This is a genomic window from Streptomyces sp. NPDC059895 (genome assembly GCF_042731035.1).
Lineage (GTDB): Bacteria > Actinomycetota > Actinomycetes > Streptomycetales > Streptomycetaceae > Streptomyces.
This window is the reverse complement of record NZ_JBHWKO010000013.1, coordinates 57,672-113,849: the sequence shown is the minus strand read 5'-3', so window position 1 is coordinate 113,849 and position 56,178 is coordinate 57,672. Positions and strand designations below refer to the sequence as shown.

At 71.5% G+C, this 56,178-nt stretch carries 50 protein-coding genes, 5 pseudogenes and 1 riboswitch (2 of these 56 running past the window's edge); of the genes and pseudogenes, 25 read left to right on the top strand and 30 right to left on the bottom strand.

The window, feature by feature from the left end:
• Positions 1-513 carry the 3' portion of a TetR/AcrR family transcriptional regulator gene (locus ACFV9M_RS17860; protein WP_385064004.1) on the top strand. 354 nt of this gene lie to the left of the window's left edge, so only the last 513 of its 867 coding nucleotides appear in the window; its start codon lies off the left edge, out of view; the stop codon is at positions 511-513.
• A 45-nt stretch (positions 514-558) separates the two neighbouring features.
• On the opposite strand, the gene ACFV9M_RS17855 is transcribed toward ACFV9M_RS17860, so the two are convergent.
• From ACFV9M_RS17855 to ACFV9M_RS17845, 3 genes and pseudogenes are all read right to left on the bottom strand, one after another.
• On the bottom strand, positions 559-972 hold the full coding sequence (locus ACFV9M_RS17855) for an ATP-binding protein (protein WP_385064002.1): 414 nt from the start codon (positions 970-972) through the stop codon (positions 559-561).
• Positions 973-1,093: 121 nt separating this feature from the next.
• Positions 1,094-2,632, bottom strand: coding sequence for an ABC transporter substrate-binding protein (locus ACFV9M_RS17850; RefSeq protein ID WP_385064000.1), 1,539 nt, complete (start codon positions 2,630-2,632; stop codon positions 1,094-1,096).
• Between the two features lie 225 nt (positions 2,633-2,857).
• A pseudogene (locus ACFV9M_RS17845) lies at positions 2,858-3,304 on the bottom strand (metallophosphoesterase); the annotation flags it as partial.
• Positions 3,305-4,120: 816 nt separating this feature from the next.
• Between ACFV9M_RS17845 and ACFV9M_RS17840 the strand changes: the two are divergent.
• Positions 4,121-4,381, top strand: a complete 261-nt coding sequence (locus ACFV9M_RS17840; protein ID WP_385063999.1) for a GntR family transcriptional regulator — start codon at positions 4,121-4,123, stop codon at positions 4,379-4,381.
• Between the two features lie 142 nt (positions 4,382-4,523).
• On the opposite strand, the gene ACFV9M_RS17835 is transcribed toward ACFV9M_RS17840, so the two are convergent.
• The 3 genes from ACFV9M_RS17835 to ACFV9M_RS17825 all read right to left on the bottom strand — a co-directional run bounded on the left by ACFV9M_RS17835 (position 4,524) and on the right by ACFV9M_RS17825 (position 7,181).
• Complete coding sequence (locus ACFV9M_RS17835) at positions 4,524-5,669, bottom strand: methyltransferase domain-containing protein (protein WP_385063998.1); 1,146 nt, start codon at positions 5,667-5,669, stop codon at positions 4,524-4,526.
• Between the two features lie 18 nt (positions 5,670-5,687).
• The gene (locus ACFV9M_RS17830) at positions 5,688-6,545 is read right to left on the bottom strand and encodes a radical SAM protein (protein ID WP_385063996.1); all 858 of its coding nucleotides are present in this window, start codon (positions 6,543-6,545) and stop codon (positions 5,688-5,690) included.
• A 135-nt stretch (positions 6,546-6,680) separates the two neighbouring features.
• The gene (locus tag ACFV9M_RS17825) at positions 6,681-7,181 is read right to left on the bottom strand and encodes a hypothetical protein (RefSeq protein ID WP_385063995.1); all 501 of its coding nucleotides are present in this window, start codon (positions 7,179-7,181) and stop codon (positions 6,681-6,683) included.
• 594 nt (positions 7,182-7,775) lie between these two features.
• On the opposite strand from ACFV9M_RS17825, the gene ACFV9M_RS17820 reads away from it, so the two are divergent.
• The 3 genes from ACFV9M_RS17820 (at position 7,776) to ACFV9M_RS17810 (ending at position 9,404) form a co-directional block, all read left to right on the top strand.
• Positions 7,776-8,603, top strand: a complete 828-nt coding sequence (locus tag ACFV9M_RS17820) for a helix-turn-helix domain-containing protein (protein ID WP_385063993.1) — start codon at positions 7,776-7,778, stop codon at positions 8,601-8,603.
• Entirely contained in the window at positions 8,600-8,809 is a 210-nt protein-coding gene (locus ACFV9M_RS17815; protein ID WP_385063992.1) for a DUF397 domain-containing protein, read from the top strand. The genes ACFV9M_RS17820 and ACFV9M_RS17815 overlap by 4 nt, the downstream gene beginning before the upstream one ends.
• A 214-nt stretch (positions 8,810-9,023) precedes the next feature.
• Complete coding sequence (locus ACFV9M_RS17810) at positions 9,024-9,404, top strand: SH3 domain-containing protein (RefSeq protein ID WP_385102490.1); 381 nt, start codon at positions 9,024-9,026, stop codon at positions 9,402-9,404.
• A gap of 1,237 nt (positions 9,405-10,641) precedes the next feature.
• Here the strand turns inward: ACFV9M_RS17810 and ACFV9M_RS17805 are convergent.
• Positions 10,642-11,445: a GntR family transcriptional regulator gene (locus tag ACFV9M_RS17805; RefSeq protein WP_385063988.1), complete on the bottom strand. Its 804-nt coding sequence runs from the start codon at positions 11,443-11,445 to the stop codon at positions 10,642-10,644.
• Between the two features lie 172 nt (positions 11,446-11,617).
• Here ACFV9M_RS17805 and ACFV9M_RS17800 point away from each other — a divergent pair, with 172 nt between their 5' ends.
• The 6 genes from ACFV9M_RS17800 to ACFV9M_RS17775 all read left to right on the top strand — a co-directional run bounded on the left by ACFV9M_RS17800 (position 11,618) and on the right by ACFV9M_RS17775 (position 15,892).
• Complete coding sequence (locus ACFV9M_RS17800) at positions 11,618-12,001, top strand: hypothetical protein (protein WP_385063986.1); 384 nt, start codon at positions 11,618-11,620, stop codon at positions 11,999-12,001.
• Positions 12,001-12,459: a hypothetical protein gene (locus ACFV9M_RS17795; protein WP_385063984.1), complete on the top strand. Its 459-nt coding sequence runs from the start codon at positions 12,001-12,003 to the stop codon at positions 12,457-12,459. Before ACFV9M_RS17800 ends, ACFV9M_RS17795 begins: the two co-directional genes overlap by 1 nt.
• Positions 12,459-13,796, top strand: a complete 1,338-nt coding sequence (locus ACFV9M_RS17790; RefSeq protein ID WP_385063982.1) for an FtsK/SpoIIIE domain-containing protein — start codon at positions 12,459-12,461, stop codon at positions 13,794-13,796. Before ACFV9M_RS17795 ends, ACFV9M_RS17790 begins: the two co-directional genes overlap by 1 nt.
• A complete protein-coding gene (locus tag ACFV9M_RS17785) occupies positions 13,793-13,981 on the top strand; it encodes a hypothetical protein (protein ID WP_385063981.1) in 189 nt (62 codons plus the stop codon). The genes ACFV9M_RS17790 and ACFV9M_RS17785 overlap by 4 nt, the downstream gene beginning before the upstream one ends.
• 63 nt (positions 13,982-14,044) lie before the next feature.
• Positions 14,045-14,383 carry an SH3 domain-containing protein gene (locus ACFV9M_RS17780; protein ID WP_385063980.1) on the top strand — a complete coding sequence of 113 codons (339 nt, stop codon included), beginning with the start codon at positions 14,045-14,047 and terminating at the stop codon, positions 14,381-14,383.
• A 60-nt stretch (positions 14,384-14,443) separates the two neighbouring features.
• Positions 14,444-15,892, top strand: a complete 1,449-nt coding sequence (locus ACFV9M_RS17775) for a replication initiator (RefSeq protein WP_385063978.1) — start codon at positions 14,444-14,446, stop codon at positions 15,890-15,892.
• 451 nt (positions 15,893-16,343) lie between these two features.
• Here the strand turns inward: ACFV9M_RS17775 and ACFV9M_RS17770 are convergent, their stop codons facing one another.
• The 3 genes and pseudogenes from ACFV9M_RS17770 to ACFV9M_RS17760 all read right to left on the bottom strand — a co-directional run bounded on the left by ACFV9M_RS17770 (position 16,344) and on the right by ACFV9M_RS17760 (position 19,156).
• Entirely contained in the window at positions 16,344-17,903 is a 1,560-nt protein-coding gene (locus tag ACFV9M_RS17770) for a recombinase family protein (RefSeq protein ID WP_385063976.1), read from the bottom strand.
• A 44-nt stretch (positions 17,904-17,947) separates the two neighbouring features.
• Positions 17,948-18,823 (bottom strand): annotated as a pseudogene (locus ACFV9M_RS17765) (metallophosphoesterase); the annotation flags it as partial.
• 93 nt (positions 18,824-18,916) lie between these two features.
• Entirely contained in the window at positions 18,917-19,156 is a 240-nt protein-coding gene (locus ACFV9M_RS17760) for an SCO4848 family membrane protein (RefSeq protein ID WP_385063974.1), read from the bottom strand.
• 91 nt (positions 19,157-19,247) lie between these two features.
• Here ACFV9M_RS17760 and ACFV9M_RS17755 point away from each other — a divergent pair, with 91 nt between their 5' ends.
• Positions 19,248-20,543 carry a D-alanyl-D-alanine carboxypeptidase family protein gene (locus ACFV9M_RS17755; RefSeq protein ID WP_385063973.1) on the top strand — a complete coding sequence of 432 codons (1,296 nt, stop codon included), beginning with the start codon at positions 19,248-19,250 and terminating at the stop codon, positions 20,541-20,543.
• On the opposite strand, the gene ACFV9M_RS17750 is transcribed toward ACFV9M_RS17755, so the two are convergent.
• The 4 genes and pseudogenes from ACFV9M_RS17750 to ACFV9M_RS17735 form a co-directional block, all read right to left on the bottom strand.
• Entirely contained in the window at positions 20,497-21,411 is a 915-nt protein-coding gene (locus ACFV9M_RS17750) for a YihY/virulence factor BrkB family protein (RefSeq protein ID WP_385063971.1), read from the bottom strand. The genes ACFV9M_RS17755 and ACFV9M_RS17750 overlap by 47 nt on opposite strands.
• Positions 21,399-21,891 (bottom strand): annotated as a pseudogene (locus ACFV9M_RS17745) (GtrA family protein). The gene ACFV9M_RS17750 and the pseudogene ACFV9M_RS17745 overlap by 13 nt, the downstream one beginning before the upstream one ends.
• Positions 21,852-22,889 carry a decaprenyl-phosphate phosphoribosyltransferase gene (locus tag ACFV9M_RS17740; protein ID WP_385063970.1) on the bottom strand — a complete coding sequence of 346 codons (1,038 nt, stop codon included), beginning with the start codon at positions 22,887-22,889 and terminating at the stop codon, positions 21,852-21,854. Before ACFV9M_RS17740 ends, ACFV9M_RS17745 begins: the two are co-directional and overlap by 40 nt.
• Entirely contained in the window at positions 22,886-23,428 is a 543-nt protein-coding gene (locus ACFV9M_RS17735) for a phosphatase PAP2 family protein (RefSeq protein WP_385063968.1), read from the bottom strand. The genes ACFV9M_RS17740 and ACFV9M_RS17735 overlap by 4 nt, the downstream gene beginning before the upstream one ends.
• Before the next feature lie 133 nt (positions 23,429-23,561).
• Between ACFV9M_RS17735 and ACFV9M_RS17730 the strand changes: the two genes are divergently transcribed.
• Positions 23,562-24,947 (top strand): FAD-binding protein, encoded by a 1,386-nt coding sequence (locus tag ACFV9M_RS17730; RefSeq protein ID WP_385063966.1) that lies wholly within the window; start codon positions 23,562-23,564, stop codon positions 24,945-24,947.
• Between the two features lie 16 nt (positions 24,948-24,963).
• Positions 24,964-25,719, top strand: coding sequence for a decaprenylphospho-beta-D-erythro-pentofuranosid-2-ulose 2-reductase (locus ACFV9M_RS17725; protein WP_385063964.1), 756 nt, complete (start codon positions 24,964-24,966; stop codon positions 25,717-25,719).
• Positions 25,720-25,771: 52 nt separating this feature from the next.
• On the opposite strand, the gene ACFV9M_RS17720 is transcribed toward ACFV9M_RS17725, so the two are convergent.
• From ACFV9M_RS17720 to ACFV9M_RS17695, 6 genes are all read right to left on the bottom strand, one after another.
• Positions 25,772-26,350, bottom strand: a complete 579-nt coding sequence (locus tag ACFV9M_RS17720) for a 2'-5' RNA ligase family protein (protein WP_385063962.1) — start codon at positions 26,348-26,350, stop codon at positions 25,772-25,774.
• Positions 26,351-26,521: 171 nt separating this feature from the next.
• Positions 26,522-27,535, bottom strand: a complete 1,014-nt coding sequence (gene trpS / locus ACFV9M_RS17715; protein ID WP_385063960.1) for a tryptophan--tRNA ligase — start codon at positions 27,533-27,535, stop codon at positions 26,522-26,524.
• A 100-nt stretch (positions 27,536-27,635) separates the two neighbouring features.
• Positions 27,636-29,087 carry a glycine hydroxymethyltransferase gene (locus ACFV9M_RS17710; RefSeq protein WP_385064166.1) on the bottom strand — a complete coding sequence of 484 codons (1,452 nt, stop codon included), beginning with the start codon at positions 29,085-29,087 and terminating at the stop codon, positions 27,636-27,638.
• Between the two features lie 44 nt (positions 29,088-29,131).
• A riboswitch (ZMP/ZTP riboswitch) is annotated at positions 29,132-29,218 on the bottom strand.
• A gap of 56 nt (positions 29,219-29,274) precedes the next feature.
• Positions 29,275-30,459: a glutathionylspermidine synthase family protein gene (locus tag ACFV9M_RS17705; RefSeq protein WP_385063958.1), complete on the bottom strand. Its 1,185-nt coding sequence runs from the start codon at positions 30,457-30,459 to the stop codon at positions 29,275-29,277.
• A gap of 33 nt (positions 30,460-30,492) precedes the next feature.
• Complete coding sequence (locus tag ACFV9M_RS17700; RefSeq protein WP_385063957.1) at positions 30,493-30,858, bottom strand: hypothetical protein; 366 nt, start codon at positions 30,856-30,858, stop codon at positions 30,493-30,495.
• Between the two features lie 214 nt (positions 30,859-31,072).
• Positions 31,073-32,494, bottom strand: coding sequence for a PLP-dependent aminotransferase family protein (locus ACFV9M_RS17695; protein ID WP_385063956.1), 1,422 nt, complete (start codon positions 32,492-32,494; stop codon positions 31,073-31,075).
• 47 nt (positions 32,495-32,541) lie between these two features.
• Between ACFV9M_RS17695 and ACFV9M_RS17690 the strand changes: the two genes are divergently transcribed.
• The 7 genes from ACFV9M_RS17690 to ACFV9M_RS17660 all read left to right on the top strand — a co-directional run bounded on the left by ACFV9M_RS17690 (position 32,542) and on the right by ACFV9M_RS17660 (position 41,390).
• On the top strand, positions 32,542-33,051 hold the full coding sequence (locus tag ACFV9M_RS17690) for a carboxymuconolactone decarboxylase family protein (RefSeq protein WP_385063954.1): 510 nt from the start codon (positions 32,542-32,544) through the stop codon (positions 33,049-33,051).
• A 109-nt stretch (positions 33,052-33,160) separates the two neighbouring features.
• On the top strand, positions 33,161-33,610 hold the full coding sequence (locus tag ACFV9M_RS17685) for a carboxymuconolactone decarboxylase family protein (RefSeq protein ID WP_385063952.1): 450 nt from the start codon (positions 33,161-33,163) through the stop codon (positions 33,608-33,610).
• A complete protein-coding gene (locus ACFV9M_RS17680; protein ID WP_385063950.1) occupies positions 33,607-34,323 on the top strand; it encodes an isocitrate lyase/phosphoenolpyruvate mutase family protein in 717 nt (238 codons plus the stop codon). The genes ACFV9M_RS17685 and ACFV9M_RS17680 overlap by 4 nt, the downstream gene beginning before the upstream one ends.
• Positions 34,324-34,445: 122 nt before the next feature.
• Complete coding sequence (locus tag ACFV9M_RS17675; protein ID WP_385063948.1) at positions 34,446-34,823, top strand: CU044_2847 family protein; 378 nt, start codon at positions 34,446-34,448, stop codon at positions 34,821-34,823.
• Between the two features lie 3 nt (positions 34,824-34,826).
• Positions 34,827-37,040: a trypsin-like peptidase domain-containing protein gene (locus ACFV9M_RS17670; RefSeq protein WP_385063946.1), complete on the top strand. Its 2,214-nt coding sequence runs from the start codon at positions 34,827-34,829 to the stop codon at positions 37,038-37,040.
• Positions 37,037-37,987 (top strand): AAA family ATPase, encoded by a 951-nt coding sequence (locus ACFV9M_RS17665; protein ID WP_385063944.1) that lies wholly within the window; start codon positions 37,037-37,039, stop codon positions 37,985-37,987. Before ACFV9M_RS17670 ends, ACFV9M_RS17665 begins: the two co-directional genes overlap by 4 nt.
• Before the next feature lie 55 nt (positions 37,988-38,042).
• Positions 38,043-41,390, top strand: coding sequence for an SAV_2336 N-terminal domain-related protein (locus ACFV9M_RS17660; protein ID WP_385063942.1), 3,348 nt, complete (start codon positions 38,043-38,045; stop codon positions 41,388-41,390).
• Between the two features lie 203 nt (positions 41,391-41,593).
• On the opposite strand, the gene ACFV9M_RS17655 is transcribed toward ACFV9M_RS17660, so the two are convergent.
• The 5 genes and pseudogenes from ACFV9M_RS17655 to ACFV9M_RS17635 all read right to left on the bottom strand — a co-directional run bounded on the left by ACFV9M_RS17655 (position 41,594) and on the right by ACFV9M_RS17635 (position 45,981).
• A complete protein-coding gene (locus ACFV9M_RS17655) occupies positions 41,594-42,583 on the bottom strand; it encodes a malate dehydrogenase (protein ID WP_385063940.1) in 990 nt (329 codons plus the stop codon).
• A 633-nt stretch (positions 42,584-43,216) separates the two neighbouring features.
• Entirely contained in the window at positions 43,217-43,657 is a 441-nt protein-coding gene (locus tag ACFV9M_RS17650) for a DUF2690 domain-containing protein (protein ID WP_385063938.1), read from the bottom strand.
• 262 nt (positions 43,658-43,919) lie between these two features.
• Positions 43,920-44,087 (bottom strand): annotated as a pseudogene (locus ACFV9M_RS17645) (helix-turn-helix domain-containing protein); the annotation flags it as partial.
• Between the two features lie 303 nt (positions 44,088-44,390).
• Positions 44,391-44,867, bottom strand: coding sequence for a DUF3017 domain-containing protein (locus tag ACFV9M_RS17640; RefSeq protein ID WP_385064164.1), 477 nt, complete (start codon positions 44,865-44,867; stop codon positions 44,391-44,393).
• Positions 44,868-45,126: 259 nt separating this feature from the next.
• Complete coding sequence (locus ACFV9M_RS17635; protein WP_385063937.1) at positions 45,127-45,981, bottom strand: bifunctional methylenetetrahydrofolate dehydrogenase/methenyltetrahydrofolate cyclohydrolase; 855 nt, start codon at positions 45,979-45,981, stop codon at positions 45,127-45,129.
• Between the two features lie 299 nt (positions 45,982-46,280).
• Between ACFV9M_RS17635 and ACFV9M_RS17630 the strand changes: the two genes are divergently transcribed.
• On the top strand, positions 46,281-46,937 hold the full coding sequence (locus tag ACFV9M_RS17630) for an RDD family protein (protein WP_385063936.1): 657 nt from the start codon (positions 46,281-46,283) through the stop codon (positions 46,935-46,937).
• Positions 46,938-47,145: 208 nt separating this feature from the next.
• On the opposite strand, the gene purH is transcribed toward ACFV9M_RS17630, so the two are convergent.
• Positions 47,146-48,729 (bottom strand): bifunctional phosphoribosylaminoimidazolecarboxamide formyltransferase/IMP cyclohydrolase, encoded by a 1,584-nt coding sequence (gene purH / locus ACFV9M_RS17625; protein WP_385063934.1) that lies wholly within the window; start codon positions 48,727-48,729, stop codon positions 47,146-47,148.
• The gene (purN, locus tag ACFV9M_RS17620) at positions 48,726-49,364 is read right to left on the bottom strand and encodes a phosphoribosylglycinamide formyltransferase (protein WP_385063932.1); all 639 of its coding nucleotides are present in this window, start codon (positions 49,362-49,364) and stop codon (positions 48,726-48,728) included. The genes purH and purN overlap by 4 nt, the downstream gene beginning before the upstream one ends.
• 267 nt (positions 49,365-49,631) lie before the next feature.
• On the opposite strand from purN, the gene ACFV9M_RS17615 reads away from it, so the two are divergent.
• Entirely contained in the window at positions 49,632-50,435 is an 804-nt protein-coding gene (locus tag ACFV9M_RS17615) for a hypothetical protein (RefSeq protein ID WP_385063931.1), read from the top strand.
• 96 nt (positions 50,436-50,531) lie between these two features.
• Here ACFV9M_RS17615 and ACFV9M_RS17610 read toward each other — a convergent pair whose 3' ends face one another.
• Complete coding sequence (locus tag ACFV9M_RS17610; protein WP_385064162.1) at positions 50,532-52,454, bottom strand: DUF6350 family protein; 1,923 nt, start codon at positions 52,452-52,454, stop codon at positions 50,532-50,534.
• A gap of 113 nt (positions 52,455-52,567) precedes the next feature.
• On the opposite strand from ACFV9M_RS17610, the pseudogene ACFV9M_RS17605 reads away from it, so the two are divergent.
• Both ACFV9M_RS17605 and ACFV9M_RS17600 read left to right on the top strand, forming a co-directional pair.
• Positions 52,568-52,741: pseudogene (locus ACFV9M_RS17605) on the top strand (helix-turn-helix domain-containing protein); the annotation flags it as partial.
• A 219-nt stretch (positions 52,742-52,960) separates the two neighbouring features.
• Positions 52,961-54,139 (top strand): RNA polymerase sigma factor, encoded by a 1,179-nt coding sequence (locus ACFV9M_RS17600; protein WP_385064160.1) that lies wholly within the window; start codon positions 52,961-52,963, stop codon positions 54,137-54,139.
• A gap of 81 nt (positions 54,140-54,220) precedes the next feature.
• Here ACFV9M_RS17600 and sucD read toward each other — a convergent pair whose 3' ends face one another.
• Both sucD and sucC read right to left on the bottom strand, forming a co-directional pair.
• Positions 54,221-55,105, bottom strand: a complete 885-nt coding sequence (gene sucD, locus ACFV9M_RS17595) for a succinate--CoA ligase subunit alpha (protein ID WP_385072433.1) — start codon at positions 55,103-55,105, stop codon at positions 54,221-54,223.
• 28 nt (positions 55,106-55,133) lie between these two features.
• On the bottom strand, positions 55,134-56,178 hold the 3' portion of the coding sequence (gene sucC, locus ACFV9M_RS17590; RefSeq protein ID WP_385072430.1) for an ADP-forming succinate--CoA ligase subunit beta. 137 nt of this gene lie beyond the right edge of the window; the window shows 1,045 of its 1,182 coding nt (coding positions 138-1,182); its start codon lies beyond the right edge, outside the window; the stop codon is at positions 55,134-55,136.

The window sequence follows — 56,178 nt, the reverse complement described above, 5'->3', positions numbered from 1 at the left end:
TACCACGAGTTCGCCGTGCAGTTCTTCAAGAACGCCGCCGACCCGGACAGCCCGCTCAGCCCCTTCTCCCCGGAGTCGGAGCACGCGCGCGTGGAGGCGATCGGCGTCCACAAGGAAGTGCTGGCGGGGGCGGTGCGGACCAAGGTGCCGGAGGAGCTGCGGGAGGTGCTGCCCGAGCTGATGTGGCTCTCCCAGATGGGGCTCGTCCTGTACTGGATCTTCGACCGTACGGAGGGCCGTGAACGCAGCTACCGGCTCGCGGAGCGCGGCGCCCGTCTGACCGCGCGGGGCGTGGCACTGTCCCGCTTCCGGGTGCTGCGGCCCCTCGTCCACGAGGTGCACGAGCTGTTCACGGACTTCCTGCCCGGCATGACGAAGGCCCTGCCGGACCCGGCGCGAAAGAGCGCACCGGGTCCGGCGCAGGGCACGGACGGAGCCGACGGAACGGACCGACCGGGCGGGGCGGGCGGGGCGGACGGACCAGGCGGGCCGGACGGGCCGGACGGGGCCTAGTTCACCGCGTCCGCCTCGTCCCCCGACGGCTCCGGGTCTGCGCGTTCAGGGGGCAGACGGGTCGGGCGGGGTCACCAGTGCCCACACCGTCTTGCCGTGCCGCCCCCTGTTCCAGACGCCCCATGTGGCGGCGAGGGCCTCGACGAGGTGGAGGCCGCGGCCGTGTTCCTCCCACTCCGCGACGGCACGCGGGCGGGGGTCGAGCCGGCCCTCGTCGGAGACCTCGACGAGGCAGGAGCCGTCGGCCAGGGCGGTGGCGGCCACCTCGAACTCGCGCTCGTACGGGGACCCGTGCCGTACGACGTTGGTGGCCAGCTCGGACACGATCAGGACCACGTCCCGCAGGGCCGGGTCGTCCGGGCCGTGGCCCCAGTCGGCCAGGTGGTCACGGACCCGGCGCCGGGCGAGGCCCACGGACGCCGGATGCCGGGGCAGCCGGAAGGAGTTGCGTCTCGACACGTCAGCTCCTCACCCCGCGCACGCCTCCGCCCCATGGTGCCCCGTCGGGTGACTGCCCGGTGTCACGTGGGCGCATGCCCGGGCAGCCCGCGGAGCCGGCCCGGGTCCGTCCGGATCCGGCTCAGATCCGGTTCAGCCGCCACAGCCGGAACACGCCGTTGCCGTCCGCCAGGTACTGGCCTCCGCCGACGTCGGCGCTGGTGAGGACGTACTCCTTGCGCTGCCACAGCGGGACGACCGGCACGTCCTCGGCGATGACCGCCTGGAGTTCGCGGAAGTCGTCGGCGGCGCGGCCGCGGTCGGCGTACTGCCGGCTCTCCTGGATGTACGCGTCGACGGCCTTGCTGCTGTAGCCGGTGTTCATGGTGGAGTCGGTGCCGACGAGCGAGGCGCCGAAGGTGTCCGGGTCGGGGTAGTCGGCGACCCAGCCGACGGCGTACGCGTCGAGCCCGCCGGACGTCCACTGCTTCTGGAAGTCGGTCCACTCGTAGCCCTTGACCGACACCTCGAACAGGCCGTCGGCCTCCAGTTGCCGCTCGAGCTCCTGGGCCTCCTGGGCGGCGGCGCCGCTGCCCAGGCCGTAGCCGTAGGTGAAGCTGACCGGGACGTCGACGCCGGCCTTCTCCAGGAGCAGGCGCGCCTTGTCGGGATCCTGGTCCGGGTAGTCGTCGAAGAACGAGGTGGTGTGGCCGGTGATGCCGGTCGGGATGAGCGAGTACAGGGGCTCGACGGTGCCTTCGTACACGGAGTCGGCCAGTTGCTCGCGGTCGATCAGCCAGGCCATCGCCCTGCGCACGTCGGCGTCGTGCAGCGGGGAGCCGGAGCGGGTGTTGAAGTACAGGTTGCGGGTCTCGGAGCTCTCGGCCTCGACGATGCGCTGGTCGGTGTCGCCGGGGTCGAGCGCGGCGAGCACGCTCGGCGGGAGCTGGCGCGTGGCGACGTCGACGTTCTCGGCCTTCCAGGCCTTGTCGAGCGCCTCCGGGTCGGCGTAGTAGCGCAGTTCGACGGACCCGCCGGTCTCCACCGCGCCCTTGTAGCGCGCGCTGGGGGTGAGGTCGACCCGCTTGCCCTCGCTGAACCGGGCGAGTTCGTACGGTCCGGTGCCGTCGACCTGGTCGTCGGTGCGCAGGGCGTCGGCGGGGTAGCGCTCGCGGTCCACGATCGAGCCGGCCCCGGTGGCCACCTTGAACGGGAAGGTGGCGTCCGGCGAGGTCAGATGGAAGGTGACGGTACGGCCCTCGGCCTCCACCGACTTCAGGGTGGAGAACAGGGACGCCGGACCGACATCGGAGTTGATCTTCTTGACCCGGTCGAAGGAGAACTTCACGTCCTGGGCGTCCGCCGCGCGGCCGCTGGGGAACGTGAGGTCGTCGCGCAGCTCGCAGGTGTACGTGGTCAGCCCGCTGCCGTCGAAGGAGCAGCTCTCGGCCGCGTCCGGCACGGGCTCGGCGCCGCCCGACTCGTAGGTGAGCAGTGACTGGTAGACGTTGCTGAACAACGCCCAGGAGCCCGCGTCGTAGGCGCCGGCCGGGTCGAGCGAGGTGACGGTGTCCGTCGTGCCGACCTTGATGGCCTCGTCCGAGGTGTCCTGCGACGGCAGCAGTTGCCAGCCGCCCACTCCGACGGCCGCGAGAACCAGCAGCGTCGCGAGGATGCGCATGCGAACCGATCGCACGGTGGTGCCCTGCCCTCCCCGGGCCCACCGGCCCGGTCCTCCACGTGCCACTCCCCTGTGGCGGCGGGCTCACCTAACCACACGTGTTTCCCCTGGGGGAAGAGGAATCTGGTGAGATGGGCAAGAACTTGCCGACCGGTTGTTTCGGCCGAGTTTCACAGCTCCTCCTCACGCCCTTCTCGCCCCGGACAAAGGCGTGGTGACGGCACGTCAGGCCTGGGTCGAGGCGAGTTCGACGACGGTGATGTCCGACGGCGCGCCCACCCGCGTGGGCGGGCCCCAGGCGCCGGCGCCGCGGGAGACGTACAGCTGGGTGTCGCCGTAGCGTTCCAGGCCCGCCACCGTCGGGTTCGCGGCGGCGGCGAGGAGGTTGCCGGGCCAGAGCTGGCCGCCGTGGGTGTGGCCGGAGAGCTGGAGGTCGACGCCGTGGTCGACGGCGTCGTGGATCTGGACGGGCTGGTGGGCGAGGAGCACGCACGCGCGCGTGGTGTCGCGGTCGCCGAGCGCCGCGGCGTGGTCGGGGCCCTGGCCCTCGCTCTCGCCCGCGACGTCGTTGACGCCCGCCAGGTCGAACCAGGGCAGCTCGGTGCGGGCGTTCTCCAGGGGGCGCAGACCGAGCCGGCGCACCTCCTCGACCCACTGCTCGGCGCCGGAGAAGCCCCACCTCCAACTAGGGGGTGAGGCTGAAGAGTTGTCTGGTCAGTGCGGGTACGGGGTCCTTACAGGCAGGCCATGAGGGGTGCGCCGTTCATGGCCCCTAGGGACTCAGCCCAGTTCACCGGAGGGATGGGCCGGCGGGAACTCGACGGCGTGGTCTGGGCAGGCATAGAGGGTCACCCCCGGGCCAGTCGGACGCTGGATGTACCGAACGGGAAGCGGGGCCCACGTCCACCTCTTGCACCGGCAGCACCTCGCGCCGGAGGGGTCCGGGATGGGCCGGGTGTCGCGGAGTGCTGCGATGTACCGGGCGGCGGTCATGCGGCCTTCTCCCGGGTTATGACACTGCCGAGACCCATGGTCGGGAAGTCGTAGTCAATCCCGAGGTTGGCGAACGCGGCAGCATAAGAGCGTTCGCGCTGGAGAGGTGGCAACGCTTCCAACCGATCGTCCGTGAAGATCTCCCGAACGATGCGGGAGGACGGACCACGCCATGGCGTGGTCCAGATTCGAAGGGGCACGGGCTCCGGAGCAGTGGTCTGCGCGTTGAGGTACTCCGCGCTGTGGCGTCCGGGGCGACGGGGGGCTAAGACTGCGAGCACCCAGGAAAGGGCGCTGGCGATAACATCGCGCATACGTCGGTCAGCTCCTACTAGCTGTCTCGGCTAGCCCCGAGTGGACCGGGCCTAATCGGTCTCTCGGGGCGTTTCTGTGTTCAGGGGTCACGCTAAGCCAACACGTCTAACTCGTCTACCTGCCTAACTTGTCTACCTGTCTAAGTCGCCTAGAAATGGCTCGTTGTCTACGCTCTGCCGCATGCCCGAGCGCCCTGAGAGTCCACAAAGCCCCCGCGCGCCCTACATGGATGTGCTGGACGCTCTTTTGAAAGAGATCGAAGGGAAGGCGCCGGGTGAGCCGATTCCGTCCGAGGCGGAGTTGTGCCGGCGCCATGGTGTGGCTCGGGAAACGGCACGTCGGGCGGTCCGCATCTTGCGGGAGCGGGGGCTGATCGAGACACGGTGGGGCAAGGGGTCGGTCGTTGCCGAACGCCCGGCTTCTGGGCAGACCGATGCTTAGTTTGTGCGGCTTGGGGCCGTAGAGACCGCTCCGCCCGTGCATAAGGGTGGATGCACGGGCGGAGCGGTGGCGACGCTTTCACAGCATCGCCGGTAGGCGCGCCGAGCGGACGGACGGGGAGGGGCCGCTCAGCACACTGGGTCTACTGCTCGCCCATGGACGCGCGCCACTGACCCCGTGACAGGTGGCACACTCCGTCGGGCGTGATCCGCACGCGGGCGCCGAGCAACGGCAACGCTCCTTCCGCATTGAGTCGGTTGCGGATGCGTTCCAGCACTTCCCAGAGCTTTTGTGGGCCACTCTGATGGACTTCAGGCGGGTTGATCCACTCGGCCGTCGCCCGTGCCCACGAACCATCCGGGTGAACCAGGATCGCCGTTCGCGTGCGTCCGCTGGTCGTGTAGCCGACTTCTACCCCTGGTGCTGTCACCTCCAGCATGGAACGGAGTTCCCACGCGTTGGCCACGTCCACTACGGGGTAGCGTCCAATGCTCTTCAGCGCTCCCTCCTCCTCGCTGGCGAGAGCGAACAACTCGGCAAGAGGGGGCGGGTAGTCGTCGCCGGAGCGGGTGAGCATGAAACCTGCCATGTCCCGTTCGACCACACCCACGACGTTCCCGCTGGTGTGCTTCCAGCCGGTGACGATCAGGGATGTGCGGGCGAGCGTTGTTGCGATCCGTCCGCCGGGGGCAAGGGCGTCGACCACCGGGCGGAGTCCTGGTCCGGGGGCGAGTGCGACGGTGGACACGATGCGTTCGTAGGTGCCCGGTACGTGCTCGGTCGCGTCCGCGGCCATCATCTTCGGGTGATAGCCCAGGGATGCGAGCCGCTCCCCTGCCACGCTCACGAGATACGGGTCAACATCCAGGCTCGTCACGTGCTCGTTGCCGAGTCCGTGACAGGCGTACGCGGTGAGTCCGCCGGCACCCGTGCCCAGGTCCAGAAAGGGCAGGCCGGGCGCTAGGCGGCCGTGTCGCAGCATGCGCACGATCAGACTCGGCAGTGTCGCCGACGACGTGGGCCGCCCATCGGGTTGATCTCCGGGGTCGGCCTGGTCGGCGTGGAGCGTGCCGACTCTGGTGATCAGTGATCGGTCTGCGTACGCGGCCTCTGCCCACGCTTCTGGATCACTCGGCCCGTTGCGGCGAATCCACTGGCCGACCTCATTCAGGTCCCACCAGTACGGCACCAGTTCGTGACGGGGCACGCGTGCCACTGGGGCAAGCCAACGCGAGTCGGGGTCAGTGACCCGGTTCGCGAGAGCTGTTGCCTTGCTCTCCCAATCCATATCGGCGACTCTTCCAGGTCAGTACGCGGGATCGCACGCTTCGGTACCCGCCGGGTCACAGTCCGACGAGTCGTCCGGGGTGCAGGCGGCGCGCGGTGCGGGGATGCGCGCTGCCAACTCCGTCCATGCCTCTCCCCCGAGCAACTCGGCGAGCGGGGTGGTCCGTACGTTCCCCGCCGGGAAGTCACGCGAGAGCACGCAGCCGGCCAAGTCTCCGTTGGGGAGGACGGCGGCACGGCCTCGCGTGCACCTACCGCACATCTCGCTCAGGGCCGGTTTCGTGCCGGGGAGCATGGCACGCCCCACTGCCCGCACGCGGTCTGTGTTGATGTTGGTCACTCCCATCGCTTCCAACTCGGCGCGGGCTTCGGCGATGCGCTGTTGCGGATGGACCTGCACGATTCCGGCGCGGATCGGGATTCCGCGCGTCACGGCCTTGCGGATGTTCGATCGGGTGCGGGCGTAGCTTCCCGCACGGCCGGTGATCTTGTCGTGTTCCTCGGGGTCGTCGCTGTAGTAGCTCGTTCCCAGCGTCACTCCGTCGCGGGAGAACACCCCCCACCACTCATCACGCACATGAAACAGGTTGGAGTAGACCTCCACGTGCAGCCCCAGCGAGAGCCCCAGTTCCGTGAACTTCTGCCAGTGGGGATGGACGGTCGGCTCTCCGCCAATGAGCTGAATCGTCCGGATGTTGAGTGCGGCGGCGTCCGTGATGACCGCGCACCAGTCCTCAGGCGTCATCCTGCCGTTCGTGGCCTGCGGGCTGGACTCCGACAGACAGTGCGTGCACGTCAGTTGGCACTTTCCGGTGATCTCCAACTCAAGGGACCGGATCCGGGCGACAGATACGGGCGGCTCGACGAGTGCAGTCATGGCCAGTTCCTTCCTTCCTCGGCTTGCTGTCATGGCGTGGTGCGACCCGGCCGGCTGCCCGCCGTCATCAGAGCAGCCGACCGGGAGTAGTGCCCGCTCCGCCCCAGCGAAAGGGGGACTGGGGCGGAGCGGGCTTCAGCGGGGAACCACCCTCGCTGATGGGATGCTCACCGTGACCGCTGGTGAGGTGGGCGTAAAGGCTTGGTAGACGTGGCCCGGAACTGGGACCTGGATGGGCCACACAGACAGCGTGTAGCGGCAATCCGCGTCGTCGACTACGAGGAACAGCGGGTCTCCGCCCTTGATGCGCTTGCGGGCGGCCTGTTGCTCCCACCGGTCCATGCACCAGAGGCGAAGTTGCGTGGGTCCGTCCGGGGAGGACACGTTCGGCTGCTCCATGAACGGCTGCACCCATCGTGAGCGCTGCGGGTCGGGGTCGAGCCGATCGGCGATGTGTCGGGCATTGCCGGTGATCCATCTCAGGGCGAGCACCGGAGAGATCGTTTCGTGAGTGCCCAAGACGAAGGTCGACTCGGTTCCCCAGCCGTACACAAGTCCAGCGGCGCGTGCCTCGCACCAGTAGCCATCAGGTGTCGCGCGGTCCATCATGCCGGGCCCCTCTGCCACATCACCCACGGACGCTCGATCACCTCGGCGAAACTCATGTGCCCCGGGTGCTGGCGCAGGTGATCGAATGCCCACTTCTGCGGCTGGGCCGGGTCGGTGGTCGTCTCCGACGTTGCGCCGCACTCGGTGTCGTCGTCTTTGAGGGTGAGACAGCGGAGACCGTACGTGATCGGCGGGGCATCCTCGTCTCGGTCGGGGCGTAGCGTGAAGTCAACAAGCCGTAAGACACGACCGGCAGCAGTCACAGCCGCTCACCCCGGCTTCGGGCGTTCGCCCGTTCTGTCGCGTACCTCAAGCGTTGTTCAGGGCTGGCCGGCTGCACGTCTTCGGGGTCCACTTCCCACTCGACTCCGCCACCCTCGGGGCGCAGGGCCCAACGTGCACCCACCACACCGCGAAACTCGCCGACCCGACCTTGAGCATCAACCAAGAGCGTGCCGATAGCCGGGAGGCGTGGGGGCTCCTGCTGCTGCGAAGTTCCGTTCTCCCCAGACAAGGGCCGCTCCTCTCCGTAGTGCTTCCACTACCAGGGCGATTCAGCGTCCCCTAGACTCGGAGAGTCTTCAACTTGCAGCGTTTGCACGGAGAGTTGGACGGTGACCGTTGAACCGAAAAGAGCTAGACCCAGAAACATCCCCAGGTGCGGCATACGGGCAGCGTTTACGCGGGTTACGGGACGAGCGCGGTTGGACTCAAGACGACTTGGCGGAGCGCATCGGGTACTCCGGGACGCACATCTCAGCCGTAGAAACTGGTCGTCGGTCCCCAACTCCTCGCTTTTCGCACAGCGTTGACAGGGCGTTCGGCACGGGAGACCTGTTCGAGCGACAAGGGCGAGCCGTACGGCACACAGCGCTGCTGGAAGGGTTTCCGGACTATGTCGCTCAGGAGGAACACGCGACAGAGATCCGACTCTTTGAGCTGGGAATCATTCCGGGGCTGCTCCAAACCCCGGAGTACGCCGCGGCGATCACATGGGGGGCCGTGCGGCGCGGGGCAATCACGGAGTACCAGGCAGAGGAGCGGCTGTCTCTACTCGCTCGGCGGCAAGCATCCTTGGAGCGCACCCCCGCACCCATGGTCTACGTGGTTGTAGATGAGAGCTGCCTTCTGCGAGCGGTCGGGGGGACGGAGGTCATGGCGGCACAGTTGGATCGGCTGACTGCGTTCGCCGAACTTCCCTCGACCGTTCTCCAGGTGGCTCCGTACGATCTTGGCGAACGGCGGGCGTTCGATCTGCCCGCAACGCTCTTGACCCTGACCGATCGATCCTGTGTCGCATACGCAGAGTCGGCCCTGCAAGGGCGCTTGGAGCGCGAAACGAGGTTCGTTCAGCCTATGTTGACGGCCTACCATCAACTACAGGCCGAAGCGTTGTCACAGGCGGCGTCAGTGGCCATGATCAGCGAGCTTCGAAAGGGCACCCCGTGACGACCGAACACCCGCGTTGGTTCACGTCCTCGTACAGCAGCAACGGCGGCCAGTGCGTAGAGGTCGCTGCAAACCTCGTCGCCTCGCGTGGCGTGGTTCCTGTCCGTGATTCCAAGAACCCTGCTAGCCCGGTGCTTGAGTTCCCTGCTGGGGCCTTCTCGGCGTTCACAGCGTGCGTCAAGGCCGGCGGCCTCGGCGTCGTCTGAACCAGAGGCAACTCTTCACCACTCGTGCGCTCGGCTGGGACTTCCCGGCCGAGCGATTTTGTTTGAGCGACGACCGCCGACAGCAAGCCCCGTGACCTGCACGCATCAAGCTCATTCGGATAAGTAGTTGAACTAACCGCAGCGAAGCTCGATCCTGGCCACTCATTCGGATGAGCGTCTGAGTGAAACCAACCAACTGTGCGGTATAGCAAAAGTGGAGTTGATCATGAAGGGTAAGGCCCTGCGATCGCTGGCCATGGTGGGCGTTCTGGCGGTGGGCTTCGGCCTGGTGGGCTCGTCGGCGGCCTCGGCGGTGATCCCGCCGGACCCCGGTGGTTCGTCACCCCTGGTCCGTACGTACGTGTCCACGACGACGACGAAGGTGCCGACCGTGAACGGCCTCCGGGTCCGTAAGGGTCCCGGCGCCAACAGGACCATTCTGGGCCTGATTTACAAGGGTGACCGCGTCAAGGTCATCGGCACCGCGCGCGACGGCAAGGGGCAGCGGTGGGATCACGTGAAGCTCACGCGGCGCTCGGCGGGGGGCCTGCCGGCGGGTTACGTCGGCTGGGTTACGGAGATGTACCTCTACTGACTTGATGTTCAGTAGCTGACTTGGGTGACCTTCTTCGCTCCCAGCGAGGGAGGTCACCCTTCCGCTTCTTTTGTCACATGCCTGTGACGCGTTCACATGCACACTCTGTAGCACCTTGTAAACACAGGGGGCACAAGTAAACTGCGTGGTCTGTTACATGTATTGCAACATGCGTTCGAACTGGGCGGGGGAGCCGGTCGCGCCAACCAAACGAGTGCGAGGGTGAATGTGCGATGACGGAGGGTACGTCCTCGGGTGTCGGGGGTGACGGCAGTGCCGACGAAGCCGTGTTCACTCGGGGAGTTGACTATGTGTCAGCCTGGCGGGAAGCGAACGTTGCGGTTCAAGAGCTGCTGATCGCGGTTGAGGCTGTGGGCCTTGACGTTCGGGTTGTGCGGGCGGTGCCGCATGCGGGTGCGAACGGGGCGCCCGTGGTGTGGTTCAGCCCTGAGGGGGTTCGGCTGATCGCGGCCTTTATGCGGTCGGTGCACTGGGGCCACGCTGGAGCGCAGAACACGGAGACAGGAGGAAGAACCTTGGCGGGTAAGGGATTGCAGACCCGGTCCGGTTCGAAAGTGTGGATCGTGCGTCAGCATGACGGTGAGTTCATCCACTGTGATGGCTGCCCTCGGCCGATCAGGATCACTGGCGTCGGGTCCTCTGCTGCTGCGGCTCGTCGGCACGCAAACTCCTGCCGTAAGTAGGCGGGTCAGGGCAGGCTCGGGCAGATGCCGGCCGACCGCTGCTCGGGCTTGTGGGAACCCGGAACCCCTACGGCGGGAAAGTTGCTGGTCGCGTGCGTGATGACCTCACGCGCGCACGGATCTTAGCCACGGCGAGACCCGCATTCGCGCGTGAGGTTGTCACGCCTGGGCGGGGTCCAGGGGCGCGCTATAGCGCCCCTGGTACCACCGGCCTCGGCTTCAACCGTCACGGCCTGGCGCTCCTCGGCGCTGAACGCTGGCGGCTGGAGCAACCCGCTCCCCTCGACCCCGACATGGGCCTCGGGTACGGGACGGCGGGCGGCCTGCAACGGCGGCTGCACTCTCGGTGTCGGACTGCAATGACAGATCCCCCTCGATGAAATCTGCGGGGGCTTCTCTGCTGCTCGGGGGTCGGCTCCTGGGTGTCGGGCGGTCGCCGACCGGACGGGACCGGCCGTAGGCCGCATGCCCGGCCGGGGCGGCATAAGCCGCCCGGCGCGCCGGAGGCGCGCCCTTGAGCAAGTAAAGAGAAGTTACGCCGATCCGGATCGTCGGCGCGGGGTGCGCTTGGCGGGGGCCTTGGTCGGCGCGAGTGAGAACGTGAGCTGACACGTAGCGGCGGGCGCCTTCAGCTCCTCGCACAGCAGGGGGCGGCCCTGGTCGGCGTCGGACGTGATGCGGTAGGTGATCAGGAGCGGCGCGGCGTCGTCGAGACCGAGTGAGGCGCGTTCGTCGGGGAACGGGGCGCGGGCGGTGACGTGTTCGGTGAACACCAGGGAGAACCCGGCTTGGCTGAGCTGGTTGTAGACCTCGTTCGGCGGCATGTCGGGGGTCTCGGCCAGTGCGGGCGCCTCGGCGGCGGTGGCAAGTGGGATGAGAGTCCGGTGTGCCATGCGGGTTCCGGTGCTCGGGTCGTACACCATGCGGTCGACGCTGAAAGCGTCCTGGTCCTGCTGGCCAAGGTGGACGGCGGGCGGTCCGTCGAGACTCGTACGGCTGATGGCCGGTGCTTCGGCCTCGCTCATCTCGGGAAGCGCCCAACTCCCCCTGGCGCTCTGTTGGATGGTGCGTGGGACGGCGACGGGCGGAACGACGCCTCCTGCGCTGATCACAATGGACCCCTTGCCCTGGCGGGTCTCGATCAGCCCCATGCGCTTCAGCTCCGCCATGGCTGAGCGGACAGTGGCCTTGCCCACACCGTACATGCGCTCCATCTGGACTTCGGACGGCAGGGTCTCACCGGTCTTGTACCGGCCTGCCTTGATGTCGCCGGCCACCTTTTCCGCTAGCTGCATGGACATGGTTGGGCGGCGCTGGATGTGTTCTCGGGCTGCCATGGCTAGGTGTCCTTCTCGTAGGCGGCGACGGCTGCTGTCAGTGGTCCGTGGTAGGCGCGGCTCAGTCACTCAAGAGAATAAGTGGTTGACCGGCCCGCGCATAGCCGGACAGGATGAGCCAACTCATTCGAATGAGTGGTTGAGTTGCGATTGGGAAATGAGGTGAAGTCCTGTGCAGAACAAGCCGGTAGATGTGGCGCGGCTGGGTGCCATCCGCTGTGTGGTGGCGCCTGAGCCCCGTACGACTCCTGACGGTGAGGTGCGCCGGGACCGTGATGGCAACCCTCAGTGGGTCACGGGTCTGTCTGTGCGGCAGGCGGAGGGGCGCCGGGCCGACGTGATCGAGGTGGTGACCTCTGGTCAGCCGCAGGGCATCACGGAGGGCGCGGAAGTCGCGGTCAGGAACCTGTGGGCTAATGACTGGTCGGTGGAGGGACGCGCGGGCACGTCGTACCGCGCAGACGGCATTACGCCTGTGGCCTCGGCTTCCTCCGCCGCTTCGACCGCTGGCGGCTCGACCGCCGGCCCACGGGGCAAGTCGGGTGGTGACGCCTGATGGAGCGCTATTTCTGGCACCTGAACGGACCGCAGGCGGACGGCTTGGCGTGCGTCCTTTGCAGCGCCGACTACCTGAAGATGCGGATTCCGTCTGTCGAGATCGGCAAGGTTCCCGAGACGGAAGCGCCCGTGTACGCGTGCGCCGATCCGTGCGCGGAACGCATCGCTGAGGCGGCCGAAGCGATGGCTCGGGAGATGCGGGAGGCTGCCGCGGAAGTCGGCGCACGCTGGGAGGCTGGTGCGTCGTCCGACGATGACGACCACCTTGGCAGCGACGGCCATTTCGGTTCCCTGCTGAGGGACTTGAGGGCGCTCGTCGGCACGGAAGCCCTGTTGGCGGTCTCGGACGACTTGCCGACGATTCGCTTCCTCCTGGGTCTGGCGGCCCATCATGCTGAGGCGGCCCGCACTCACGCGAAGCTCATCCTGGAGCGCACTCGGGACGGTGACGAGTAGTGTCCGCGCCCCTCGTCGTCTGGATCCTCACGGCGTTGATCATCGTGGCGGTGCTGACTCAGAGCTGGTGGGAACCGCGCTTGGCCGCTCGTGGCACTCGGTATCAAGCTCGGCCCTGGCGCTGGTGGCTGGCCGGTTACCCGCAGACATCGGCGCGCATCTGGTGGACCTGGAGGCGTCTCGCCTACCTGAACGGGTTGTCGGTGAGCCTGGCTCCTGACCGACGGGTGATGGGCCGGAACTTCGTGGTGCAGGGGACGGCGCTCAAGCCCAAGCCGCCCCGGCTGACCGTGCCTGTGCCGACCCTCACGGGTCTTCGGATGCGGGTGATCCTGCACCCGGGCCAGACCCCGGTTCCCTTCTTCTCGGCGGCTCCGGCCATGGAACACGCCTGGCGCGTGCATGGCGTGCGGGTGCAGTCGACTCGTCGGGGAGAGGTCCTCATCACGGTCATGGCGACCGACCCTCTCTCTGGTGATGCGCCCTTCCGGGTGTCCCGCCACTGGGAGCTGCTGACAGCTGACGTCGGCCGGACCGAGGAAGGTCAACCCTGGCTGATCAACCTGCGGAAGGTTCCGCACTGGCTGATCACGGGGGCCACACAGTCCGGCAAGTCGTCGCTCCTGGCTGCGCTCGTCAAGGAACTGTCCCGTCAGCCTGTCGCCCTGGTCGGTGTCGACTGCAAGGGCGGCATGGAACTCGGCCTGTTCGGCGGGCGCCTTACGGCCCTGGCCACCGACCGCAGACAGGCGGTCGGGCTGTTGTCCGGCGTGGTCGACGAAATCCAGCACCGCATGGGCGTGTGCCGTGCGGCGGGTATGCGGTCCATCTGGGACCTGCCCGAGGACGCGCGGCCCGTTCCCGTCGTCGTGATCGTCGACGAAATAGCAGAGCTGTACTTGACGGACGGTTCGCGGGAGTCGAGAGATGAGGCAGACCTCTGCGGAACCCTGCTGCTGCGAGCGGCTCAGCTCGGCGCGGCACTCGGCGTCCACCTGGTCGTAGCCGGACAGCGGGTCGGCTCCGACATCGGCCCCCGCGTGACCGCACTGCGGGCGCAGCTCGGCGGGCGTATCTCGCATCGCGCGCATGACGAAGCATCAGCCGAAATGACGCTGGGCGACATCAACGCCGACGCGGTGGTCACGGCCCAGACGATCACGGAAGACGAACAGGGCGTGGCCGTGGTCGCCATGAACGGCCAATGGGCTCGTGCCCGGTCCCGTCTCGTCACAGCGGTGGAGGCCGGCGAAATCGCCAGCATCAATCCTCCGACTGATCCATTCCTGATTCAGCCGGATCCCGTCGAGTTCACGAAGGGAGGTGCGGCACATTGAGTAACGCGCTGTATGTGATCGACGGAGTTCTGTTCCTCTACGCCTTCATGCTTGCCCGTTCCCGTGAGGTCGCCATTCATCAGGTGATCCTCATATGCCTGGCGGGATTCCTGTTGGCCATGACCCCGCTCGCTGATCCGCTGTGGGCACTTTTCATGGTCATCACTGGCGGCACGGTCGGATAGTCGAAACATCCGGCGGAATCTGCTCGCCGGCCATGCAAGAAACACACAGAAGGAGAATTCGAAATGAAGGCCCTGTTCCTCACGCGCTCCGCTGCGGCCGTTGCCCTGGGTCTCACCGTGGCGGCCGGTGCCACCATCAAGGCCCCCGACGCGCACGCGGCCACCCTGCCCAAATCCTGCACCTGGACCTGGTCCTGGCCACAGACAACAGAGGCGTCCACGGCCGCGAGACTGCGCACCGGTCCGGGAACGACGTACACGGTTCTGGGGATTCTCTACAAAGGGAACGACTTCACGGAGTACTGCAACAAAAACTTCAAGTGGAGCTACGGCAAGGTCACCAGCGGCCCGAACAAGGGGAAGTGGGGATGGGTGAGCTACGCCTATCTCAAGCTGGTTTAAAAGTCATCAGGAGCTGACGTCATGAACTCCGTACTCGTTCCTCGCGAAAGGGGGCCTCCCATGTTTCCGACCACCGAAAAGGCGCGGCGCTCAGTGCTCGATGAGGCTGAGCGTCTGCGCCTCCTTTCTCCCACGGAACGGGACATGATCCGGCTGGCCAATGAGCCGGAATTCCCGCGCTGGCTCGATCAGATCAAATCCATCGGCGGCTGCGCGCACCCGATCTACCTTGCCGGGCACACCACCACTCGTGACGTGGTCACGGGTGAGGTGCTGCGGCATTACGACACGTCCGCGGAACCTGGCGGCCGTATGCCGGTGCGCTGCCGCAACCGCCGGGAAACCCGCTGCGCGCCATGCTCCCGCCTCCACGCTGGCGACACCTTCCACCTCGTCCGCTCCGGCCTCCTCGGCGGCAAGGGCGTCACAGACCGCGTGCAGCTCCACCCCCGGCTGTTCGTCACGCTGACGGCCCCCTCGTTCGGCGCTGTCCATCGCGTGAGCAGTCCTGAGAGGTCCGTATGCCGTCCTCGTCGGGATGGCGGGGCCTGCGAGCATGGGCGGCCCCTGGGCTGCGGCCAGAGGCACGCTGAGACGGACTTAACGGTCGGCCAACCACTGTGCCGAGACTGCTACGACTATGCAGGCCACGCCCTCTGGCACGCGTTGGCCGGCTCACTCTGGAACCGGTATTGCCACACCCTGAGACGGCACCTGGCCACAGCGGCTGGGATCGCGCAAACCCGCCTCGGCGAACACCTCACGGTGTCCTTCGCGAAGGTCGCTGAATACCAACGGCGCGGCGCTGTTCACTTTCATGCGGTCGTGCGCCTCGACGGACCGGACGGGCCTTCTTCTCCTCCGCCTGTGTGGGCCACTTCTGACCTGCTGGCGGAAGCGATCCGCTCGGCTGCTGACGTTGTCGAGGTTCACGCGCCATACTCGCTGGCTACGGGTGAGCGGGTGATTCGCTGGGGCGCCCAGCTTGACGTTCACGCGATCCGATCGGATGCCTTCACCAGCTCAGCGGCGGTCACTGACAGTGCCGTTGCGGCCTATGTCGCTAAGTACGTGTCCAAGAGCGTCGGAGACTCCGGCGGCGTCGACTACCGGATTACTGACTTTGACGGCATCCGGCTTGCTCCGGTGAATGCCCACATACGCGCGCTCATGGCCGTGTGCTGGCGCCTGGGCGGCCTGGCCGAACTGGAAGGGCTAAACCTCCGAGCTTGGGTCCACACCTTGGGATTTCGCGGGCACGTGCTCACCAAATCCCGCAACTACTCGACCACTTACGGCGCCTTGCGAGCAGTGCGGGCAGAACATCAGGGAGAAATCGAACCAATAAGCCATGACGGTGCGGCAGTTACGGAATCGGCGTGGCGCTATGTCGGCTCCGGCCACTCACTGGCGGAATCCGATATTGCAGCGGGCATCGCCGAAGACCTCGCGTTCCTTCGGGAGATAAGGAAGGAGATAAGAGCGGAAGGGAGTGAGGAATATTATTGACATAGTCGGCCGCTTCTCTCCTGGCTTTGAATGCGACACCCCTTCCGCTGATTCCCCAAGCTGGCACGTCACTTCTAATGACTGGCTTACGGCAAGGAGAATTTCAACGCTGCTTGGCGGAACTGCACTCCTAGAGGAGTCCCCCGACGGCGACAAGTGGACCGTAGGAGCGCGTTCACCTAACTTCACCATCATCACCGAGAGGACAGGCCATTCAGACATTGTCTTCCGCTTGGCGAGTGACAGAGAACTCGGGCTCTTCGAGTTCTCTTCCAAATCAAAGATCCTCACAGACACTCTGATAAGAGAATTCGGAACCATCTCCACCAATCACCTCTGCGAGCTGGCGATAACACCAATCGATTTCAGAACCAGAAACGGGGCATCCATTCGCTATTTGCGGCCAACATTTCTGGCACTCTCCTAGCATGAGCAAGCGCCCCGATGGAAATCATTCACCATCGGGGCGCTTGCTTGGCCTAGCTCTACCGCCGCACTGCTCATAGACGTTGGTTCCAGTGATCTTCACTCGCTCGCCGGCCTGCAACGAGAATAGTTCGACGCGCACGCCGAACTCATTCAGCAACTCGCGCCGTACTGCGTCATCGAATGCGTCCCGCCATTCGTCCGCCACGCTCCGACCCGTAGGGATCATCTTCATGCCGGCGGGGCGTTCGGGAAGCTTCTTGAGCTCCTCGATCTCCTTTCCCATGCGTGCGTACTCGGTGCGGAACCACTCGGCATCGTCCTCGGCGTCGTACAAGCCTGCTCGGCGGTCTTCTCGGAGCCTCTTGCGGTCTGCCTCAAGGTCGGCGATTTGGGCGGCGTAGCTCGTGCCCGGGTCGAAATCCTTCTTCATCACCTGCCCACTTCCGTACTCCGCCAGAAACCACTTCTCCACTTCTGCGTCAAGGCGCTGGATTTTCATGGTCGGCGCGGGCTTGCAGTGCTTGGAGGTCACGATTCCCCGCACTCGCGCCGTACACCCGTACCCCTTTTGGCCGTTCACGATAAGGCGTTCCCCGCAGGAACCGCAGAACGCTATATCTGCAAGGAGCTTCGTTCCCTGCGCCGCTCGCCCGTACGGCGATCCTTCCTTTTTCTTCTGCCTCGGCTTGGTCTTCTCGATCAGTGCGTCTCGCGTAGCTCGGTCCCAGAGTGCAGGGGCAATCTTCTTGGGGCGCCCGTCCTCCCCAAGAACGGGACGCCCTTTGTGCATGAGATATCCCAGGGATGCCTCATTCCACAGAATCCCCCGAAGACTTTGATAAGTCCACGCCTTCCCCTCGGGCTTACGCCCGTACATCACGGCCAAGTGGTCGTGAGGGCTTGGGACTCCTTCACGCGTGAGCCTTGCACACTCGGTTGAGATCGTGATTTTCCCGGTCGTGTCAGCCAGTATCCGTTGGGCTACATTGCGAATTTCCTTCGACGCTTTCGGGTGAAGGACGACTTCATCGACCTTTCCCGTTGGGACCCGGCGAACGTACATGTAGCCATATGAAGGCTTCTTCTTCGGCTGTCCGGCCTTTCGTGCGCGTACGTGCTCGTCCTGAATGCGCGTCTTGATGGCGCGGTGTTCGAGCTGGGCGCCAAGTGCCTTGACGAGTAGCTCTGACTCCTGGTTCGGGTCTTCGAGGTCCCAGACACCCGGATGGTCGGCCGTCACCAAGAGCTGTCCGGCCTCGTGGATCGTGTAGGCGGTGTTCAGGACGTCCCGCGCGTTGCGGCCGATCCGGTCGACTGCGGAACCCACGATGCCGTCGTACGGCCCTCGCTCGCCTTGAAGCCACGGGCCGAACTCGGGCCTCGTGCGAGGGTCTGTGGCGCCCGAGACTTCCCAGTCATCGGCCCAACCGATGATGTGGCCGCCCACGTCTACGGTGGCCTTAAGGATCAGGTCTAGTTGCTTCTCCGGGCTGTTGGTCGACTCGGACTTACGCGACAACCGCCGTACAGCTACAAGGCACTTGCCGCACCCGTCATAGTCAGTGGTCTCCGGCTTGTCCATGAGCGCCATGATCCAGGAACCCCCATAAGGTATGTCTTAGGTTGGTTCCCGGTGACGAAGAAGCTGCCGTGGCGCGCCTTCAGCCCCGCGAGCGGGGCCGCCGCCGGGCCCAGGTCCTTCACGCTGCCGTCGACCAGGTCGCCCACGACGGCGATCAGGTCGGGCTGGGTGCCGTTGATCGTGTCGACGACCCGCTGGGCGAAGCCCCGGCCGAGGACCGGGCCCAGGTGGATGTCGCTGACGACGGCGATCCGGTAGCCGTGCGCCGCGCGCGGCAGCTTGGCCAGCGGGACCGTGACCCGCTTCACCGTCGGCCCGTCGAGGACGCCGTACGTGCCGTACCCGACCGTCCCGACGGCGGCCGCGGCCGCGGCGCCGCCGAGCACGCGCGAGACGAACAGACGGCGGGAGGGCGCGGAGACGAGCAGGGGGGACGGGGTGGCGGGGGAACCGTCAGGGGTGGCGGGGGAACCGTCAGGGGTGCCGGCGGAGGACTCGGCCGGGGCGTCGGCGGAGCGGCCGGCCCGCGCCGGCGCGGGCCGCTTCTCGCTCGGCGCGCCGCCCCCCGGGACCGGCCTCGGGTGGGACACGGCCGCCGCGGCGGGCCCGCGCCGCTCCAGGTACCGCCGCAGCAGCGGGCGGACGGCCTCTCCCACGACCACCGCCAGCAGCAGGTAGATCGACAGCGCCAGCCACAGGAAGCCGGGCCAGGCCAGGACGCGCTGGAGCCAGAAGGGGGCGCCGGTGCGCTCGGCGACCAGGGCGCCGACGGCCAGCGCCCACCCGCCCGCGATCAGCACCGCGCCGCCGCGCCGCACCCACCCGGGAGCGCGGGTGGTGTCGCGGAACAGGCGGCGCCACAGGTACCAGTTGGCCGTCACCAGGACGGCCAGGGCGAGCAGCACGAAAAGGATGGCCACGGTGTCGTAATCCCCGCTGTCGGCTCGGGCGTCCGCGAACGGCGTCCGGCGGTCGGGCCGGTGCGCCGGGCGCCGGAGCGCCGGGACGGTCGGTTATCGCGTTCGGCGCAGGGCGCGCAGTCCGCGCAACCCGATGACCCCGATGACCGTCCCCAGTACGAAGGAGACGACGGCGAGTGTCAGGTGGACCCAGAAGTACGCCGTGGGGTCGCCGTCGTCGAAGGCGAGCCCGCTGCTGTCCTTGATCAGGTTTTTGACGAAAGTGACCCAGATGACCCAGCTCCACACCCCGAAGGCGAGCAGGAACCAGGACACCGGGCGGCTGAGCTTCATGCGTCCAGTATCGCCGCCCGGTGTCCGGTTCCGCGCCGGGGGTGGGGAGGGGGATGGGACTTCCCGGCGCCCGCCAGGTACGTTCTCCGTCGTGCCCGCTCCTTTGAAGCAGACCGTCAGGCGTGCCCTGCTGGTCACCTCCGCGACCCTCGCGTCCCTCGCGCTGACCGCGCCCGTGTCCCTGGCGGCCCCGAGCCCCTCACCGTCGGCGTCCGCCTCGGCGTCGGCCACTCCCCCGGCGGACATGTCCACCGTCGGCGGTGAACGCCTCGGGCGGGCCGGGACGCAGGTGGACCTCGCGGGCGGCGCTCCGGTGCTGCCCAAGGACCTGACGGCCCGGTCGTGGATCGTCGCGGACGCCGAGTCCGGCGAGGTGCTCGCCGCCCACAACGCGCACTGGCGGCTGCCCCCGGCGAGCACCCTGAAGATGCTCTTCGCCGACACCGTGCTGCCGAACTTCCCGAGCACCACGCAGTACAAGGTGCAGGCGAAGGACCTGGAGGGCATCGGCTCCGGCTCCAGCCTGGTCGGCATAAAGGAGAACGAGACGTACACCGTGCGCGACCTGTGGCTCGGGGTCTTCCTGCGCTCCGGCAACGACGCCGTGCACGTGCTGTCGTCGATGAACGGCGGCGTCGACAAGACGGTCGCGGAGATGAACGCGCACGCCGAGGAGCTCCAGGCCCTCGACACCCACGCGGTCTCCCCCGACGGCTACGACGCCTCCGGCCAGGTCTCCTCGGCGTACGACCTGACGCTGATCGCCCGCTCCGGGCTCCAGAAGAAGGACTTCCGGGAGTACTGCTCGACGGTGACGGCGAAGTTCCCGGGTGCGACGACGAAGAACAAGAAGGGCAAGACGGTCCGCGAGACCTTCGAGATCCAGAACACCAACCGGCTCCTGAGCGGCGACTACGACATAAGCCAGTACGAGGGCATCGCCGGTGTGAAGAACGGCAACACCACCAACGCGGGCGCCACCTTCACCGGCGTCGCCGAGCGCGACGGCCGGGTGCTGCTGGTCACGGTGATGAACCCGGAGAAGACGGACCACAACGAGGTCTACAAGGAGACGGCCGCCCTGTTCGACTGGGGCTTCCAGGCCGCCGGCAAGGTGGAGCCGGTGGGCGAGCTGGTGGCGCCGAAGGGCACCGCCCAGGCCGGCGCGGAGCCCGGCGCGAGCGCCTCGGGCACGGCGGGCGGCGCGTCCGGCGGCACCGGGAACGTGTCGGGCAAGCCCGTGGCGAGCGCGGTGCCCGCGGGCGGCTCCGGCGGCATGGGCGTCGCGCTGGCCGTCACCGGCGGTCTGCTGGTGCTGCTGGCGGGCGCCGCGTTCCTGGTCAACCGCCGCTGGCCGCTGCCGGATCTGGTGCGCCGTCGCCGCTGACGCCGGTGTCCCGCGTCTCCGCCGCGCTGCCCGTCGCCGTCCAGGCGGCGCAGAACAGGACCAGCTTCGCGGTGAAGTTGATCCACAGCAGCAGGGCGATGGGCACCCCGAACGCTCCGTACATGCTCTTCGCGGCGACGCCCTGGAGGTAACCGCTGAGCAGCAGTTTCAGCAGTTCGAAGCCGACCGCGCCGGTCAGCGCCGCCACCACCAGGCGGCGCCGCCGGGGCTCGACGCCGGGCAGCAGGGTCAGGACGTAGAGGAGCAGCAGGAAGTCGGCGAGGACGGCGACGGCGAAGGCGGCGGCCCGCAGCAGCACCCCGCCCCAGCCGCCCTCGTCGATGCCGAGCTGCCGGGTGATCCAGCCGACCATCGCGGAGGCGACGGTGGAGGTGGCGAGGGTGACGAGGACGGCGCCGCCGAGTCCGATCAGGACGCCGAGGTCCTTGGCCTTGCGCAGGACCGGGTTGTCCTCGTCGTCGGGCAGCTCCCACACCGCGCGCAGGCACTCGCGCGTCGCGCCCGCCCAGCCGACGCCGGTGAACAGCAGGGCGGCGCCGGCGATCAGGCCGACGGTGCCGGCGTTCTGCACCAGGGCGTCGATGTCGAGCTGGTCGGAGATGCCGGGCACCTGCTCGGCGAGCCGGTCCTCCAGGGTGTGCTGCTGGTCGCGGCCGAACGCGGCGGCGGCGATCGCGGCGGCCACGGTCAGCAGCGGGAAGAGCGCGATGAAACTGGTGAACGTCATCGCCGCGGCCAGCCGCGTCCACTTCACGCGGTCCAGCCGCTCGAACGACCGCCACGCGTGCGTGGCCGTCAGGCGGGTGACGAGCGGCCCGATCCCGGGGAGCCTTTTCAGCCAGTCCATGATCCGACCCCGCCCTCGTCAGTTCCGCCCCGTGCTCCGGCCCGCGCCGAACACCCATGTCCGTGTACCCCAGAACCGCAGGACGGTCGCCAGCGCCATGCCGACGCCGGCCCCGGAGACGGTGTCCGCGCGGCGCGAGGTGAGGCCGAGACCATAGTGGCTGACGGCGAGGCAGAGGAGCTGGACGAGGGCGCCGGCGAGGTTCACCGCGAGGAACACGGCGTAGGGGCGCGGGCCCGTCACGCGCGCGTGCCGGTACGGGCCGAGGGCGTTGCCCGCGTAGGCGACCGTGCAGCCGGCCAGGAAGGAGAGGGCCTTGGCGGTGAGCGGGTCGAGGCCGGCCGGGCCGCGCAGGTGGGTGAAGAGGGCGAGGTCGGCGGCGTAGGCGAGGAGGCCGACGGCGGCGAAGCCGAGCAGCTCGCCGCGTCGCGGTACCGTGTTCACCAATTGGCCACCGCCAGCCCGTACATGGCGGCCCAGGCCGCTCCGATCAGGGTGAGGGCGCGGTCGCCGAGGACGACCTCCTCGGGTTCGCCGGCGGTGCCGCGGTCGGCGAAGACGGCGTAGCGCAGGACGGCGAGGATGAAGGCGACCACCGACAGCTGGCGCCAGGGCAGCACGCCCGTGTGCGGGACGCCGCCCTCCTCCAGGGCCCACAGGCAGTAGCCGAGGACGGCGACCCCGGCGGCCAGTTGCCAGACGAAGCGCAGGTAGCCGGTGGTGTACTCGGTGAGCAGCGCGCGCGTGGCGCCCTCCTTCCCGGCCATCTGCACGGCCTCGGAGTAGCGCTTGGCCGACACCATGAACAGCGCCCCGAACCCGGTGGTGATCAGGAACCAGCGCGAGAGCGGGATGCCGAGCGCGAGCCCGCCGACCATGGCCCGCATCAGGAAGCCGGTCGTGACGACGACGAGGTCGACGACCAGGACGTGCTTGAGGCTGACGCAGTACGCCAGTTGCATGGCGAGGTACGCCGCCAGGAGGGCCGCGACCGGGGGCGAGGCCAGCCAGGCCGCGGTGGCCGGCGCGAGGACCGCGAGGGCGCCTCCCACGGCGTGGGCGAGGGGCACCGGTACCTGGCCCGCGGCGACCGGGCGGTGCCGTTTGACGGGGTGGGCGCGGTCGGCGTCGGCGTCCCGGGCGTCGTTGATCAGGTAGACGGCGGCGGCGCAGGCGGTGAACAGGGCGAAGACGAGGGCCAGTTCGGTGAGGGCGGGCCAGGAGAAGAGCCGGCCGGCGGCCGCGGGGGCGGCCACGACGAGGGTGTTCTTGACCCACTGCTTGGGGCGGGCGGTGCGCAGGAGGCCGGAGAGGAGGGAGCCGGCGCGGGCGGGGAAGGGGGTGCGGGCGGGGAAGGGAGTGCCGGCGGGACAGGGGTCGGTGAGGGGGGTGTCGGCGAGGGAGGGGTCGGCGAGGGGGGTCTTGGCGAGGGAGGAGTCGGCGAGGGGGGTCTTGGTGAAGGGCGCGGCCTCTGTCATGCCCCGCCTCCTCGCACACCGTGTGCGCCCGCGTGCATCCAGCGGGCTCCCGCGCGCGCCGCGAGGGCCCCGAGGGCCGCGCCCGCCGCCACGTCGGAGGGGTAGTGGACGCCGACGACCAGGCGGGACAGGCACACCGCGGCGGCGAGCGGAGCGACGGCGTACGCGCCGAGCGCGCCGTACGCGACGGCGGCGGCCGCCGCCGAGGTGGCGTGCGAGCTGGGGAAGGAGTGCCGGCCGGCGGTGCGCACCAGGGGCTCGACATGCGCCGGACGCGGACGGCGGACGATCCGCTTCACGACCGTACTGGCGAGGTGCGCGCCCGCGGTGAGGGCGGTGGCGCGCAGCCAGGCGCCGCGCCGGGAGCCGTCCACGGCGGCGCCCACCAGTCCCCCCGCGAGCCACAGGGCGCCGTGCTCGCCCGCCCAGGACAGGGCGCGCGCGGCCCCCGCCACGCGCGGATCCGCACCACGCGCGCGGAGCGCCGCGAGGATGCGGTGGTCGAAGTCCTCCGGGATGTCATCCGTGTGGTGGTCCATGGGGACTCACTGTTCATGCCGACCCCGCCGGAACTCCGGCAATATTGGGCGACATACCATTAATCACCCATTTTGGGGAGGGAGCGAATGTTTCATAACTGACTGCTCTCAAAGGGGCGATACGGTCGCCGACATGCCTGTCGAGACCGTTTCCGACGCCCCTTCCCGGACCGTCCCCGTCACGGGATGGGGCCGCACCGCCCCCACCGCCGCCCGTCTGGTCCGCCCCCGGACGTACGAGGAGGCCGTGGCCGCCGTCCGGGACTGCGGGGCGCGCGGCGGCATCGCCCGGGGCCTGGGGCGGGCGTACGGGGACGCGGCGCAGAACGCGGGCGGGGCCGTGCTCGACATGACGGGCCTGGACCGGATCCACGCCGTCGACGTCGCCGGCGGGACCGTCCGGTGCGACGCGGGCGTCTCCCTGCACCGCCTCATGGAGGTGCTGCTGCCGCTCGGCTGGTTCGTGCCGGTGACCCCCGGCACCCGCTACGTGACCGTGGGCGGCGCGATCGGCGCCGACATCCACGGCAAGAACCACCACGTGTCCGGCTCCTTCTGCCGCCACGTCCTGTCTCTGGAGCTGCTCACCGCCGACGGCTCGGTCCGCACGGTCGCCCACGGCACGCCCCTGTTCGACGCGACCGCCGGCGGCATGGGCCTGACCGGGGTCGTCCTCACGGCCACCATCCGCCTCCAGCCGGTCGAGACGACGTTCATGAGCGTCGACACCGAGCGGGCGAGCGACCTCGACGACCTGATGGCCCGGCTGACGGCCACCGACCACGGCTACCGCTACTCGGTCGCCTGGATCGACCTCCTCGCGCGCGGAGCGGCCACCGGACGCGCCGTCCTGACCCGCGGCGACCACGCCCCCCTCTCCGCACTGCCCGCCCGCGCCCGCCGGGCCCCGCTCTCCTTCCGCCCCTCCCGGTTCCCGCCCGCCCCCGCATTCGTCCCGGAGGGGCTGCCGGAGGGGCTGCTCACCCGCCGCACCGTGGGACTGTTCAACGAGTTCTGGTACCGCAAGGCCCCCCGCGCGCGGACCGGCGAACTCCAGCGGCTCTCCGCCTTCTTCCACCCCCTCGACGGCGTCCCCCACTGGAACCGCGTCTACGGCCGCGGCGGCTTCGTGCAGTACCAGTTCGTCGTCGGGCACGGCGAGGAGGACACCGTGCGCAAGATCGTGCGCCGCCTCTCGCGCCGCGGCTGCCCGTCCTTCCTGGCCGTCCTCAAACGCTTCGGCGAGGCCGACCCCGGCTGGCTCTCCTTCCCCCGGCCCGGCTGGACCCTCGCCCTGGACGTCCCGGCCGGGCTGCCCCGCCTCGCCGCCCTCCTCGACCAGTTGGACGAGCAGGTCGCCTCGGCCGGCGGACGGGTCTACCTCGCCAAGGACTCCCGGCTGCGGCCGGACGTGCTCGACGCCATGTACCCGAGGCTGGGCGACTTCCGCGCCCTGCGCGCGGAGCTGGACCCGCGCGGGGTGTTCGTCTCCGACCTCGCCCGCCGTCTCTCCCTCTGAATCCCCAGGAGCTGTCGTGAAGGACGCCTTCGGCCTCCCCCAGTCCCTCCTCGTCCTCGGCGGCACGTCCGAGATCGCGATGGCCACCGCGCGCCGCCTGATCGCCCGCCGCACCACCACGGTCTGGCTGGCCGGACGCCCGTCGACCGCCCTGGAGCAGTCGGCGGCCGAACTGCGCGACCTCTGCGCCGAGGTGCGCACCGTCGCCTTCGACGCGCTCGATCCCGAGTCCCACGAGGCCGTGCTCGGCAAGGTCTTCGCCGAGGGCGACGTCGACATGGTCCTGCTCGCCTTCGGCGTCCTCGGCGAGCAGGCCCGCGACGAGCGCGATCCGGTGGCCGCCGCGCGCGTCGCGCAGACCAACTACACGGGCGCCGTCTCGTCCTGCCTGGTTGCCGCCCGCGCCCTCCAGGCCCAGGGCCACGGCTCGCTGGTCGTGCTCTCCTCCGTCGCCGGCGAACGCGCCCGCCGCACCAACTTCATCTACGGCTCCAGCAAGGCCGGCCTGGACGCCTTCGCGCAGGGCCTCGGCGACGCGCTGCACGGCACGGGCGTCCACGTCATGGTCGTCCGCCCCGGGTTCGTCCGCTCCCGGATGACCGCCGGGCTGGACGAGACCCCGCTGGCGACCACCCCCGAGGCGGTCGCCACGGCCGTCGAGCTGGGGCTGCGGCGGCGCTCGGAGACGGTGTGGGTGCCGGGGGTGCTCCGGGCGGTGATGTCGGTGCTGCGGCACGTCCCGCGCGGGGTGTTCCGCCGGCTGCCCCTGTAGGCCCTGTCAGGCCCTGTCAGGGCCTGTCAGGGACTGTCAGGGCCTGTCGGGGTTACCGGGCGGGCAGGGAGTCGCGGTCCGTGCAGGCCGCCTGCGCGGGCACCACCGGCCCGCCGAAGGCGTACTCGCGCAGCTTGCGCCACACCCCGTCGGCGCCCTGCTCGTACAGGGCGAAGCCGGTGCAGGACCACTCGGCCTCGTAGGCGGCGAGCTCCTCGAACGCGCGGTCCATCGCCGCCTCGTCGATGCCGTGCGCCACGGTGACGTGCGGGTGGTAGGGGAACTGGAGCTCGCGGGCGACGGGCCCCGCCGGGTCCCGGACCTGCTGCTGGAGCCAGGCGCAGGCCTCGGCGCCCTCGACGACCCGGACGTACACCACCGGCGACAGGGGCCGGAAGGTGCCCGTGCCGGACAGGCGCATCGGGAACGGCCGGCCCGCCCCGGCGACGGAGGTGAGGTGCGCCTCCACGGCCGGCAGCACGGTGTCCTCGACCTCCGTCGGCGGCAGCAGCGTGACGTGCGTGGGGATGCCGTGAGCCGCGGCGTCGCCGAAGCCCGCGCGCCGCTCCTGGAGCAGGCGGCCGTGGGGCTCCGGGACCGAGATCGACACTCCGATCGTTACGGTCCCCACGTCGTCTCCTGTCGTCGTGCCGGATGTGCTGCCGGGTTCATGGCCCGTCGTCGAGGGCCGTGGTCGGCCGCACGGCTATCGACTGTACGGCCACGGCTGTGCTGTGGGCAGGCGCAGCGGAAGTGATGTGCAGCGCTCTGCCCGGCGCGCCCTGTGTGCGGTGGTGCGCCCTCAGTGCTTGGCGGGCAGGAAGCCGACCCGCTCGTATACCTGGGAGAGGGTCTCCGCGGCCACGGCGCGCGCCTTCTCGGCCCCTTTGGCCAGGATCGAGTCCAGCGTCTCGGGGTCGTCGAGGTACTGCTGGGTGCGGTCCCGGAACGGGGTCACGAAGTCGACGACGACCTCGGCGAGGTCCGTCTTGAGCGCGCCGTAGAGCTTGCCCTCGTACCGCTGCTCCAGCTCGGGGATGCTCGCGCCGGTCAGCGTGGAGTAGATGGTGAGCAGGTTGCTCACGCCCGGCTTGTTCTCGGTGTCGTAGCGGACGACCGTGTCGGTGTCGGTGACCGCGCTCTTGACCTTCTTCGCGGTGGCCTTCGGCTCGTCGAGGAGGTTGATGAGGCCCTTCGGCGTGGACGCCGACTTGCTCATCTTGATCGACGGCTCCTGGAGGTCGTAGATCTTCGCCGTCTCCTTGAGGATGTACGGCTTCGGGATCGTGAAGGTCTCGCCGAAGCGGCCGTTGAAGCGCTCGGCGAGGTCGCGGGTGAGCTCGATGTGCTGGCGCTGGTCCTCGCCGACCGGGACCTCGTTCGCCTGGTAGAGCAGGATGTCCGCGACCTGGAGGATCGGGTAGGTGAACAGGCCGACGCTCGCGCGGTCGGCGCCCTGCTTGGCGGACTTGTCCTTGAACTGGGTCATGCGGGACGCCTCGCCGAAGCCGGTCAGGCAGTTCATGACCCAGGCGAGCTGCGCGTGCTCGGGGACGTGGCTCTGGACGAAGAGCGTGCAGCGCTCCGGGTCGAGGCCGGCCGCGAGGAGCTGCGCGGCGGCCAGCCGGGTGTTCGCCGTGAGCTCCTTCGGATCCTGCGGGACCGTGATCGCGTGCAGGTCGACGACCATGTAGAAGGCGTCGTGGGACTCCTGGAGGGCCACCCACTGGCGGACGGCGCCGAGGTAGTTGCCGAGGTGGAACGAGCCTGCGGTGGGCTGGATTCCGGAGAGCACACGAGGTCGGTCATTCGCCATGCTCACCATTCTCTCAGAGAGACGGGGGGCTTCCGTGCGGGGGGAACCGCGGATCGCGGTGAGCCGATCGCGCAGTTCCCCGCGCCCCCTGCGGGGCGCTTCAGCCCAGGTCGATCTCCGGGTACAGCGGGAAGCCCGCGACCAGGTCCGTCGCCCGCTGGGAGATCTCCTCCGCCACCTTCGCGTCCAGGACGTGGGCGGCCTTGCTCGGGGCGCCCGACTTGGTGGTGCCCGGCTCGGTGGTCGTGAGGACGCGGTCGATCAGGCCCGCCACCTCGTCCATCTCCGCCGTGCCCAGGCCACGGGTGGTGAGCGCCGGGGTGCCGACGCGGATGCCGGAGGTGTACCAGGCGCCGTTGGGGTCGGCGGGGATGGCGTTGCGGTTGGTGACGATGCCGGAGTCCAGCAGCGCCGCCTCGGCCTGGCGTCCGGTGAGGCCGTAGGAGGTGGCGACGTCGATCAGGTTGAGGTGGTTGTCCGTGCCGCCGGTCACCAGGGTGGCGCCGCGGCGCGTCAGGCCCTCCGCGAGGGCGCGGGAGTTGTCGACGATGCGCTGGGCGTAGTCCTGGAAGGCGGGCCGGCGGGCCTCGGCCAGGGCGACGGCCTTGGCGGCCATGACGTGCGGGAGCGGGCCGCCGAGGACCATCGGGCAGCCGCGGTCCACCTGGTCCTTGAGGGAGTCGTCGCACAGGACCATGCCGCCGCGCGGGCCGCGCAGCGACTTGTGGGTGGTGGTCGTCACGATCTGGGCGTGCGGGACCGGGTCGAAGTCGCCGGTGAGGACCTTGCCCGCGACCAGGCCCGCGAAGTGGGCCATGTCGACCATGAGGGTGGCGCCGACCTCGTCGGCGATCTCCCGCATGACGCGGAAGTTCACCAGGCGGGGGTAGGCGGAGTAACCGGCGACGATGATCAGCGGCTTGAACTCGCGGGCGGACGCGCGCAGGGCCTCGTAGTCGATCAGGCCGGTCGCCGGGTCGGTGCCGTAGGAGCGCTGGTCGAACATCTTGCCGGAGATGTTCGGGCGGAACCCGTGGGTGAGGTGGCCGCCGGCGTCCAGGGACATGCCGAGCATGCGCTGGTTGCCGAAGGCCTGCCGCAGCTCGGCCCAGTCGGCCTCGGAGAGCTCGTTGACCTGGCGGACGCCGGCCTTCTCCAGGGCGGGGGCCTCCACGCGCTGGGCGAGGACGGCCCAGAAGGCGACGAGGTTGGCGTCGATGCCGGAGTGCGGCTGGACGTAGGCGTGGCGGGCGCCGAAGAGCTCCTTGGCGTGCTCGGCGGCGAGGGACTCGACGGTGTCGACGTTGCGGCAGCCGGCGTAGAAGCGGCGGCCGACGGTGCCCTCGGCGTACTTGTCGCTGAACCAGTTGCCCATCGCCAGCAGGGTGGCCGGGGAGGCGTAGTTCTCGGAGGCGATCAGCTTGAGCATCTCGCGCTGGTCGGCGACCTCCTGGCCGATGGCGTCGGCGACCCGCGGCTCGACCGCGCGGATCACGTCCAGGGCGGCGCGGAAGGCGGTGGACTCGGTGGAGAGGGGCTGCTGCTCGGGCATGTCGTCGGCCTCCGGTGGCGTGGCGTGCGAGCGGTCACGGTTCTCGGTCTGGCCCAGGCGCACGGCACTGTTACGTCAGGCCGCTCCCCGATGGTCCGTCCCATCCCAGCGCGCCAGTCACGGCCTGCTCGAAAGCCTACCGGGCGGGCCGCCGGGAACCCGTGCCACGTCCGCCAGACGAGACCCTCTAGAGGATCACGTGGGGCAGGAAGCGGGCGTACTCGTCCGTGATCAGACCGGAGGACTCGCGGATGCCGAGACCGGCGGACTCGTCCCCGACGACCCAGGCGCCGAGGACGACGTGGTTGCCGTCGAAGGCGGGCAGGGGCGCGAGCTCCTGGTAGCAGCAGGACTCCTCGCGGACGACGGGGTCGGCGCCGGGCGGGTGGACGGTGATGCCCGCGCCCTCGCGGCCGAGGAGGGGCTTGGCGACGTAGCCGGTGGTGGCGGCGAGGTCGCGGGGGCCGTCCAGATGGGCGGGGAGCAGGTTGGGGTGGCCGGGGTACAGCTCCCACAGGATCGCCAGCAGGGCCTTGTTGCTGAGCAGCATCTTCCACGCGGGCTCGATCCACAGGGTGGTGCCCGTGCCGCCGCCGTTGTCGACCGTGTCGAGGACATGGCCGGCGAAGCGGTCGGTGGTGAGCCACTCCCAGGGGTAGAGCTTGAAGCAGCTGCGGATGAATCGGAGCCGGTGGTCGACGAAGCGGCCGGAGAGGGGGTCCCAGCCGATGTCCTCCATGGGGATCCAGGCGGTGTCCAGGCCGGCCTGTTCCGCGGTCTCCTTCAGGTAGGCGACCGTCATCAGGTCCTCGCCGAGTTCGTCGGCAGCGGAGTGCGCGAAGTACAGGGGGGAGCCGGGCGGGAGGAGGGGGGCCTGCTCGCGCCAGGCGTCGACGAGGCGTTCGTGGAGGGAGTTCCACTGGTCGGCGCCCGGGAACCGTTCCTCCATCCAGAACCACTGGGGGCTCGCGGCCTCGACGAGGGAGGTGGGGGTGTCGGCGTTGTACTCCAGCAGCCTGGCCGGGCCGGTGCCGTCGTAGTGGAGGTCGAAGCGGCCGTACACGGAGGGCAGTTCGGCGCGGCGGTGCCAGGCCTCGGTGACCATGGCGGCGACCCGCGGGTCGGTGATGCCGAGGTCGGCGAGCCGGCCGGTGTCCACCAGGTGGGCGGCCGCGGCGAGGCACATGCGGTGCAGTTCCTCGACGGTCTCCTCCAGCGCCTCGACCTCGTCGAGGGTGAGGACGTAGTAGGCGCTCTCGTCCCAGTAGGGGCGCAGGGTGCCGTCGGGGTGGCGGGTGAGGGGGTAGACGAGGCCCTGTTCCTCGACGGTCCGCTGCCAGCCGGGGCGGGGGTCGATGGTGCGGCGTTCCATGGCGTGCGTGCGCGTGCGTTCCGGTGGTCCCGCTCAGCCGCCGCTGCCGCTGCCGGAGCCCGAGCAGCCGAAGCCGCCGCGGTCGACGGCCTCGCTGCGGCTGAAGGTGCCGTAGTCGGCGTAGCCGGAGCTGACGTCGGCGTCGTAGTACCAGGCGGCGTCCATCTGCCTGCCGGTGCCGGTGGTGGTCTTCTTGCGGGCGCTGCCGGACGAACCGGAGGCGGACGACGAGCAGTTCTTGTCGGCGACGACCTTGTAGCCGTAGACGTAGTCGTAGCTGTCGCGGTCCACGCACCGGCGGTCGGGGTCGGAGCCGCAGGAGGTGAGGGCCGCCGCGACGACGCCCATGCCGCCGAGCACGACCGTGCTGGAACGCAGCCGCCTGTGTGTGTCCGCCATGTGCTGTCTCCCCGTTGCCGCGGCCCGGCGCTCCCTCCGGGCCTCTTTCCGCCGGTCAGCCTAGAGATCGTCGGGAGGGCGCGTGCGCGGGGCCCCGGGGCGGGCCGCTCGCCCGCGGACCGTTCGCGCGGTTTGCGGGGGTGTGCGTCGCCCGGCGGGTGCCGGCGCGTCCGCCGGGCGTCGGGGGGGCGGACGGCGATGCGACCGAGAGGGCCTACGGCAGCACCCGGCACAGCGCGGCCAGCGCGCCCGCCCAGGCGTGGTCCGGCGGTGTCCCGTACCCGACGACCAGGGCGTCCAGCGGGTCCGCCACGGCTGCCTCGTGGCGGAAGCAGGACAGTCCGTACAGGGCGAGGCCCTGCCAGGTGGCAGCCCTGACCACCGACCGCTCGGTGCCGGGCGGCAGGTTCACCACGGCGTGCAGTCCGGCCGCGATGCCGGTCACCCGGGCGCCGGGGGAAGCGGTGGCGAGGGCCGTGACCAGGGCGTCCCTGCGGCGGCGGTAGCGCAGACGAGCGGAGCGCACCTGGCGGTCGTAGGCGCCGGAGGCGATGAACTCGGCGAGGGTCAGCTGGTCCAGCACCCCGCAGGTGTCGGAGGCGCCCTTCGCGGCGGCGGCCTCCTCGGCGAGGCCGGGCGGCAGCACCGCCCAGGCGAGCCGCAGACCGGGGGCGAGGGACTTGCTGGCGGTGCCCAGGTAGACCACGCGGTCGGGGTCGAGTCCCTGGAGGGCGCCGACGGGCTGGCGGTCGTAGCGGAACTCGCCGTCGTAGTCGTCCTCCAGGACCAGGCCGCCGGTGCGGCGCGCCCAGTCCACGACGGCCGCCCGCCGGTCGCGGTGCAGGGGCACGCCCATCGGGAACTGGTGGGCGGGGGTGAGCAGAACGGCGCCCTCGTCGGTCAGCGGCGCGGGGTCGGTGCCGAGGCCGTCGAAGGGGAGGGGCCGGGTGCGCAGGCCGGCCGCCGTCAGGAGCCTCTCGTGCTGGTCGAGGCGGTACGACTCGACGGCGACCGCACGGACCCCGCGCGCCCGCAGGACCGCGCCGAGCACCTGGAGCGCGTGCACGAACCCGGCGACGACGAGGACGCGTCCGGGGTCGGTGCGCACGCCCCGGGCGCGGGCGAGGTAACCGGCGAGCGCGGTGCGCAGTTCGACGCGGCCGCGGGGATCGCCGTAGCCGAGGGCGTCGTGGGGGGCGGCGGTGACGGCGCGGCGGGCGGCCTTGAGCCACTCCGCGCGCGGGAAGGACGCGAGGTCGGGCGTGCCGGGGCGCAGGTCGTACGCCGGGCGGTGGCGCTCGCGGCGCGGGGAGGACGTCGCGCCGGTGGACGGCACGCCCGTCCTCCCCCGCCGCCCGGTGGGTACGGCGGGGATCCCCTCCGCGACCCGGGTGCCCGAGCCCTGCCGGGCGGTGAGCCAGCCCTCGGCGACCAGGTCGGCGTACGCCTCGGCGACCGTGTTGCGGGCGATGCCGAGGTCGGCGGCGAGCGTCCGGGAGGAGGGCAGCCGGGTGCCGGGGGCCAGCCGGCCGCCGCGGACCGCCTCGCGCAGGGCGTCGGTCAGGCCCCGGCGCAGGCCGGGACCGGCCGGTTCGAGATGCAGGTCGACACCCAGAGTGGCCCATGGTTTCGCCATGGAAATGGACCATACCCGTGGGCTGCCTCGCTCCTAGGGTCGACGGCATGACGACAAACGACGCCACGGCGACGGCCGTGGAGTACGCCCCCGAGCACACCCCCCGCCTCGCCTGGGCCGAGCTGGCCCCCGACGTCTTCAAGGCGATGATCCGGCTCGACGCCGCCGCCCGGAAGGGCGTCGACCCCACGCTGCTGGAGCTGGTGAAGATCCGCGCCTCGCAGCTCAACCACTGCGCGCTCTGCCTCGACATGCACAGCAAGGACGCGCTCGCGGCGGGCGAGAGCGTCGAGCGGATCGTCCAGCTCGGCGCGTGGGAGGAGTCGGAGCACTTCTACACGGAGAAGGAACTGGCCGCGCTGGCGCTGACGGAGGCGGTGACCGTCCTCACGGACGGGTTCGTGCCGGACGAGGTGTACGCGAGGGCGGCGAAGCACTTCGAGGACGCCGAGCTGGCGCAGCTGATCGCCGCGATCACGGTGATCAACGCGTGGAACCGGTTCGGCGTGACCTGCCGGCTGGTGCCGGGTCACTACGAGCCGGGGCAGCACAAGTGACCGGGGCGGCGCAGGTGACCGAGGCGGCGCAGGTGACGGGAGCGGCACAGGTGACGGGAACGGCGCGGGCGCAGGTGACGGGAGCGACACAGGTGACGGGAGCGACACGGTGACGGGAGCGCGTACCGCGCCGCTGGACCGGGCCGTCGGGCAGGCCCTGTCCGCGCTCAGCGCCGCCGCGAAGAAGGGGCTCGGTGACCCGGCGCTCGCCGAGCTCGTCGTGATCCGGGCCTCGCAGCTCAACCACTGCGCGTTCTGCCTCGACATGCACCTCGCCGTCGCCCGGGAGCACGGCGTCGCCGAGAAGAAGCTCGACCTGCTGAGCGCCTGGGAGGAGGCCGGGAACGCCTACGACGAGCGGGAGCGGGCCGCGCTGGCGCTCACGGAGGCGGTTACCGTCCTCACGGACGGTTTCGTGCCGGACGAGGTGTACGCGAGGGCGGCGAAGCACTTCGACGACGTCCGGCTCGCCCACCTCGTCGCACTGATCACCGCCATCAACAACTGGAACCGGGTGATGGTCACCCGCCGGATCCCGCCAGGAGGTTACCGGCCGTGAACAAGGTCGAGACGTTCCGCGCCCTGCACCGCCGCCCCGCCCCCGAGGACCCCCTGATCCTGCCGGGCCCGTGGGACGCCGCCAGTGCCCGGGTCCTCGCCGACGCCGGATTCCCGGCGCTGGCCAGCCCGAGCGCCGGGGTGGCCGCCGCCCTCGGGTACGAGGACGGCCGGACTCCCGCACAGGAGATGTTCGCGGCGGTCGCGCGGATCACCCGGGCCGTGGACGTGCCGGTGTCGGCGGACGTCGAGGACGGCTACGGCCTGCCGCCGAAGGAGCTGGTCGAGCGGCTGCTGGAGGCGGGCGCGGTGGGCTGCAACCTGGAGGACTCGCACCGGGGTGTCCTCAAGGACCCGCGGGCCCACGCCGACTGGCTCGCCGAGGTGCGGTCGGCGGCGGCCGACCAGCTGTTCGTGAACGCCCGCGTCGACACCTTCGTCCTGGGGGTCGCCGATCCCGACCGGGCCGTCGAACGGGCCGCGCTGTACGTCGCCGCCGGCGCCGACTGCGTGTACCCGATCGGCGCGCCGGCCGCCGTGCTGCCGCTGCTGCGGGCCGGGATCGAGGGGCCGGTCAACGTGTTCGCCAAGGTCGGCGAGGGCCCCTCACCGGCCGAACTCGGCGGGCTCGGGGCCACCCGTGTCACGTTCGGCCCCGGGTTGCAGCACCGGGCGGCCGCCGCCCTCGGGGAGATCGCCGGGCGGCTGAGGTAGCGGGGCGCCCAGGCCGTGTGCGGGACGCGGCCGGGGTCCGGGCCCCCGCCCGGTCACCGGTGGCCGGTACGTTTTGGTGCGAAAACCTGGTACGTGCCCGCTCTGTCGATCAGAATGCTGTCGTGTCCACCTCGATCAACACAGCGTTAGACGACGGCACTCCCGTCAGATTCCTCCTCGGGCCCGCCGCGGGTGTTCCCGCGGTGAGCGCCGACGACGACCGTCCCGCGGGAATGGGCCGGGCGGTGCCGGTGGGGGCGGGTGGCGCGGCCGTCGCCAATCTCGCCGCCGGGGCGCTGCGCGGGGCGCTGCGACCGCTCGGGCCGCTGCTCCAGGAGGTGCACGACTCCGTGCGGGGCGTGCCGGATCCGCCGGACGAACTGAGCGTCACCTTCGGGGTGCAGGTCGGGCAGGACCTCAAGCTGGGGATCGTCGGCGGGAACGGGCAGGCGCACCTCACGGTCACCGCCACGTGGAAACCGGCGACCGGCGCGGAGTGATCCGTGGGCTGGTTCACGTCCGTAGGCCGTCCCGACGGCGCCGAGTCGGGCCCGTGCGTCGCGTCCGTACGGCGGTCCGCCGACGGCGGGACGGCGGGCGGGGCGGTCGTCCTCGCCGTCGACACCCTGCTGACCTGCGCGCACGTCGTGAACGTGGCGCTGGGCAGGGGCATGTTCGAGTCCCGGGTGCCGCGGCTCGACGATGTGCTGGTCGACCTCCGGGGGCCGTGGCGCGACGAACGGTTCCCCGCGCGCGTGGTGCACTGGATCCCGCCCCGCGCGCCGGACGGCGGACCCGTGCGCGCCGGCGACGACGAGTGGCTCGGCGACCTGGCGGTGCTGCGGGTGGACGCCCCGCCCGGCGGCGTGCCCGCCCCGCACCGCCGTACCGCCATGGCACCGGGGCAGACGGTGCGTGCCTGGCACGGCAGCGGGCGCGGCGCGACCTTCGCCGATCTGCGGGTCGCCGCGCTGGACGGGCCGATCGGCTACCTCGACGGCAAGAGCACCGGCATGGCGGTCGGCCCCGGCTACAGCGGCGGACCGCTGTGGTCGGAGGAGGAGGGGGCCGTCGTGGGGCTGGTCGCGGCGCACTTCATGCCGGAGTGCGGCCCCGGCGGGGACCCGGTCCCGTACAGTCCGCAGCATCTGATCCGGCGCAGCTGGGGCATCCCCTGGCAGCGGGTGGAGGCCGAGCTGCGTCCGCTGGGCGTGCTGGACGCGGACGACGCCGCCGGGCCGGAGGATCCCGACGACCCCGCCCACGGCATGCTCGTCACGGCGATCCGCAACGCGCTGCCGTCGCCGTACACCCTCGGTGACACCGCCCGGCAGCTCGCCCACGCCTGCGGGGTCGCGCCGGGCAGCCCGGTGACGCCTCCGACGGTGGAGGAGTTCGCCGCCTTCCTCCTCCACCAGCCCCGCGCCCTGGCCGCCTTCGCGGAGATCCTGCGGCCCCGCGACCCCCGGGCCGCCGACCGCGCCCTGGTCGCCGGACGGCTGTCCGCCACCCCGCTGCTGCTGTCGCCGCGTGAGCACCGGCGGCTGCACCAACTGCTGCGCCGGGTCGAACGGCCGGTGCTCACCCGGGTCCCGGAAGCGGTCCGCGAGGCCACCAAGCGGGTCGCCGCACCGTACGACGGGGAGACCCTGGACGTGCTCCTCGACCGTCTGGAGACCCTGCCCGGCGACGGCCACTCCGACGACGGCGGCCCCCGGGTGCCCGTGCTGCTCCGGGTCGTCGAGTACGTCGCCGCGCTGTGCCCCGCGCCCCGGCAGGCGGACCTGCGGCTGTGGTCGGACGGTGTAGCGGGGCGGCTCGGCATCCCGCTGGCCGCCCTGCGCGAGCGGCGCTCCGACGCCCAGGAGTGGGCCCGGACGCTGCGGGCCGGGGACCGGCGGGTGCGGGTGCTCGCCCGGGTGACGCGCGCCGGGCGGGGCCGCCACCGGCTGCGGGTGTGGTGCGACGAGGGCACCGGGCCCCGGCAGGTGTCCACCGACAGCTCCGCCACCTACTCGGCGTCCCAGGCGGCGCGCGAACTGCTGCGCGTCCTGGAGACCCTCGCGCCCGGTGCGTCGGAGGCCGGCCGGCCGCTCGTGGAGGTGCTGGTCGACCGGGCGGACCTCAACCTGCCGGTCGACGAGTGGGCCGCGCAGGCGCCCGGCGAGGTCGTACCGGGCGTCCTCGGCGTCGAGTTCCCCCTGGTCGTGCACTGCCCGGAACTCCTCCACCGGCACGAGCGCTTCCTCCCCGACTGGCGTGAACGCTGGAGGCAGCTCGACTCGGGCGAGACGCTGGTGGTGTCCGACCCGGCCCAGGACCCGCACCAGGTCTACTACGAGCTGATGGGCCGGCTGGACACGGTCCGCGTCTCCGTCGACGTCCCCCCGGGCCCGCGCGACGCCATCGTTCAGATCTGTCTCGCGGTGGGCATACCGGTCGTGGTGTGGGACCGCGGAGGCGACAAGTCGCCGTCCACGGTGTCATCCCCGGCGGCCTCCCCCGCGTCTTCCCCTACGACGTCCTCGTCGTCGCACGTCGTCCGGCACATGGCGCAGGTCGCCACCCGTGAACTGCCCGACGGAGTCCGCGTCTACCGGGCCAACGCCCGGGGGACACGCGCTCCGGAATTCCCCGGCCGCCCGGTCCTCGCCTGGGCGGACGCCGACCGCACGGTGCCCCGGCTGCACCTGACCGAGCCCCAGGAGGGCGCATGACCTCCGTACCCGAGGCCGACTGGCGCCTCTTCCGCGGCGACGGCGTCCCGCGCGCCGTCGACCTGCCCTCGGCACCGCCGTGGCGGCGGTTCAGCCCCGCCCCGGCCGTCCGGTCCGAACTGCCCTATCTGATCGAGCCGCAGCACGCCGACGTCGTCAACGCGGCCCTCCATCTGCGCCGCCCCCTGCTGGTCACCGGTCCGGCCGGCACCGGCAAGTCGTCCCTGGCCCGCGCCGTCGCCCACGAACTGCGCCTCGGCGCGCTGCTGCGCTGGTCCATCAACAGCCGCTCCACGGTCAAGGAGGCGCTCTACCAGTACGACGCGATCGGACGGCTGCGCGAGACGACGCTCAGCCGCGACCGGGGCGAGGGAGAGCCGTCGATCGGGACGTTCATCCGGCTCGGCCCGCTCGGCACCGCCCTGGTGCCGTCCGCCGCGCCCCGCGCCCTGCTCGTCGACGAGATGGACAAGGGCGACGTCGACCTGCCCAACGACCTGCTGACCGTCTTCGAGGAGGGCTACTTCGACATCCCCGAACTGACCCGGCTGCCCGAGGACATGGCGGACGTCGACGTGCGGACCGCCGACCACCGCGGGACGGTGACCGTGCACCAGGGGCGCGTGCAGTGCGCCGAGTTCCCGGTGGTCGTCATCACCAGCAACGGCGAGCGCGACTTCCCGCCCGCCTTCCTCCGGCGCTGCGTCCGCCTCGACCTGCCGGTGCCGGACGAGACACGGCTGCGGGCCATCGTCACCGCCCACCTCGGCGAGGAGGCGCTGCGCGACGCCGACGACCTGATCGACGCGTTCCTGCGCCGCCGCGCCCCCGGCGAACTCGCCACCGACCAGCTCCTCAACGCCGTCTTCCTGCGCACCGGCGGCGTCGACCTGGACGCCGAGGGCCTGCTGGACGCCGTGCTGCACCAGCTCACCGGGGCCATGTGACGCCATGAACGGGGGGACGGGGCACGGGGTAACGGGGCACGGGGGGCCGGGGCACGTGGGGCCGGCACGCGGACGACCGGCCGGGGGCGGGGCGCGGCTCGCGGAGGCGCTGCGGGTGCTGCGGGCCTGCGGACACGACCTGGACGCCGACCAGGTGCTCGACGTGCTGTGGCTGGCCGGGCGGCTGCCCTCGGGAACCGCCGCCCCGCTCCATCGCACCGGGCCCGCCGAACACCCGCCGGCCCCGCCGCGGCCCGAGCCGGAGCCGGACGACGCCGGCCCGGCACACCCCGCGCCCCGGCCCGACGACCCCGACCTGCCCGACCTCACCGGCCGCTCCCTGTACGCGGCGGCCCGGCAGGCACCGGCGCCCCCGATGCCCGACATCCGGCTGCGGCACGCCCCCGACCCGGGCCGCGCGATGCCGGTACGGGTCCCCGAGGACAAGGCCCTCGCGGGCGAGCTCGCCGTGGGCCGGGCGCTGCGGCCGCTGCGCCGCCGCCGGGCCAGCCCGCACCGCCGGGAGATCGACGAGGAACGCACCGCCGTGGAACTCGCCGAGACCCGGCTGCCCGACGTGGTGCAACGGCCCGTGCAGGAACGCTGGCTGCACCTGGTGCTGCTCGTCGACGACGGCCTGTCGATGCTGCTGTGGCACCGCCTCGGCGCCGAACTGCGCACCCTGCTGGAGCGGCTGGGCGCCTTCGCGACCAGCCGCGTCCTCGGCCTGGACACCCGCGACGCGCCCGAACCCCGGCTGCACGCCCGCCCCTTCCGGCAGGACAGCACGCCCGTACCGCTGAGCACGGTCAGCGACCCGTCCGGGAACACGCTCGTCCTGGTCGTCAGCGACGGCATGGGAGCGGCCTGGCGCAGCGGCGCCCTGCACCGGCTGCTGTCCCAGTGGGCCTCGCGCGGTCCCACCGCCGTCCTGCACACCCTGCCGCCCGACCTGTGGGAGGGCTCCGGCATCCACGCCGAACGCTGGCAGGTCACGACCCGGCGCATCGGCGGCGCCAACACGTCCTGGGAGATCACCGACCCGGTCCTGCCACCGGACCTGGCCGCCTTCGACGGCGTACCGGTGCCGGTGCTGGAACCGACGGCCGCCTCCCTGCGCCCCTGGGCCCACCTCCTGGCCTCCCCCGGCGCCACGGTGTCCCTGCCCCTGGCGGCCCGACCCGGCCGCCCCGGCCCCGGGCCGGCCGACGCCCCGGGCGACGCCCAGCACTTCCGGGACGCGGCCACCCCGGAGGCGTACCGTCTCGCCGCCCACCTGGCCGCCGTGTCCCCGCTCACCGTGCCGGTCATGCGGCTGGTGCAGACGGCGGTCCCCTGGCGGGCACGCACCTCCCATCTCGCGGAGGTCTTCCTCGGCGGCCTGATGCGCCCGCACCCGGCGCCGGTGCCCGGCCCGCTCCCCGCCAAGCACCAGGTCTTCGACTTCTCCGACGCGTCGCGACTGGTCCTGCTCGACGCGGTCCCGCAGGCCGAACTGCTGCGCACCAGCCGGCGCATCGGCCGGCGCCTGGAGCAACTCGCCGGCCACTCGCCCGACTTCCCGGCCTGGCTCGCCCACCCGGACGGCCCGGCCCAGCTGTTCGGGACGCGCCGGCCGTTCACCAGCGTCGAACGCAGGCTCCTCACCCGCTTCGGGGTCTCCTTCGACCGGGAGACGCAAGGCCTGGATACCGGCCACGGCCACGGACCCGGACCCGCGGACGGCTGGGGCCCGCTCACCGACACCGACCCCCGGCGGCTCGGCCCCTACCGGCTGCGCCGCCGCCGGCGCCTGCGCCGTCTCACGGAGTACGACGGTGTCGACGACCGGGGCTCCACCGCCCTGGTGCGGACCCCGCGCCCCGACCTGCCCGCCGGCCACGCCCGGATGATCGAGGTCGAGGCGGAGGCCCTGCGGCGGCTGGGCGGGCAGTACGCTCCCGCCCTGCTCGCCACCGGCGTCGAGGACGACCCGCCGTGGCTGGCGGCGGCCCCGATCGACGACGGCTCCCGGCAGGTCGCCGCGCCCCGCCTCGCGGAGATCTTCAACGCCGCCCACGCGGAGGGCACCGCCCCCTTCGACAAGATCACCGCGCTGGTCGTCGGCTGGCACCTCGCCGGCGCCCTCGCCCTGTGCCATCTGCACGGGCTCGTGCCCGCCGACCTCAACGCCGAGAACATCTTCGTGCTGCGCCGCTCGGTGGTCCTCGGCGACCTGTCCGACTGCGCCGTGGACGGCGTGTACGCCGGGACGGGCCCGCTGCCGACGCCCGAGGACAACGTGCGCGCGCTGGGCGAGCTGCTCCAGCTCGTCAGCAGCAAGGCGGGCTGGGAACTGCCGGGCCGCCCCGAGGGCATGCACCTGTGGCAGGGCGACACCTGGCGGCGGCTGCGGCGCCTCGTCCTGCGCTGCCTCGACCCGGACCCGGCCGCCCGCCCCGGCGCGGGCGACGTGGCCGACGTCCTGGCCCGCTACATCGCCCAGTCCCGTGTCGAACGCACCGTCCCGCCGGCGTCCTCGGTCACCGCCCGCCCCACGGAACGCGTCCCGCTCGCCCTACCGGCGTCCCCCGCGCCGCCCGACGGCCGGGTCCTGCCGCTGCCCCGGTTCGGCGGCGCCCGCCGCGAGGCGGAGGCCCGCCTGGCCCGGCTGCGCGCGCCCCTCGGCCACGGCAGGCGGGTCACCCTGGTCGGCGCCTACCACTACGGCGGCCGGGCCACGACGACGATGGTCCTCGGCACGCTCCTGGCCTCCGTGCGCGGCGAGCCCGTTCTCGCCCTCGACGGAGCGGCCCACGAAGGCGGGCTCAACCGCTTCCTCACGCGCCGCAACCCGGCCACCGTCCGCGATCTCGCCGGCCTCCCGGCCGACCCCTCCTACGCGGAGGTCCGCGCCCTCACCACCCGTCTGCCCTCCGGTCTGGAGGTCGCCGCCCACCCGCCGGGCCACTCCAACCCGAACCTGGTCCACACCCAGGCCTACGAGCATGTGCTGGCCCGCACCGAGCCCTACTACTCGTTCGTCCTCACCGACTGGGCCCCGCAACGGCTCGACGCGTCCGCCGACACCGTCCTGGACCTGACCGACCGGCTGATCCTGTGCTGCGGCACCGCCGACTGGTTCCTCGCCGCCGCCCGGCACGTGCTCCGGCGGCTGCGGGACGCCCGGCGCTGGCGCCTCGCCGACGAGGCGATCGTCGTCGTCAGCGAGGTCGAGGGCCCCTCGGCCCGCCGCGACCCGCTCGCCCTCGCCGGCCACCTCGGCGTCAGCGTCAACCAGGTGGTCCCCGTCCCCTTCGACAAGGCGCTCACCGCCCCGCGGTTCAGGGACGTGAGCCGGCTGCGGGGGACGACGGTGAAGGCTTTCCTCGACCTGGCGGAGAAGGTGGTGCAGGGGCCGTAGGGCGGGGCGGGGCGCCGGCGGGGCGCGGAGCACGGGGTCGGGCGGGGGCGCCGTCGGGGCCCGGAGCACGGGGGCCGGGGGGCGGGGACGCCGTAGGGACCCGGGGCCGGACGCACCGGTCCCCGGGTGGCGCGGCGCCACCCGGGGACCAGGTCGGTTCGGTGCGCGCGAGCCGGTCCGGTTCGCGCGGGCGGATCAGCGGCTCAGATGAGGCCGAGCGCGCGGACCGCCTCGCGCTCCTCCGCCAGCTCCTGCACGGAGGCGTCGATCCGGGCGCGGGAGAACTCGTTGACGTCCAGGCCCTGGACGATCTCGTACGTGCCGTTCTTGGTGGTGACCGGGAAGGAGGAGATCAGGCCCTCCGGGACGCCGTAGGAGCCGTCGGACGGGATGCCCATGGAGGTCCAGTCGCCCTCGGCGGTGCCGTTGACCCAGGTGTGCACGTGGTCGATGGCGGCGTTGGCGGCGGAGGCGGCGGAGGACGCGCCACGGGCCTCGATGATCGCGGCACCGCGCTTGGCGACGGTCGGGATGAAGTCCTCGGCGAGCCACTTCTCGTCGTTGACGACCTCGGCGGCGTTCTTGCCGGCGACGGTGGCGTGGAAGATGTCCGGGTACTGGGTGGCGGAGTGGTTGCCCCAGATGGTCAGGCGCTTGATGTCGGCGACCGTCGAGCCCGTCTTCTTCGCGAGCTGGGTCAGCGCGCGGTTGTGGTCGAGGCGGGTCATCGCGGTGAAGCGCTCGGCCGGTACGTCCGGCGCGGCGGCCTGGGCGATGAGGGCGTTGGTGTTGGCCGGGTTGCCGACGACGAGGACCTTGATGTCGTCCGCGGCGTGGTCGTTGATGGCCTTGCCCTGCGGCTTGAAGATGCCGCCGTTGGCCTCCAGGAGGTCACCGCGCTCCATGCCCTTGGTGCGGGGGCGGGCACCCACGAGGAGGGCGACGTTGGCGCCGTCGAAGGCGACGTTCGGGTCGTCGCTGATGTCGATGCCCTGGAGCAGCGGGAACGCGCAGTCGTCCAGCTCCATGGCCGTGCCCTCGGCGGCCTTCAGCGCCGGGGTGATCTCGAGCAGGCGCAGCCTGACCGGCACGTCCGCGCCGAGCAGCTGGCCGGAGGCGATGCGGAAGAGCAGGGCGTAACCGATCTGGCCGGCCGCGCCGGTGACGGTGACGTTCACGGGAGTGCGGGTCATGGCGTTCTCCGTATGACAGCTGGCGGTGGGGCGTCCCTGCCCCGGACGTTTGATCGATCTCTTGGCGTCAAGAGATCCATCCAGCGGTCAGGCTATCGCGCATCCGGGATTCCGGACGTCCGGGGTGGAGTGTGGTCCGTCCCACAACCGCTCCCGCACACCCCCCGCCACCGGCCAGGACGCCGCGCACGGCCTGCCGACGGCACGGGACGGAGGGGACAGAGCGGGGTGCGGTCCGGGGCGCGGTCAGGGGCGCGGAGCGGCGGCCGCCGGTCCGGGAGAGGAGGACGGGCGACCGCCGGGTGGGGGTGCCGGATGTGCCGGACTCCCGTGGGGGTACGTTCCGCGTGCCCGAGCTGGGCTCCGATATTCCTCCGAGCGCCGGTTTTCTCGCTCGCCGGACCCTTCCCACCCGATCGGCCCAACGACCGGTTGCCTGGACGCCGGGCGATCTCCGGTTGCCGGCCACCGACCGCCGGCCGCCGGCCGCCGGGGACAGCCGCGCTTCCGGCTTCCGCTTCCGGCTCCCGGCTCCCGCTTCCGGCTCCCGGCTTCCGCTCCCGGCTCCCGGCTCCCGCTTCCGGCTCCCGGCTTCCAGCTCCCGGCTCCCGGCTCCCGGCTCCCGGCTCCCGGCTACTGCGTGCACCCCTCCAGCCCCGACGCCAGCACCGCGCAGGCCCGTGCCTGGCCCGGCTCCTCCACCGCCACCATCGGCGTGTACGCGATGGTGTCGCCTGCGGTGGTGATGTCGCCGGTCTGCCGGACCGACCCGGCCGTCACCCGCACCCGGTCCCCCAGCCCCGCCCGGGTGATCCTCGCCCAGGCGGCCCCGCACGTCCTGCTGTAGCGGACCTCGACGAGGGTCGTGCCGACGGTCACGCTCGTCGCCGTGGTCACGAGGGGGCCGCTGCACCCCATCAGCTCCGCGTCCTTGCCGGTGCAGCCGGCGCCGCCGCACAGGACGCCGGGCGGCAGGGAAGGGCTGGGGGACGCGGACGGGGCGGACGGCGCGGACGGCGCGGCCGCGGTCCGCTCCTTGCGGGGGGGTGCCCCCGTCGGTGAGGAAGAAGGCACCCACCACGGCGATCACCACCCCGACGACACCGGCGAGGAACAGCGCCGGCCGCCGCGCGTGACGGCTCGGCGGCGGACCGGCGTCCCCGGGCGTCGGCGCCGTCACCGTCCGGGCACGGGAGAGGCGTACGGCCTGCGCCCCCATGTCGTGGCGGAGCTCGGCGCGGCTCCAGGCGCGTTCGGCCAGTTCCCACAGGGTGACCAGCGGGGCGGGGTCGGTGCCGGTGATCTCGGCGAGGGCGACGACAGCGCCCTTGGGGGCGAGCAGCCGGCCACCGAGGTACCGCTCCCAGGAGGCCCTGCCGTAGTGCGTGCGGTCGGCGAGCTGACCGAGGGTCAGGCCGTCGCGGTCCACGATCTGCCGCAGGTGCCCGACGAACTCCTTGACCTGCGGGTCGAGTGCGTCCGGCAGGTCCTTCCAGCGAGGCATCGATCCCCCCTTCCTGCGCCGTGTCCCCTGTCGGTCACGTTAGCGCCCGGCCGGACGCCCGGGCTGCCCCGAACACTCCGGCTTCCTGCCCGGACGTGACGGACGACTACGACGTCCGGTGGGTGGCCGGTTCCCGGGGCGGCCGGGCTGTGGCGGGGTGCGGACACGGTGGCGGAACGGTCACCGCTGTGCCACAGCGGGCCGTCGGCCGTTGAAGGGGCCGCGGGCGGTACGGGAGCGTGGGACGCGTCGGCGGCCCGTCCTGACTCGGGGGAGGGGACGGGCCGCCGTACCGGCGTGCGGTCAGCTGTCGACCGTGAAGTGCAGGGTGTCCTTGAGGAACGGGATCTGGAGCCACGGGTTCGGCTGGGCCATCATCGCCAGCAGGACGATCGCCGCGCCCAGGACGCCGTACGTCGCGATGTCGGTGAACCGGGAGCGGACGGCGAGCATGCCGACACCGGGCAGCAGCCAGCGCAGCGCCGCACCGGCGAGCAGGGCGACGCCGATCAGGATCGTGCCGATCCGGAACAGGTCGAGCGCCGTCAGCAGCAGGCCGAGCGCGACCATGCCCAGGACGGTGAGTATCGGCCACTGCCGGGCGGGCGCCGGGGCGTCGCCGGGCGCGGCCCGGCCGCCGCCCTCGGGGCGCGCGGTGTCCCGGGTGAACAGCGGGAAGCGGCGCGTGGCACGGCGCGGCACACCGTCGACATCGGGCGCGCTGACGGGGTCGCGGACCTCGATGTCGTCGATGTTCTCGATGCCGTCGATGCCGTCGATGCCCTCGATGTCCTCGATGTCCTTGCTGCTTTTCTCGACGTCCTCGACGTCCTCGACGTCCCCGACGTCCCCGACGTCCCCGACGTCTTTCGCGTCCTGGACGCCCTTCGCGTCGTCGATGCGCCGCGTCTCGTCGATGCGCTGCGCGTCGGCGGTGCTCTTGGCGTCGGCGGTGCTCTTGGCGTCGTCGACGCCGTCGGTGGCGGCGACGTTGCGGGTGTTCCGGACGTCCTCGGGTGCGCCGGAGATCTCCCGGGGCTCAGCCGACACTGCGCTCCGCCGCCTCGACCACGTTGACGAGCAGTTGCGCGCGGGTCATCGGGCCGACGCCGCCCGGGTTCGGGGAGATCCAGCCGGCGACCTCGCGGACGCCCGGGTGGACGTCGCCGACGATCTTGCCCTCGGCGTTGCGGGAGACGCCGACGTCGAGGACGGCCGCACCCGGCTTGATGTCCTCGGCGCGGATCAGGTGGGCCGAACCGGCGGCGGCGATGACGATGTCGGCGCGCTTCAGGTGGGCGGGGAGGTCCCGGGTGCCGGTGTGGCACTGGGTCACCGTGGCGTTCTCGCTGCGCCGGGTCAGCAGCAGCGGCATCGAACGGCCGATGGTCACCCCACGGCCGACGACGACGACCTCGGCGCCCTTGATCTCGACGCCGTGGCGGCGCAGCAGCGTCAGTACGCCGTTGGGCGTGCAGGGCAGCGGCGCGGGCTCGTTGAGCACGAGCCGGCCGAGGTTCATCGGGTGGAGGCCGTCGGCGTCCTTGGCCGGGTCCATCAGCTCCAGCACGCGGTTCTCGTCGATGCCCTTCGGCAGCGGCAGCTGGACGATGTAACCGGTGCAGGCGGGGTCCTCGTTGAGCTCCCGTACGACCGCCTCGATCTCCTCCTGCGTGGCCGTGGCGGGCAGCTCGCGCTGGATGGAGGCGATGCCCACCTGGGCGCAGTCGCGATGCTTGCCGGCGACGTACTTCTGGCTGCCGGGGTCGTCCCCGACGAGGATCGTGCCGAGGCCGGGCGTCACGCCCTTCTCCCTCAGCGCCGCCACACGGGCGGTCAGATCCGACTTGATCTCGGCTGCGGTGGCCTTGCCATCGAGAATCTGGGCGGTCATGACCCCATCCTCCCGGATGACGGCCTCCCGGTTCCAATCCGGGGCACCCCGACGCGAAGGGTGCCCGCAGGTGGCCCGGGGCGGACCGCCCCGCACCCGGCCCGATGATCGTTCCGGTGGTGAGCTGCCAGGTTGCACTTGCACAAAGCCTGGAGAAAGCGACTGGACAGGAGCTCGTCTCTCTTAGAACGATGAGTCCCGCAGTATGCGGTCAGTGTTGGGGGGCGTACCGCTCGTTCATCGATGTTCCTCCGCGCGCCCCGCCTCGTCCCCCAGTCGTGCAACGGAGGAAAACCGTCATGAGCTTCGGCCCGCCCAGCGACCCCTACGGTCAGCCGCAGAACCCCAAGGAGGGGCAGCCCGGCTACGGCCAGCCCGGATACGGGCAGCAGGCGCCGCAGGGCGTCCCCCAGCAGGGTTACGGCTACCCCCAGCAGCAGCCGGGATACCCCCAGCAGCCGGGATATCCGCAGCAGCCCGGCTATCCCCAGCAGCCGGGATACCCGCAGCAGCCCGGATACCCGCAGCAGGACCTCGGCTACCCGCAGCAGGCCGGCTACGGCATGCAGCCGCCGTACGCGAACTGGGGCCAGCGCTTCCTGGGCACCCTGGTCGACGCTCTGGTCTTCGCGATCCCCTACGCCCTCATCATCTTCGGCCAGGACACCCCGGCGCTGGCGGCCATAGGCGGCGTCGCCTTCATCGCCGTCGCGATCTGGCAGCTGATCCAGGAGGGCCGCACCGGTCAGACGGTCGGCAAGAAGGCGCTGGGCATCCGTCTGGTGCGGGAGATCGACGGACAGCCGCTCGGCGTCGGCATGGCGTTCGTCCGCCGGCTGGCCCACTTCCTGGACAGCCTGCCCTGCTACCTGGGCTGGCTGTGGCCGGCGTGGGACGCCAAGAAGCAGACGTTCGCCGACAAGGTGTGCAGCTCGATCGTGATCCGCTCCCACTGAGCGGCACGGAACGGACGACGCGGCCCCGGCCCTCCCTGAGGAGAGCCGGGGCCGCTTCGCGCGTCCGACTGCCTTCCGGCGGCTGCCTGCTGGTGGCTACCTGCTGGTGGCCGGTGGTCGGTGGCTGACACCTCCCGCACCTGCGGCCGACACCTGCGGCCGACAGCGCGAACGGCCCGCCGGTCGTCGACCGGCGGGCCACCTAGGCTCAGTGGAAGAAGTGCCGCGTCCCGGTGAAGTACATCGTGACGCCCGCCTTCCGCGCGGCCTCGACGACCAGCTCGTCACGGACCGAACCGCCCGGCTGGACCACGGCCTTGACGCCGGCCTCGATGAGGATCTCCAGCCCGTCGGGGAAGGGGAAGAACGCGTCCGAGGCGGCGTACGAGCCCTGCGCGCGCTCGGCGCCGGCCCGCTCGACGGCCAGCTTCGCGGAGTCGACCCGGTTGACCTGCCCCATGCCGACGCCGACGGAGGCGCCGTCCTTGGCGAGCAGGATCGCGTTGGACTTCACGGCCCGGCAGGCCTTCCAGGCGAAGGCCAGCTCCCGCAGTTCCTCGGCGGAGAGCGCCTCGCCCGCGGCCAGGGTCCAGTTCGCCGGGTCGTCGCCGTCGGCCTGGAGCCGGTCCGTCACCTGGAGCAGCGCACCGCCGTCGACGGCCTTGACCTCGACGGGGTTCGCGGGCGCGCCCGGAGCCTTCAGCACCCGGATGTTCTTCTTCTTGGCGAGGGCCTCCAGCGCGCCGTCCTCGTAGTCGGGCGCCACGATGACCTCGGTGAAGATCTCCGCGACCTGCTCGGCCATCGCCTTGCTGACCGGCCGGTTCACGGCGATCACGCCGCCGTACGCGGACAGCGGGTCGCAGGCGTGCGCCTTGCGGTGCGCCTCGGCGACGTCCGCGCCGATCGCGATGCCGCAGGGGTTGGCGTGCTTGATGATCGCGACGGCCGGCTCGTCGTAGTCGTACGCGGCACGGCGCGCGGCGTCCGTGTCCGTGTAGTTGTTGTACGACATCTCCTTGCCGTGCAGCTGCTCGGCCTCGGCGAGACCGCCGCCCGTGCCGTCGACGTAGAGGGCGGCGGGCTGGTGCGGGTTCTCGCCGTAGCGGAGGGTGTTCTTGCGCTCCCAGGTGGCGCCGAGGAAGTCGGGGAAGCGCGACTCGTCGACGGGCGCGTAGGAGGAGGCGAACCAGGAGGCGACCGCCACGTCGTAGGCGGCCGTGTGCTGGAAGGCCTCGGCGGCGAGCCGCTTGCGGGTGGTGAGGTCGAAGCCGCCGGCCTTCACCGCGGCGAGGACGTCGGCGTAGCGCTCGGGGCTGGTCACGACGGCGACGGAGGGGTGGTTCTTGGCGGCTGCGCGCACCATGGACGGCCCGCCGATGTCGATCTGCTCGACGCACTCGTCGGGCGAGGCACCCGAGGCGACGGTCTCGCGGAACGGGTAGAGGTTGACGACGACCAGGTCGAACGGTGCGACGCCCAGCTCGGCGAGCTGCCGCTGGTGGTCCTCCAGCCGCAGGTCGGCGAGGATGCCCGCGTGGACCTTGGGGTGCAGGGTCTTGACGCGGCCGTCCAGGCACTCGGGGAAGCCGGTGAGCTCCTCGACCTTGGTGACGGGGACGCCGGCCGCGGCGATCCGGGCGGCGGTGGAGCCGGTGGAGACGAGCTCGACGCCGGCCTCGTGCAGCCCGCGCGCGAGCTCCTCCAGCCCGGTCTTGTCGTAGACGCTGACGAGCGCGCGACGGATGGCCCGCTGGGTGCTCTCGGCCGTGACAGTGCTGTCGGCGGTCACTGGATAACTACCTTTCGTCCCTCAATGCGATAGCCGTTGCGGGCGAGCCGCCCCACGACCTCGACGAGCAGCCTTCGCTCGACTTCCTTGATGCGCTCGTGCAGCGCGCTCTCGTCGTCCTCGTCCCGGATCTCGACCACGCCCTGGGCGATGATCGGGCCGGTGTCGACGCCGTCGTCGACGAAGTGGACGGTGCAGCCGGTGACCCGGGCGCCGTACGCGAGGGCGTCACGGACGCCGTGGGCACCGGGAAAACTGGGGAGGAGGGCGGGGTGGGTGTTGACGAACCGCCCGCCGAACCGCGCCAGGAACTCCTTGCCCACGATCTTCATGAAACCGGCGGACACGACCAGGTCGGGCTCGTGGGCGGCGACCGCCTCGGCGAGCGCGGCGTCCCACTCCGCGCGGGTGCCGTAGTCCTTGACCTTCCGCACGAAGGTCGGGATCCCGGCCCGCTCGGCCCGCGCGAGCCCCTCGATGCCCTCGCGGTCGGCGCCCACGGCGACGATCTCGGCGCCGTACGACTCGACACCGGTGGCGGCGATCTCGTCGAGCAGCGCCTGGAGGTTCGTACCGGATCCGGAGACGAGCACGACAAGGCGCTTGGCCGGCTCGGCCACGGGCTTGGCGGCCACGGCGGGGCCCTTTCTCGGGGGTGCGTTTGTACGGTCGTACAAGTGCTTCGCGCCCCGGGATACGGGGAAGTCTACGAAGCGGCCGACCGTCAGCAACGATACCGGCACACCGGACGGCCCCCACGGGACGGGGGCGTGGCCGGAAGGTAGCGTCTGAGGCGAGCGGACTCGGGAACGCGGTCGTTGCGCGGAGCGTTCCCGAAGTGACCGCCAGCACCAGACAGCCGTAATCACCGATGTGATCACCTAGGGGAAGACGCTCATTTGATGCCGGACCGCAGTCTGCGACTCCTCACGCTCCCCCCGCAGTCACCGCAGGGAGGGGAGCGCGGCGCCGTGCTGCTGCGGGAGCGCCCAGCGTCCCCGCCTGACGCGCCCTCGGGCCGCGAGAGCGGCGACGAGCCGGGCGGCACCCCTCCGCCGCGGGACGACAACCCCTTCGCCCCGCCTCCGGAGGGCACCCCGGACCGGCCGTGGCAGCCCCGCCACCCCGCTCCGGGGCCCCCGCCCGGCGACGGCGGCGGCCAGGGCACCGGCGGCGGGGGCGGTCCGTGGGGCAGCCAGTGGAGCGACCGCCAGCCCGGCCGCTCCCCCGACGGCTTCGGCCAGCGCCCCGGCGGCCCCGAGGGCGACCCCGGCGGCCCGAACCCGACCCCGCGGTGGGACCCGACCGACCCCGCCCAGCGCCGCGCGCGGTACGCACTGCTGTCCGGCATGTGGGGCTTCTTCTTCGCCCTCTTCGGCTGGCCCTACGTCGCCCTGCTGCTCGGCGGCCTGGCCCTGCACTGGGGTATCGGCGCCCTCCGCACCAAGCCCCGCACCCCCGACCCGACCGCCCCGAGCACCCCGCACGCCCCCGCGCCCTCCGGTCGCCCCCAGACCACCGCCGCCGTCACCGGCCTGGTCACGGCCTCGCTGGCCCTCCTCCTGGTCGCGGCGGTCTTCACGACCCAGCTCATGTACCGGGACTACTACACGTGCGTGAACGACGCGCTGACGAACGAGGCGAAGCAGTCGTGCAGTGATCTGCTGCCGCGGGAACTGCGGGGGGTTCTGGGGGTGAGCGAGTAGGGCGGGCGGCTTCGGTCGGCTGAGTGGGCGGCTGAGTGGGCGGCTGAGCGGGCGGCTGAGTGGGGGCGGGTCCGGGGGCGGGTCCGGGGGCGCCTTTCAGTGGGGCGTCATGTCCGTCGTACTGTCGGTCGTCCTGTCCGTCGTCCCGTGCGGCGCTCTGTGCGATGCCTTGGCCGCCGCCGTGTCCGGCGTCATGCGTGGCCTCATGTCCGGCGTCATGTCCGGCGTCATGCGTGACGCCTTGGCCGCTGGACTGCTCGCTGGTTCGCCCGCCGGCCTGCCCGCCGGCTTGTCCGCCGGCTTGTCCGACGGCTCCGATCGGCTCTCCGGGAGCGGTGGGTCTTCCGGTTTCGATCGCGGCTCCGGCGCTGGCGCCGGCTCCGCCACTTGCGCCGGCTCGGGCGCCGGCGCCGGCTCCGATCGGGGCTCGGGTGTCGGGGCGGGGGCCGGGTCTGGGGTCGGGTGCGGGCTCGGGGCCGGGGCCGGGGGCTCCTCCCCTGCTGCCGCCTCCCGCAGGGCCGCCCACCGCAGTTCCCTCGCCTCGTCGCCGTACCAGCCCGCCCCGGTGCTCTCCGCGTCGTACGGCTCGCATCCGAAGTCGTCGTCCTCCCGCCGGGCGTCGTACGCCGCGTCCCACTCCCCGGGTACGGGGACGGCCCCCGCCGACACGGGCACGCGCGCGGGCGCCGGAACCGTCACCGGTGCGGGCACCTGTGCCACCCCGCCCCCCTGCGCCGCCCCGCCCCCCTGAACCGCTCCGGGGCTCGGGCGCAGCCAGGCCCGTGCCACCAGCACCACCGGCATCCCGACCGCCACGATCCACCCGAGCACCGCGGCCCCCACCTGCCACCCCACCGGCCCGAACCGGGCCATCCCCGCCACACCGAGCGGTCCGCCCGCCATCCCGCCGAGCACCCCGGACATCGCCCCGCCCACCAGCCCCGCCAGCAGGACCACTCCTACGGCCCACCGCCACGACCGTTCCGCGGCCGCCCGCCCGACGAAGACGCCCACCGTGCCGCCGGCCAGGACCGGCACCACCCCGGCCGCCCAGTTCCACGGCCCTCCGGCCCCCGCCTCCGGCACCGCCGCGAGCAGCGGGAACGGCGGCAGCAGGGGCGCCGGATCCGACATCAGCGGCCCCACCACATGCCCGGTCCCGAGGACGAATCCGGGTCCCACCGCATACGCCGCCCCCCACATCGCCGCGTTGGGCACCAGCGCCAGACACAGCAACAGCACCGCGAACCGCCCCGACCACCCCTCCGTCAGCTGGAGAAACGCCCCGCGCGCCGCCCCGAGGTGCCACATCGAGGAGACCGCCACCAGGAAGGCGCCGCCGCCCCCGAGCACCGCCATCCCCGCTCCGGCCGCCCGCAGCGCCACCCCCGCCCACTCCCGCCCCTGCGCCGCGAGCACCAGACGCCCCACCCGCCGCGGCATCACCAGCAGCACACCGCCGGCCGGGCCCCGCGGACGCCCGTACGCCGTCCACACCCCCACCCCGGCCGCCCCCACCACGACGGCCGGCAGACACACCGCCGTCCACCCCCACGCCGGCCGCAGCACACCCCCGTTCGCGTACACCGCCGCGCCCGCCCCCACCGCGAGGTACCCGACCACGACTCCGAGCCATGCGGTCCGCCCGCCCACCAGCGGCGCTTCCTCCCCCTCACCCCCGTACACCGCGTCCCGCGCGGCCCGGTGCACCAGCCACACCGGCAGGGCGAGCAGCAGCAACGGCGTGACACCGACCGGCGCCGGCACCCCGGACAGCGTCTCGGCGCGCACCAGTTCCGCCCCGTGGGCCAGCAGCCACAGCGCGGCGGCGACGTGCAGCGCGCCGCCGGGACCGCTGTCGGGATAGGGCGAACTGATCCACAGCACCATGACGAGGACGGCGAACGAACCGAGCCCCAGCCCGGCCGCCAGCACCCCGCCCAGGAGGCTGGCGCCCAGTCCGGGCGAGCGGTCGCGCACCCGGGTGAGCAGCGGCGACAACGAGCGGCGAGCGGTCATCTGGATCACGTCGTCATGCTGCCAACGACACGCGCCTTTCCGTCGCAACAGGCAAACTTCCGCTGTGTCGCTCAATATACGTTTATGTACTTTTTCGTACGAAGGGGCGACCGGTGACACACGACTCCGACACCCCGCTCCCCCCACCCGAGGGACGCCGACGCCTGTGCGAGGAGCGCGCGCTGACACAGGCTCAGGTCGCCGCACGGCTGGGCGTCAGCCGTGATCTGGTGCGCAGGTGGGAGACCGGTCGCTCGACTCCACGGGGCCGGGCGCGGGAAACGTACGCGCAGTTGCTGTCCGAGCCGGTACACCCCTCGGACGACGCGGAAGTGACGGCCCGTCCGGAAGCGCGGCCCCGGGGGAACACGACCACCGCCACGGCTTCCGCACCGCCGCCCCCCGCCAGCACGGAGGGCGCGGAGTCCGCGGCGGCGGAAGGGAAGCAGCCCACGGCGACGGAGGGTGCGGAGCCCTCCGCCGTGCGAGGTACGGAGTCCGCCCCCGTGGAAGGTGCGGAGCCGGGTGCGGCACCCACCCCGGAGGCCGGTGCGGCACCCACCCCGGAGGCCGGTGCGGCACCCACCGAGCAGCCCCCGCCAGGGCTCGGCGCGGCAGACACCCCAAGTGGCGGGGGCACGGCAGACACCCCAAGTGGCGGGGGCACGGCAGCCACCCCAAGTGCCTGGGGTACGGCAGACACCCCAAGTGCCGGGAGCGCGGCACCCACCCCAGGTGCCGGGGGCGCGGCAGCCACCCGGCGAACCCGCACGGCGGCCGCCCCGCGAACCCGCACGGCGGCCGCCCCGCGGGCCGGAGCGGCTGCCGCCCGGGGGGTCGGTGCGGCAGCCGGGCGGGCCTCACCGCCGAGCAGCCCCCGCTCCTCGTTCCTGACGCCCGCTCAGGCGTTCGACGCCCTCTACGCGTTCTGCGCCCCGGCCCTGGTACGCCAGACCTACCTGCTCACCGGCCGCCGCGAACTCGCGCGCGAGTCCGTCGAGCGGGCCTTCCAACTCGCCTGGCAGCGCTGGCCCGAGGTGGCCGTCGACCCCGACCCGGCGAGCTGGGTGCGGGCGGCGGCGTACGAGTACGCGCTCTCGCCCTGGCACCAGTTCCGCCCCAGGTTCCGCCACCCCGAACCCCCGCCGGCCGCCGCTGCCGACCGCGCGCTGATGGACGTGCTGCTGACCCTCCCGCCGCACCACCGCCGCACCCTGCTGCTGTACGACGGCGTCGGCCTGGACCTGCCGGAGACGGCTGCCGAGACGGAGGCGAGCACGCCCGCGGCGGCCAACCGCCTGCTGCACGCCCGCGCGGTGATCGCCTCCCGCCTGCCCTCCCTGGCGGACCCCGCCGCACTGCACCGGCGCCTGGCGGAGATGGCCGCCGCGGAGCGCCTCCGCGCGGCCAAGCCGACCGCCGTACGCAGGGGCAGCGAGCACCGCGCCCGCCAGTGGACCCGCGCGGCCATCGCCTTCACGGTCGCCCTCATCGGCGCGACCTGTCTGACCCTCTACACGGCTCCCACCCGGTACGAGCCGCCGGTCCCCCCGGGCGAAACGGTTCAGGGCGTCCCGCCGAAGCCGGCTCCCGGCCCCCTGTCGGACGCGAAGCTCTCCCTGCGGGCGAAGCTGCGCTCGGAGTCGGCCCACGGCCCGGAACGGCTCGTCCCCGAGACCAGGTGAACGCCCCGCCCCACGGGCAGACGAACGCCGGTGGGCCCGCCCCTGTGCAGGGACGGGCCCACCGGCGTCAGGCGGGAGAACTCAGCCGGCCAGGATCTCGCGGGCCAGCTTCGCCGTCTCGGTGGGCGTCTTGCCGACCTTGACGCCCGCGGCCTCGAGGGCCTCCTTCTTCGCCTGGGCGGTGCCGGACGAACCGGACACGATGGCACCGGCGTGGCCCATCGTCTTGCCCTCGGGGGCGGTGAAGCCCGCGACGTAGCCGACGACCGGCTTGGTCACGTTCTTCGCGATGAAGTCCGCGGCCCGCTCCTCGGCGTCGCCACCGATCTCGCCGATCATGACGATCAGGTCGGTGTCGGGGTCGGCCTCGAACGCGGCGAGCGCGTCGATGTGCGTGGTGCCGATGATCGGGTCGCCACCGATGCCGACGGCCGTCGAGAAGCCGATGTCACGGAGCTCGTACATCATCTGGTACGTCAGCGTGCCGGACTTCGACACCAGGCCGATGCGGCCCGGCTTGGTGATGTCGCCGGGGATGATGCCGACGTTCGAGCCGCCCGGGGTGATGATGCCGGGGCAGTTCGGGCCGATGATCCGGGTCTTGTTGCCCTTCTTGCCGGCGTACGCCCAGAAGGAGGCCGTGTCGTGCACGGCGATGCCCTCGGTGATCACGACGGCCAGCGGGATCTCGGCGTCGATGGCCTCGACGACCGCGTCCTTGGTGAACTTCTCCGGCACGAAGATGACGGAGACGTTGGCGCCGGTCTTCTCGATGGCCTCCTTGACGGTGCCGAAGACGGGTACCTCGGTGCCGTCGAAGTCCACGGACTGACCCGCCTTGCGCGGGTTCACGCCGCCCACGACGTTGGTGCCGTCGCCGAGCATGAGCTTGGTGTGCTTCAAGCCGGTGGCGCCGGTCATGCCCTGGACGATGACCTTGCTGTCCTTGTTGAGCCAGATAGCCATGGTGTGTTGGTGTCCTCGTCCTGAGTGCTTACTTGGCGGCGTGGGCCAGCTCGGCGGCCTTGTCGGCCGCGCCGTCCATGGTGTCGACGCGCTGGACCAGCGGATGGTTGGCGTCGGTGAGGATCTGCCGGCCGAGCTCGGCGTTGTTGCCGTCGAGGCGGACGACGAGCGGCTTGGTGACTTCCTCGCCGCGGTCCTCCAGGAGCTTCAGAGCCTGGACGATGCCGTTGGCGACCTCGTCACAGGCGGTGATGCCACCGAAGACGTTGACGAAGACGGAGCGCACGTCCGGGTCGCCGAGGATGATCTCGAGACCGTTCGCCATGACCTGGGCGGAGGCACCGCCACCGATGTCCAGGAAGTTGGCGGGCTTGACGTTGCCGTGCTGCTCACCGGCGTACGCGACGACGTCCAGGGTCGACATGACCAGGCCCGCGCCGTTGCCGATGATGCCGACCTCGCCGTCGAGCTTGACGTAGTTGAGGCCCTTCTCCTTGGCAGCGGCCTCGAGCGGGTTGGCCGCGGCCTTGTCGTGGAGCTCCTCGAACTCGGGGTGGCGGAACTCGGCGTTGTCGTCGAGCGACACCTTGCCGTCGAGGGCGATGACGTCACCGGAGGCGACCTTCGCGAGCGGGTTCACCTCGACGAGGAGGGCGTCCGACTTGATGAAGGTGTCCCACAGCTTGACGAGGACGTTCGCGACCTTGTCGGCGACCTCGGCCGGGAACTTGGCGGCCGCGACGATCTCGCGGGCCTTGGCCTCGTCCACGCCGTCGATGGCGTCGATCGGGGTCTTGGCGACCGCCTCGGGGCGGGTGGCCGCCACCTCCTCGATCTCCATGCCGCCCTCGACGGAGGCGATGGAGAGGAAGGTGCGGTTGGCACGGTCGAGGAGGAAGGAGACGTAGTACTCCTCGACGATCTCCGGAGCGGTCTCGGCGATCATCACCTTGTGGACCGTGTGGCCCTTGATGTCCATGCCGAGGATGTCCGTCGCGCGGGCGACGGCCTCGTCCGGGGTGGCGGCCAGCTTGACGCCACCGGCCTTGCCGCGACCACCGACCTTCACCTGG

Bases quoted from the DNA above. Each gene is read 5' to 3' on its own strand.
- ACFV9M_RS17850 (WP_385064000.1), bottom strand. From the start codon at position 2,632: ATGCGCATCCTCGCGACGCTGCTGGTTCTCGCGGCCGTCGGAGTGGGC.
- ACFV9M_RS17840 (WP_385063999.1), top strand. From the start codon at position 4,121: ATGCCCGAGCGCCCTGAGAGTCCACAAAGCCCCCGCGCGCCCTACATG.
- ACFV9M_RS17835 (WP_385063998.1), bottom strand. From the start codon at position 5,669: ATGGATTGGGAGAGCAAGGCAACAGCTCTCGCGAACCGGGTCACTGAC.
- ACFV9M_RS17830 (WP_385063996.1), bottom strand. From the start codon at position 6,545: ATGACTGCACTCGTCGAGCCGCCCGTATCTGTCGCCCGGATCCGGTCC.
- ACFV9M_RS17805 (WP_385063988.1), bottom strand. From the start codon at position 11,445: ATGGCAGCCCGAGAACACATCCAGCGCCGCCCAACCATGTCCATGCAG.
- ACFV9M_RS17795 (WP_385063984.1), top strand. From the start codon at position 12,001: ATGGAGCGCTATTTCTGGCACCTGAACGGACCGCAGGCGGACGGCTTG.
- ACFV9M_RS17780 (WP_385063980.1), top strand. From the start codon at position 14,045: ATGAAGGCCCTGTTCCTCACGCGCTCCGCTGCGGCCGTTGCCCTGGGT.
- ACFV9M_RS17775 (WP_385063978.1), top strand. From the start codon at position 14,444: ATGTTTCCGACCACCGAAAAGGCGCGGCGCTCAGTGCTCGATGAGGCT.
- ACFV9M_RS17770 (WP_385063976.1), bottom strand. From the start codon at position 17,903: ATGGACAAGCCGGAGACCACTGACTATGACGGGTGCGGCAAGTGCCTT.
- ACFV9M_RS17760 (WP_385063974.1), bottom strand. From the start codon at position 19,156: ATGAAGCTCAGCCGCCCGGTGTCCTGGTTCCTGCTCGCCTTCGGGGTG.
- ACFV9M_RS17750 (WP_385063971.1), bottom strand. From the start codon at position 21,411: ATGGACTGGCTGAAAAGGCTCCCCGGGATCGGGCCGCTCGTCACCCGC.
- ACFV9M_RS17740 (WP_385063970.1), bottom strand. From the start codon at position 22,889: ATGACAGAGGCCGCGCCCTTCACCAAGACCCCCCTCGCCGACTCCTCC.
- ACFV9M_RS17735 (WP_385063968.1), bottom strand. From the start codon at position 23,428: ATGGACCACCACACGGATGACATCCCGGAGGACTTCGACCACCGCATC.
- ACFV9M_RS17730 (WP_385063966.1), top strand. From the start codon at position 23,562: ATGCCTGTCGAGACCGTTTCCGACGCCCCTTCCCGGACCGTCCCCGTC.
- trpS (WP_385063960.1), bottom strand. From the start codon at position 27,535: ATGGCGAATGACCGACCTCGTGTGCTCTCCGGAATCCAGCCCACCGCA.
- ACFV9M_RS17710 (WP_385064166.1), bottom strand. From the start codon at position 29,087: ATGCCCGAGCAGCAGCCCCTCTCCACCGAGTCCACCGCCTTCCGCGCC.
- ACFV9M_RS17705 (WP_385063958.1), bottom strand. From the start codon at position 30,459: ATGGAACGCCGCACCATCGACCCCCGCCCCGGCTGGCAGCGGACCGTC.
- ACFV9M_RS17700 (WP_385063957.1), bottom strand. From the start codon at position 30,858: ATGGCGGACACACACAGGCGGCTGCGTTCCAGCACGGTCGTGCTCGGC.
- ACFV9M_RS17695 (WP_385063956.1), bottom strand. From the start codon at position 32,494: ATGGCGAAACCATGGGCCACTCTGGGTGTCGACCTGCATCTCGAACCG.
- ACFV9M_RS17690 (WP_385063954.1), top strand. From the start codon at position 32,542: ATGACGACAAACGACGCCACGGCGACGGCCGTGGAGTACGCCCCCGAG.
- ACFV9M_RS17665 (WP_385063944.1), top strand. From the start codon at position 37,037: ATGACCTCCGTACCCGAGGCCGACTGGCGCCTCTTCCGCGGCGACGGC.
- ACFV9M_RS17655 (WP_385063940.1), bottom strand. From the start codon at position 42,583: ATGACCCGCACTCCCGTGAACGTCACCGTCACCGGCGCGGCCGGCCAG.
- ACFV9M_RS17635 (WP_385063937.1), bottom strand. From the start codon at position 45,981: ATGACCGCCCAGATTCTCGATGGCAAGGCCACCGCAGCCGAGATCAAG.
- ACFV9M_RS17630 (WP_385063936.1), top strand. From the start codon at position 46,281: ATGAGCTTCGGCCCGCCCAGCGACCCCTACGGTCAGCCGCAGAACCCC.
- ACFV9M_RS17615 (WP_385063931.1), top strand. From the start codon at position 49,632: ATGCCGGACCGCAGTCTGCGACTCCTCACGCTCCCCCCGCAGTCACCG.
- ACFV9M_RS17610 (WP_385064162.1), bottom strand. From the start codon at position 52,454: ATGACCGCTCGCCGCTCGTTGTCGCCGCTGCTCACCCGGGTGCGCGAC.
- sucD (WP_385072433.1), bottom strand. From the start codon at position 55,105: ATGGCTATCTGGCTCAACAAGGACAGCAAGGTCATCGTCCAGGGCATG.